The organism is Bacillus sp. IS1, from assembly GCF_032461585.1.
GTDB lineage: Bacteria > Bacillota > Bacilli > Bacillales > Bacillaceae > Bacillus > Bacillus velezensis.
This window is the reverse complement of the sequence record NZ_JAWCWR010000001.1, coordinates 1,425,538-1,480,513: the sequence shown is the minus strand read 5'-3', so window position 1 is coordinate 1,480,513 and position 54,976 is coordinate 1,425,538. Positions and strand designations below refer to the sequence as shown.

Annotated in this window: 69 protein-coding genes, 1 tRNA gene and 1 riboswitch (2 of these 71 running past the window's edge); of the genes, 48 read left to right on the top strand and 22 right to left on the bottom strand. The window is 45.4% G+C overall.

Annotated features, from left to right (window positions below; all coding sequences use genetic code 11):
* The 3 genes from cccA to RUW00_RS07105 form a co-directional block, all read left to right on the top strand.
* A protein-coding gene (gene cccA, locus RUW00_RS07115; protein WP_003152999.1) for a cytochrome c550 crosses the window boundary here: on the top strand, positions 1–42 show its 3' portion. It extends 321 nt beyond the left edge of the window; 42 of the gene's 363 nt are visible here — the last part of the coding sequence; its start codon lies off the left edge, out of view; it ends in the stop codon at positions 40–42.
* Between the two features lie 125 nt (positions 43–167).
* Complete coding sequence (locus RUW00_RS07110) at positions 168–872, top strand: tRNA (adenine(22)-N(1))-methyltransferase (RefSeq protein ID WP_032860295.1); 705 nt, start codon at positions 168–170, stop codon at positions 870–872.
* Positions 865–1,986: a Nif3-like dinuclear metal center hexameric protein gene (locus tag RUW00_RS07105; RefSeq protein WP_095272426.1), complete on the top strand. Its 1,122-nt coding sequence runs from the start codon at positions 865–867 to the stop codon at positions 1,984–1,986. The genes RUW00_RS07110 and RUW00_RS07105 overlap by 8 nt, the downstream gene beginning before the upstream one ends.
* Positions 1,987–2,006: 20 nt before the next feature.
* Here RUW00_RS07105 and RUW00_RS07100 read toward each other — a convergent pair whose 3' ends face one another.
* Both RUW00_RS07100 and vrrA read right to left on the bottom strand, forming a co-directional pair.
* Positions 2,007–2,951 (bottom strand): 4-hydroxy-3-methylbut-2-enyl diphosphate reductase, encoded by a 945-nt coding sequence (locus RUW00_RS07100; protein WP_095272422.1) that lies wholly within the window; start codon positions 2,949–2,951, stop codon positions 2,007–2,009.
* 122 nt (positions 2,952–3,073) lie between these two features.
* The gene (gene vrrA, locus RUW00_RS07095) at positions 3,074–3,769 is read right to left on the bottom strand and encodes a VrrA/YqfQ family protein (protein ID WP_095272419.1); all 696 of its coding nucleotides are present in this window, start codon (positions 3,767–3,769) and stop codon (positions 3,074–3,076) included.
* 165 nt (positions 3,770–3,934) lie between these two features.
* On the opposite strand from vrrA, the gene RUW00_RS07090 reads away from it, so the two are divergent.
* Together RUW00_RS07090 and RUW00_RS07085 are read left to right on the top strand one after the other, a co-directional pair.
* The gene (locus RUW00_RS07090; protein ID WP_015417834.1) at positions 3,935–5,251 is read left to right on the top strand and encodes a DEAD/DEAH box helicase; all 1,317 of its coding nucleotides are present in this window, start codon (positions 3,935–3,937) and stop codon (positions 5,249–5,251) included.
* Between the two features lie 10 nt (positions 5,252–5,261).
* The gene (locus RUW00_RS07085; RefSeq protein ID WP_014418398.1) at positions 5,262–6,155 is read left to right on the top strand and encodes a deoxyribonuclease IV; all 894 of its coding nucleotides are present in this window, start codon (positions 5,262–5,264) and stop codon (positions 6,153–6,155) included.
* 32 nt (positions 6,156–6,187) lie between these two features.
* Here RUW00_RS07085 and RUW00_RS07080 read toward each other — a convergent pair whose 3' ends face one another.
* Positions 6,188–6,442 (bottom strand): DUF2624 domain-containing protein, encoded by a 255-nt coding sequence (locus tag RUW00_RS07080; RefSeq protein ID WP_280145317.1) that lies wholly within the window; start codon positions 6,440–6,442, stop codon positions 6,188–6,190.
* Between the two features lie 118 nt (positions 6,443–6,560).
* Between RUW00_RS07080 and RUW00_RS07075 the strand changes: the two genes are divergently transcribed.
* Together RUW00_RS07075 and zur are read left to right on the top strand one after the other, a co-directional pair.
* Positions 6,561–7,442, top strand: coding sequence for a YitT family protein (locus RUW00_RS07075; protein ID WP_007408296.1), 882 nt, complete (start codon positions 6,561–6,563; stop codon positions 7,440–7,442).
* 123 nt (positions 7,443–7,565) lie between these two features.
* Positions 7,566–7,976 carry a zinc uptake transcriptional repressor Zur gene (gene zur / locus RUW00_RS07070; protein ID WP_003153018.1) on the top strand — a complete coding sequence of 137 codons (411 nt, stop codon included), beginning with the start codon at positions 7,566–7,568 and terminating at the stop codon, positions 7,974–7,976.
* Between the two features lie 31 nt (positions 7,977–8,007).
* On the opposite strand, the gene RUW00_RS07065 is transcribed toward zur, so the two are convergent.
* Complete coding sequence (locus RUW00_RS07065; protein ID WP_280145316.1) at positions 8,008–8,589, bottom strand: hypothetical protein; 582 nt, start codon at positions 8,587–8,589, stop codon at positions 8,008–8,010.
* A gap of 133 nt (positions 8,590–8,722) precedes the next feature.
* On the opposite strand from RUW00_RS07065, the gene RUW00_RS07060 reads away from it, so the two are divergent.
* A complete protein-coding gene (locus tag RUW00_RS07060) occupies positions 8,723–9,100 on the top strand; it encodes a DUF308 domain-containing protein (protein WP_087920773.1) in 378 nt (125 codons plus the stop codon).
* A 33-nt stretch (positions 9,101–9,133) separates the two neighbouring features.
* Here RUW00_RS07060 and ispG read toward each other — a convergent pair whose 3' ends face one another.
* From ispG to RUW00_RS07045, 3 genes are all read right to left on the bottom strand, one after another.
* Positions 9,134–10,252 (bottom strand): flavodoxin-dependent (E)-4-hydroxy-3-methylbut-2-enyl-diphosphate synthase, encoded by a 1,119-nt coding sequence (ispG, locus tag RUW00_RS07055; protein WP_170616544.1) that lies wholly within the window; start codon positions 10,250–10,252, stop codon positions 9,134–9,136.
* 132 nt (positions 10,253–10,384) lie between these two features.
* On the bottom strand, positions 10,385–10,687 hold the full coding sequence (locus RUW00_RS07050; RefSeq protein ID WP_003153022.1) for a LysM peptidoglycan-binding domain-containing protein: 303 nt from the start codon (positions 10,685–10,687) through the stop codon (positions 10,385–10,387).
* Between the two features lie 91 nt (positions 10,688–10,778).
* Entirely contained in the window at positions 10,779–11,543 is a 765-nt protein-coding gene (locus RUW00_RS07045) for a DUF1189 domain-containing protein (protein ID WP_014418394.1), read from the bottom strand.
* 158 nt (positions 11,544–11,701) lie between these two features.
* On the opposite strand from RUW00_RS07045, the gene RUW00_RS07040 reads away from it, so the two are divergent.
* The 9 genes from RUW00_RS07040 (at position 11,702) to pstB (RUW00_RS07000) (ending at position 21,152) form a co-directional block, all read left to right on the top strand.
* Positions 11,702–12,184 (top strand): DUF456 domain-containing protein, encoded by a 483-nt coding sequence (locus tag RUW00_RS07040; protein ID WP_014418393.1) that lies wholly within the window; start codon positions 11,702–11,704, stop codon positions 12,182–12,184.
* A gap of 165 nt (positions 12,185–12,349) precedes the next feature.
* Positions 12,350–12,955 (top strand): superoxide dismutase SodA, encoded by a 606-nt coding sequence (gene sodA, locus RUW00_RS07035; protein ID WP_003153025.1) that lies wholly within the window; start codon positions 12,350–12,352, stop codon positions 12,953–12,955.
* Positions 12,956–13,074: 119 nt separating this feature from the next.
* Positions 13,075–14,364, top strand: a complete 1,290-nt coding sequence (locus tag RUW00_RS07030) for an MFS transporter (RefSeq protein WP_280145315.1) — start codon at positions 13,075–13,077, stop codon at positions 14,362–14,364.
* Between the two features lie 101 nt (positions 14,365–14,465).
* A complete protein-coding gene (pbpA, locus tag RUW00_RS07025; RefSeq protein WP_095272412.1) occupies positions 14,466–16,613 on the top strand; it encodes a penicillin-binding protein 2A in 2,148 nt (715 codons plus the stop codon).
* A 155-nt stretch (positions 16,614–16,768) separates the two neighbouring features.
* Positions 16,769–17,671, top strand: a complete 903-nt coding sequence (locus RUW00_RS07020; RefSeq protein WP_007408304.1) for a phosphate ABC transporter substrate-binding protein — start codon at positions 16,769–16,771, stop codon at positions 17,669–17,671.
* A gap of 48 nt (positions 17,672–17,719) precedes the next feature.
* Positions 17,720–18,649, top strand: a complete 930-nt coding sequence (gene pstC / locus RUW00_RS07015) for a phosphate ABC transporter permease subunit PstC (RefSeq protein WP_014418391.1) — start codon at positions 17,720–17,722, stop codon at positions 18,647–18,649.
* A complete protein-coding gene (gene pstA / locus RUW00_RS07010) occupies positions 18,649–19,533 on the top strand; it encodes a phosphate ABC transporter permease PstA (RefSeq protein WP_007408306.1) in 885 nt (294 codons plus the stop codon). Before pstC ends, pstA begins: the two co-directional genes overlap by 1 nt.
* Before the next feature lie 18 nt (positions 19,534–19,551).
* Positions 19,552–20,358 carry a phosphate ABC transporter ATP-binding protein PstB gene (gene pstB / locus RUW00_RS07005; RefSeq protein ID WP_095272408.1) on the top strand — a complete coding sequence of 269 codons (807 nt, stop codon included), beginning with the start codon at positions 19,552–19,554 and terminating at the stop codon, positions 20,356–20,358.
* An 11-nt stretch (positions 20,359–20,369) separates the two neighbouring features.
* Positions 20,370–21,152: a phosphate ABC transporter ATP-binding protein PstB gene (gene pstB, locus RUW00_RS07000; protein ID WP_095272405.1), complete on the top strand. Its 783-nt coding sequence runs from the start codon at positions 20,370–20,372 to the stop codon at positions 21,150–21,152.
* Between the two features lie 98 nt (positions 21,153–21,250).
* On the opposite strand, the gene RUW00_RS06995 is transcribed toward pstB (RUW00_RS07000), so the two are convergent.
* Positions 21,251–21,715 carry an endolytic transglycosylase MltG gene (locus RUW00_RS06995; RefSeq protein WP_022552954.1) on the bottom strand — a complete coding sequence of 155 codons (465 nt, stop codon included), beginning with the start codon at positions 21,713–21,715 and terminating at the stop codon, positions 21,251–21,253.
* The gene (locus tag RUW00_RS06990) at positions 21,712–22,065 is read right to left on the bottom strand and encodes a hypothetical protein (protein WP_003153047.1); all 354 of its coding nucleotides are present in this window, start codon (positions 22,063–22,065) and stop codon (positions 21,712–21,714) included. The genes RUW00_RS06995 and RUW00_RS06990 overlap by 4 nt, the downstream gene beginning before the upstream one ends.
* A 346-nt stretch (positions 22,066–22,411) precedes the next feature.
* Between RUW00_RS06990 and rpmG the strand changes: the two genes are divergently transcribed.
* From rpmG to RUW00_RS06975, 3 genes are all read left to right on the top strand, one after another.
* Positions 22,412–22,561 (top strand): 50S ribosomal protein L33, encoded by a 150-nt coding sequence (gene rpmG / locus RUW00_RS06985; protein WP_003153056.1) that lies wholly within the window; start codon positions 22,412–22,414, stop codon positions 22,559–22,561.
* Between the two features lie 78 nt (positions 22,562–22,639).
* Entirely contained in the window at positions 22,640–23,194 is a 555-nt protein-coding gene (locus tag RUW00_RS06980; RefSeq protein WP_017418150.1) for a 5-formyltetrahydrofolate cyclo-ligase, read from the top strand.
* 70 nt (positions 23,195–23,264) lie between these two features.
* Positions 23,265–23,438, top strand: coding sequence for a hypothetical protein (locus tag RUW00_RS06975; protein ID WP_007408311.1), 174 nt, complete (start codon positions 23,265–23,267; stop codon positions 23,436–23,438).
* A gap of 75 nt (positions 23,439–23,513) precedes the next feature.
* On the opposite strand, the gene nhaC is transcribed toward RUW00_RS06975, so the two are convergent.
* Positions 23,514–24,878 (bottom strand): Na+/H+ antiporter NhaC, encoded by a 1,365-nt coding sequence (gene nhaC, locus RUW00_RS06970; RefSeq protein WP_076983733.1) that lies wholly within the window; start codon positions 24,876–24,878, stop codon positions 23,514–23,516.
* Between the two features lie 197 nt (positions 24,879–25,075).
* On the opposite strand from nhaC, the gene RUW00_RS06965 reads away from it, so the two are divergent.
* The 5 genes from RUW00_RS06965 to RUW00_RS06945 all read left to right on the top strand — a co-directional run bounded on the left by RUW00_RS06965 (position 25,076) and on the right by RUW00_RS06945 (position 28,922).
* Positions 25,076–25,285 (top strand): YqgQ family protein, encoded by a 210-nt coding sequence (locus RUW00_RS06965; protein WP_007408313.1) that lies wholly within the window; start codon positions 25,076–25,078, stop codon positions 25,283–25,285.
* A 34-nt stretch (positions 25,286–25,319) separates the two neighbouring features.
* Positions 25,320–26,282: a glucose kinase GlcK gene (gene glcK / locus RUW00_RS06960; protein ID WP_014418385.1), complete on the top strand. Its 963-nt coding sequence runs from the start codon at positions 25,320–25,322 to the stop codon at positions 26,280–26,282.
* A gap of 82 nt (positions 26,283–26,364) precedes the next feature.
* Positions 26,365–27,492: a M14 family metallopeptidase gene (locus tag RUW00_RS06955; protein WP_095272401.1), complete on the top strand. Its 1,128-nt coding sequence runs from the start codon at positions 26,365–26,367 to the stop codon at positions 27,490–27,492.
* A 72-nt stretch (positions 27,493–27,564) separates the two neighbouring features.
* Positions 27,565–28,602 (top strand): YqgU-like beta propeller domain-containing protein, encoded by a 1,038-nt coding sequence (locus RUW00_RS06950; protein ID WP_017418146.1) that lies wholly within the window; start codon positions 27,565–27,567, stop codon positions 28,600–28,602.
* A 5-nt stretch (positions 28,603–28,607) separates the two neighbouring features.
* On the top strand, positions 28,608–28,922 hold the full coding sequence (locus RUW00_RS06945; protein ID WP_003153073.1) for an MTH1187 family thiamine-binding protein: 315 nt from the start codon (positions 28,608–28,610) through the stop codon (positions 28,920–28,922).
* Between the two features lie 32 nt (positions 28,923–28,954).
* On the opposite strand, the gene RUW00_RS06940 is transcribed toward RUW00_RS06945, so the two are convergent.
* Entirely contained in the window at positions 28,955–29,128 is a 174-nt protein-coding gene (locus RUW00_RS06940; RefSeq protein WP_003153076.1) for a DUF2759 domain-containing protein, read from the bottom strand.
* A 154-nt stretch (positions 29,129–29,282) separates the two neighbouring features.
* Here RUW00_RS06940 and RUW00_RS06935 point away from each other — a divergent pair, with 154 nt between their 5' ends.
* On the top strand, positions 29,283–29,921 hold the full coding sequence (locus RUW00_RS06935; RefSeq protein ID WP_017418145.1) for an MBL fold metallo-hydrolase: 639 nt from the start codon (positions 29,283–29,285) through the stop codon (positions 29,919–29,921).
* 39 nt (positions 29,922–29,960) lie between these two features.
* On the opposite strand, the gene RUW00_RS06930 is transcribed toward RUW00_RS06935, so the two are convergent.
* The gene (locus RUW00_RS06930; protein ID WP_003153078.1) at positions 29,961–30,206 is read right to left on the bottom strand and encodes a DUF2626 domain-containing protein; all 246 of its coding nucleotides are present in this window, start codon (positions 30,204–30,206) and stop codon (positions 29,961–29,963) included.
* Between the two features lie 235 nt (positions 30,207–30,441).
* Between RUW00_RS06930 and RUW00_RS06925 the strand changes: the two genes are divergently transcribed.
* Positions 30,442–30,822, top strand: coding sequence for a Spx/MgsR family RNA polymerase-binding regulatory protein (locus RUW00_RS06925; protein WP_003153079.1), 381 nt, complete (start codon positions 30,442–30,444; stop codon positions 30,820–30,822).
* A 64-nt stretch (positions 30,823–30,886) separates the two neighbouring features.
* Here RUW00_RS06925 and RUW00_RS06920 read toward each other — a convergent pair.
* Positions 30,887–30,957: transfer RNA gene (locus tag RUW00_RS06920), tRNA-Gln, on the bottom strand.
* A gap of 71 nt (positions 30,958–31,028) precedes the next feature.
* Here RUW00_RS06920 and RUW00_RS06915 point away from each other — a divergent pair.
* Positions 31,029–31,859: an STAS domain-containing protein gene (locus RUW00_RS06915; RefSeq protein WP_021494316.1), complete on the top strand. Its 831-nt coding sequence runs from the start codon at positions 31,029–31,031 to the stop codon at positions 31,857–31,859.
* Between the two features lie 37 nt (positions 31,860–31,896).
* On the opposite strand, the gene RUW00_RS06910 is transcribed toward RUW00_RS06915, so the two are convergent.
* Positions 31,897–33,198, bottom strand: coding sequence for a hemolysin family protein (locus tag RUW00_RS06910; RefSeq protein WP_029973873.1), 1,302 nt, complete (start codon positions 33,196–33,198; stop codon positions 31,897–31,899).
* Positions 33,199–33,343: 145 nt separating this feature from the next.
* Here RUW00_RS06910 and RUW00_RS06905 point away from each other — a divergent pair, with 145 nt between their 5' ends.
* From RUW00_RS06905 to RUW00_RS06865, 9 genes are all read left to right on the top strand, one after another.
* Positions 33,344–34,294, top strand: a complete 951-nt coding sequence (locus RUW00_RS06905) for a magnesium transporter CorA family protein (protein WP_014418379.1) — start codon at positions 33,344–33,346, stop codon at positions 34,292–34,294.
* 192 nt (positions 34,295–34,486) lie between these two features.
* Positions 34,487–35,557, top strand: coding sequence for a competence type IV pilus ATPase ComGA (gene comGA, locus RUW00_RS06900; RefSeq protein WP_014418378.1), 1,071 nt, complete (start codon positions 34,487–34,489; stop codon positions 35,555–35,557).
* Positions 35,544–36,581 carry a competence type IV pilus assembly protein ComGB gene (gene comGB / locus RUW00_RS06895; protein WP_280145314.1) on the top strand — a complete coding sequence of 346 codons (1,038 nt, stop codon included), beginning with the start codon at positions 35,544–35,546 and terminating at the stop codon, positions 36,579–36,581. The genes comGA and comGB overlap by 14 nt, the downstream gene beginning before the upstream one ends.
* A gap of 4 nt (positions 36,582–36,585) precedes the next feature.
* Positions 36,586–36,894: a competence type IV pilus major pilin ComGC gene (gene comGC, locus RUW00_RS06890; RefSeq protein ID WP_003153087.1), complete on the top strand. Its 309-nt coding sequence runs from the start codon at positions 36,586–36,588 to the stop codon at positions 36,892–36,894.
* Positions 36,884–37,321 (top strand): competence type IV pilus minor pilin ComGD, encoded by a 438-nt coding sequence (gene comGD, locus RUW00_RS06885; RefSeq protein ID WP_007612572.1) that lies wholly within the window; start codon positions 36,884–36,886, stop codon positions 37,319–37,321. Before comGC ends, comGD begins: the two co-directional genes overlap by 11 nt.
* On the top strand, positions 37,305–37,619 hold the full coding sequence (gene comGE / locus RUW00_RS06880) for a competence type IV pilus minor pilin ComGE (protein WP_280145313.1): 315 nt from the start codon (positions 37,305–37,307) through the stop codon (positions 37,617–37,619). Before comGD ends, comGE begins: the two co-directional genes overlap by 17 nt.
* 13 nt (positions 37,620–37,632) lie before the next feature.
* A complete protein-coding gene (comGF, locus tag RUW00_RS06875) occupies positions 37,633–38,028 on the top strand; it encodes a competence type IV pilus minor pilin ComGF (RefSeq protein WP_095272394.1) in 396 nt (131 codons plus the stop codon).
* Positions 38,029–38,406: a competence type IV pilus minor pilin ComGG gene (gene comGG / locus RUW00_RS06870; protein WP_095272391.1), complete on the top strand. Its 378-nt coding sequence runs from the start codon at positions 38,029–38,031 to the stop codon at positions 38,404–38,406.
* 56 nt (positions 38,407–38,462) lie between these two features.
* Complete coding sequence (locus RUW00_RS06865; RefSeq protein WP_003153093.1) at positions 38,463–38,642, top strand: YqzE family protein; 180 nt, start codon at positions 38,463–38,465, stop codon at positions 38,640–38,642.
* A gap of 40 nt (positions 38,643–38,682) precedes the next feature.
* On the opposite strand, the gene RUW00_RS06860 is transcribed toward RUW00_RS06865, so the two are convergent.
* The gene (locus RUW00_RS06860; RefSeq protein ID WP_012117979.1) at positions 38,683–39,012 is read right to left on the bottom strand and encodes a DUF3889 domain-containing protein; all 330 of its coding nucleotides are present in this window, start codon (positions 39,010–39,012) and stop codon (positions 38,683–38,685) included.
* Between the two features lie 258 nt (positions 39,013–39,270).
* Between RUW00_RS06860 and tapA the strand changes: the two genes are divergently transcribed.
* From tapA to tasA, 3 genes are all read left to right on the top strand, one after another.
* Entirely contained in the window at positions 39,271–39,942 is a 672-nt protein-coding gene (gene tapA / locus RUW00_RS06855; RefSeq protein ID WP_025649852.1) for an amyloid fiber anchoring/assembly protein TapA, read from the top strand.
* The gene (sipW, locus tag RUW00_RS06850; protein WP_095272387.1) at positions 39,914–40,498 is read left to right on the top strand and encodes a signal peptidase I SipW; all 585 of its coding nucleotides are present in this window, start codon (positions 39,914–39,916) and stop codon (positions 40,496–40,498) included. The genes tapA and sipW overlap by 29 nt, the downstream gene beginning before the upstream one ends.
* Before the next feature lie 64 nt (positions 40,499–40,562).
* Positions 40,563–41,348 carry a biofilm matrix protein TasA gene (tasA, locus tag RUW00_RS06845; protein ID WP_007408329.1) on the top strand — a complete coding sequence of 262 codons (786 nt, stop codon included), beginning with the start codon at positions 40,563–40,565 and terminating at the stop codon, positions 41,346–41,348.
* A 47-nt stretch (positions 41,349–41,395) separates the two neighbouring features.
* On the opposite strand, the gene sinR is transcribed toward tasA, so the two are convergent.
* From sinR to RUW00_RS06825, 4 genes are all read right to left on the bottom strand, one after another.
* Entirely contained in the window at positions 41,396–41,731 is a 336-nt protein-coding gene (gene sinR, locus RUW00_RS06840; RefSeq protein ID WP_003153104.1) for a transcriptional regulator SinR, read from the bottom strand.
* A 33-nt stretch (positions 41,732–41,764) separates the two neighbouring features.
* Positions 41,765–41,938 (bottom strand): anti-repressor SinI, encoded by a 174-nt coding sequence (gene sinI / locus RUW00_RS06835; RefSeq protein ID WP_014418369.1) that lies wholly within the window; start codon positions 41,936–41,938, stop codon positions 41,765–41,767.
* A gap of 176 nt (positions 41,939–42,114) precedes the next feature.
* Entirely contained in the window at positions 42,115–42,909 is a 795-nt protein-coding gene (locus tag RUW00_RS06830) for a YqhG family protein (RefSeq protein WP_014418368.1), read from the bottom strand.
* A gap of 21 nt (positions 42,910–42,930) precedes the next feature.
* On the bottom strand, positions 42,931–44,601 hold the full coding sequence (locus RUW00_RS06825) for a DEAD/DEAH box helicase (RefSeq protein WP_280145312.1): 1,671 nt from the start codon (positions 44,599–44,601) through the stop codon (positions 42,931–42,933).
* A gap of 144 nt (positions 44,602–44,745) precedes the next feature.
* A riboswitch (glycine riboswitch) is annotated at positions 44,746–44,846 on the top strand.
* 178 nt (positions 44,847–45,024) lie between these two features.
* On the opposite strand from RUW00_RS06825, the gene gcvT reads away from it, so the two are divergent.
* The 3 genes from gcvT to gcvPB are packed head-to-tail and all read left to right on the top strand — an operon-like array spanning position 45,025 to position 48,954.
* Positions 45,025–46,125: a glycine cleavage system aminomethyltransferase GcvT gene (gene gcvT / locus RUW00_RS06820; protein ID WP_061890721.1), complete on the top strand. Its 1,101-nt coding sequence runs from the start codon at positions 45,025–45,027 to the stop codon at positions 46,123–46,125.
* Between the two features lie 14 nt (positions 46,126–46,139).
* Entirely contained in the window at positions 46,140–47,486 is a 1,347-nt protein-coding gene (gene gcvPA, locus RUW00_RS06815; RefSeq protein WP_014418365.1) for an aminomethyl-transferring glycine dehydrogenase subunit GcvPA, read from the top strand.
* Positions 47,479–48,954: an aminomethyl-transferring glycine dehydrogenase subunit GcvPB gene (gcvPB, locus tag RUW00_RS06810; RefSeq protein WP_094296037.1), complete on the top strand. Its 1,476-nt coding sequence runs from the start codon at positions 47,479–47,481 to the stop codon at positions 48,952–48,954. Before gcvPA ends, gcvPB begins: the two co-directional genes overlap by 8 nt.
* 52 nt (positions 48,955–49,006) lie before the next feature.
* On the opposite strand, the gene RUW00_RS06805 is transcribed toward gcvPB, so the two are convergent.
* Complete coding sequence (locus RUW00_RS06805) at positions 49,007–49,387, bottom strand: rhodanese-like domain-containing protein (RefSeq protein WP_007408335.1); 381 nt, start codon at positions 49,385–49,387, stop codon at positions 49,007–49,009.
* 195 nt (positions 49,388–49,582) lie between these two features.
* Here RUW00_RS06805 and RUW00_RS06800 point away from each other — a divergent pair, with 195 nt between their 5' ends.
* From RUW00_RS06800 to RUW00_RS06790, 3 genes are all read left to right on the top strand, one after another.
* Positions 49,583–50,419, top strand: a complete 837-nt coding sequence (locus tag RUW00_RS06800) for a lipoate--protein ligase family protein (protein WP_003153114.1) — start codon at positions 49,583–49,585, stop codon at positions 50,417–50,419.
* Positions 50,420–50,518: 99 nt separating this feature from the next.
* Positions 50,519–50,947 (top strand): transcriptional regulator MntR, encoded by a 429-nt coding sequence (gene mntR / locus RUW00_RS06795; RefSeq protein ID WP_007408338.1) that lies wholly within the window; start codon positions 50,519–50,521, stop codon positions 50,945–50,947.
* Positions 50,948–51,061: 114 nt separating this feature from the next.
* Positions 51,062–51,937, top strand: a complete 876-nt coding sequence (locus RUW00_RS06790) for a patatin-like phospholipase family protein (RefSeq protein WP_003153118.1) — start codon at positions 51,062–51,064, stop codon at positions 51,935–51,937.
* Here the strand turns inward: RUW00_RS06790 and RUW00_RS06785 are convergent.
* Both RUW00_RS06785 and RUW00_RS06780 read right to left on the bottom strand, forming a co-directional pair.
* Positions 51,934–52,329 carry an SA1362 family protein gene (locus RUW00_RS06785; protein ID WP_007408340.1) on the bottom strand — a complete coding sequence of 132 codons (396 nt, stop codon included), beginning with the start codon at positions 52,327–52,329 and terminating at the stop codon, positions 51,934–51,936. The genes RUW00_RS06790 and RUW00_RS06785 overlap by 4 nt on opposite strands.
* A 34-nt stretch (positions 52,330–52,363) precedes the next feature.
* Positions 52,364–53,320 (bottom strand): DUF1385 domain-containing protein, encoded by a 957-nt coding sequence (locus RUW00_RS06780; protein ID WP_095272370.1) that lies wholly within the window; start codon positions 53,318–53,320, stop codon positions 52,364–52,366.
* Positions 53,321–53,541: 221 nt separating this feature from the next.
* Here RUW00_RS06780 and RUW00_RS06775 point away from each other — a divergent pair, with 221 nt between their 5' ends.
* Positions 53,542–54,072: a YqhR family membrane protein gene (locus RUW00_RS06775; protein WP_029973882.1), complete on the top strand. Its 531-nt coding sequence runs from the start codon at positions 53,542–53,544 to the stop codon at positions 54,070–54,072.
* A gap of 131 nt (positions 54,073–54,203) precedes the next feature.
* Positions 54,204–54,976: the 5' portion of a M24 family metallopeptidase gene (locus tag RUW00_RS06770; protein ID WP_007612522.1), read on the top strand. It continues 289 nt past the right edge of the window; the window shows 773 of its 1,062 coding nt (coding positions 1–773); its start codon is at positions 54,204–54,206; its stop codon lies off the right edge, out of view.

The following is a 54,976-nucleotide window of genomic DNA, read 5'->3' as shown; positions in this document are numbered from 1 at the left end:
AAGCTGGATGACATGGCAAAATGGGTTTCTGACATTAAATAAAGCTTTACCGGTCCCTATATAAAAGACATATGAAAAACTCTATCCGCCGCTTGGATTCCGGGCGGTTTTTTTATATGATAGTAAAGGAAAAAGAACCTGAGAAAAGTTGTGATATTGTGAATGAAATGAAGTTATCTAAAAGATTGCAGTCTGTGGCGGAATATATCCCTCCGGGTGCCCTGGTTGCTGATATCGGGTCGGACCACGCGTATCTTCCTTGCTATGCCGTTTTGAATCATTTGGCAAGCCGGGCAATCGCCGGTGAAATTACAGACGGGCCGTTTCTATCCGCCAAACAGCAGGTGGAAAAACTGGACTTAAGCACTCTTATCTCCGTAAGGAAAGGTGACGGGCTGAGCGTCCTTGAAAAAGGAGAAGCCGGCGCCATTACAATCGCTGGCATGGGCGGAGCGCTGATCGCTCATATTTTGGAATCGGGGAAAACGAAATTGACGGGGCGTGAACGGCTGATTCTGCAGCCGAATATTCATGCCGTTCATATAAGAGAGTGGCTGTATCAGGAAGGCTATGAACTGCTTGATGAAGTGATTCTCGAAGAAGACGGAAAGTGTTATGAAATCCTCGTTGCGGAAACTGGCGACCGTGATGCGCCGTATCGGGACGTGCCGATGGCTGCCGGAATGCTTGCGGGTCCGTTTTTATTAAAAGAGAGAAATGAAGTGTTTCTTCGGAAATGGAGCCAGGAACTTAAGCATACTGAACAAATTTATGAACAGATCAGCCGCAGCGCAAAGCATGAAAATCATGAAAAATTAGCTGAATTGAAAGAGCGGATTTCTCTGCTGAAGGAGGTAATCGGACATGCCTAAACATGTGAACGGACAGGAAATCATCCAGCTGTTTGAACAATTTTCACCGAAGACTTTTGCGGTGGAAGGAGATAAAATCGGTCTGCAGATCGGTACATTGAATAAGCCGGTGAAAAATGTCATGGTGACACTGGATGTTCTGGAACAAACGGTAGATGAAGCCATTGAGAAAAAAGTTGACTTAATTATCGCCCACCACCCGCCGATTTTTCGGCCGCTTAAACAGATCACCACTGATCAGCCTGGCGGAAGACTGATTGAGAAATGTATAAAGCATGATATTGCCGTATATGCGGCTCATACGAATCTTGATGTGGCGGAGGGCGGTGTGAACGATCTGCTTGCCGAAGCTCTCGGCCTGACAGACACAGAGGTGCTCGTCCCGACATATTCGGACCCGCTGAAAAAGCTTGCCGTATATGTTCCGAAAGACTATGAAGAAGCTGTAAGAACCGCACTCGGCAACGCCGGAGCGGGACATATCGGCAATTACAGCCATTGCGCGTTCTCCTCTGAGGGAATCGGCAGCTTTAAGCCGTTGGACGGGGCAGAACCGTTTATCGGACAGACGGGAGAACTGGAGCTCGTCCATGAAGTGAGACTTGAGACCGTTTTTCCGGCAAGTATGGAGAAAACCGTCGTAAAAGCGCTGAAAAAAAGCCATCCGTATGAAGAAGTGGCATATGATATTTATCCGGTGGAGCAGTCTCCGCTTGAAAAAGGGCTCGGCCGCATCGGAAAACTTCAGCAAGACATGACGCTTGAAGAGTTTGCTCTGTTTGTGAAAGAAAAGTTTGACGTTAACGGAGTACGGATGGTGGGAGAGCGAAACAGCAAGGTGAAAAAAGTCGCGGTTCTTGGCGGTGACGGAAATAAATATATTTATCAGGCAAAGCGGAAAGGTGCAGATGTTTACGTGACGGGCGATCTTTATTTCCATGTAGCGCATGATGCGATGATGATGGGATTAAACGTCGTGGACCCGGGGCATTATGCTGAAAAGATCATGAGAAAAGGCACGGCTGAGAAGCTTACGGCAATGGCCGGAGAGAAAAATTATGACGTGCGCATTTTCGCTTCCGAAACAGATACAAACCCATTTACCTTCTTATAAAAAAACTGAGGCCTCAGGCCTCAGTTTTTTATTTTTACTTTCGGAAGGATTTTTTTAAGCGGCACACTGTGTTCAAGCTGCCATGTCGATTCATCGTTGTGGTCAAACTGCTCTAAAAAGCGGATGACTTCCTTTGTAATCGGTGTCGGTGTTGATGCGCCTGCGGTAACGGCGACGGTATTGACGTCTTTCAGCCATTCGAGCTTCAGTTCACTGATGTCTCCGATTCGGTAGGCTTTTGTTCCGGCGATTTCTTCTGACACTTGCGCCAGTCTGTTGGAGTTATTGCTTTTCGGATCACCGACAACAATGGTTAAGTCCGCTTTTTTTGCCTGCTCTGATACAGCTTCTTGACGAACCTGTGTGGCCAGACAGATTTCCTGATGGTATTCCACGTACGGGTACTTTTCTTTGACTGATTCCATAATATCGTGGACGTCCCACTGGGACATTGTCGTTTGGTTTGTAACGATTAATTTCTCAGCCTGAATATCGAGATTTCTCACGTCTTCCTCTGTTTCAACGAGATGAACGATTTCAGGAGCGACGCCGACGGCTCCTTCAGGCTCGGGGTGGCCTTTTTTGCCGATGTATATGACGTGATAGCCTTCAGCTTTTACTTTCCGGATTAAGTCATGTGTTTTCGTGACGTCCGGGCATGTGGCGTCAATCGTAACGAGCCCTTTTTCCTCAGCGACTTTTCTTACTTCCGGAGATACCCCGTGAGCCGTGAAAATAACGGTTCCTTTCTCCACCTGCTTTAAAATCTCCAGACGGTTTGCGCCGTCAAGCGTGTAAATGCCGTCTTCCTCAAACGCATCTGTGACATGCTTATTATGAACAATCATTCCGAGTATATATATAGGTCTTGGCAGTGTTTTATCGAGTGACGCGTTTTTGGCTATGACCATGGCATCAACAACGCCGTAACAGTAGCCGCGTGGCGATATTTTGATAACGTTCAATGTAGATGTCCTCCTATCAAAAGTGAGTGTAGAGGCAATATAAAAAGCCGTAGTTAAACGGCTCAAATCTTGCATTCTTCTGATCTCATTATAGCTAATCTTTCGTGAGATATCAAAGAATGTTAAATATATAATTTCGGCTTTGATCTGCCCGATGTTCTTTTTGGACGCGGCTGTTCCGCTGAGTCTGCCTGTGCGGCGTCTTTTTCTTTTGAAGCGGAAGCTTTTTCAGACGTCTTCTTTGATGTTTTGGATGAGGCGTCTGATTTGTTTTCATCTTCTGTTTCATCTGTTTTTTCAGCTTCATCGTTTTTGTCCTGTTCGTCTGTTTTTTTCGTCTCGTCAGATTCATTCTCGTCATCACTGCTGCTTAATTGGCTGTAAAGCTTCATCATGGCGGGCAGACTCCGTACTAAAGGACCGTACTGCTGGATCATCGGCGTAACCTGCTGCGCCACGCCGAGCACCTTCTGAACATTGCCGAGCATGCTTGACAGGGATGCCGGACTTGCCAGGTTCTGTATTCCCTGCAGTCCTGCACCTGCTCCTCCGCTGGCCGCCGCCGGTGCCGACGCGGCAGCGCTTCCTCCTCCTGAACCGGGTAAAAAACGGGAAAGCATCCCTTTTAAGCCCCCTCCGCCGCCCGTGCCTGCGTTTCTCAGGCCCGCTCCGGCAATCTGCTGCTGAGGGAAAAGCTGCCGGCCCTGCTGCATCAGCTGCCGGCCCGGCAATGACGGTCTTCCTCCCATCATCATACGCGGATTCATAAACGGCCGGCCCTGCTGCGCCATATTTCTCATCGGCTGCTGTGGAAACATACTTGTACCTCCTTTCTGTCTCTCTGCTATTACAATATGCATCGGAGGGGGCATTTGCTTTTCTGTCTCGAAAACAGGATTCCCCCGAGACATGGTGTTTTTAAGTAAAATCGGTTATAATGTGATGATGGACACAGAATGTGCCGCTTTAAGGAGCTGGGAAAAATGAAAGAAACTAAATTTGATGGATACAACTTAAAACCGTTTATTATAGATGCAGTTCACCGCCTTGGTTTTTATGAACCGACAGATATTCAAAAGCGTCTGATACCTGCCGTACTGAAAAACGAAAGCGTGATCGGGCAGTCCCAGACGGGGACGGGGAAAACCCACGCCTATTTATTGCCAATTTTGAATCGGATTGATCCGGGTTCTGATACGGTACAGGCTGTTATCACGGCGCCGACGAGAGAGCTTGCCAATCAGATTCATCAGGAAGCGCTCAAAATCACACAGGGTGCGGAAGATGAGCCGATCCGGACAAAATGCTTCATCGGCGGGACGGACAAGCAAAAATCAATTGATAAGCTGAAAACACAGCCTCATCTCGTCGTCGGAACGCCGGGCCGGATCGCGGATCTGATTAAGGCGCAGGCATTGAACGTCTATAAAGCGCAGTCTCTCGTCATTGACGAAGCTGATCTGATGCTTGACATGGGCTTTTTAGAAGACGTTGATTACATCGGATCGCGTATGCCGGAAGAACTTCAGATGCTTGTGTTCTCAGCTACGATTCCGGAAAAGCTGAAGCCGTTTTTGAAAAAGTATATGGAAAATCCGAAGTACGCGCATGTTGAGCCGAAAAGAATCACAGCCGAAAAGATTGAACATGTGTTGGTTCCTTCTAAACAGCGTGATAAAGACAAACTGCTTTTTGATATGATGTCTCATCTGAACCCTTATCTGGGCATTGTGTTTGCAAATACGAAAAACACGGCTGACCATATTGCGAAATACCTGACTGAAAAGGGTATGAGGATCGGTCTTCTGCACGGGGGATTAACGCCGCGTGAGCGTAAGAAGGTAATGAAGCAGATTAATGATCTGGAATTCACTTATGTCATTGCGACAGACCTTGCGGCAAGAGGAATTGACATTAAAGGCGTAAGCCACGTCATCAACTATGAGCTTCCGGACGATCTGGATTTTTATGTTCACCGCGTCGGAAGAACCGCACGCGCCGGTTCATCAGGCCAAGCACTGACCATTTATGAGCTTTCTGACGAAGATGCGCTCGTAAGACTCGAAAAGATGGGTATTGTGTTTGACTATGCGGAGCTTGTAAACGGCGAATGGAAGAAAGGCGATGACCGCCACCGCCGCAAAAAACGCAAAAAATCGGAGAATGAGGCCGACCAAATGGCGAAGCGCCTCGTGAAAAAACCGAAAAAAGTGAAGCCGGGTTATAAAAAGAAAATGGGCTACGAAATGGAAAAGATAAAAAGAAAGCAGAGAAGAAACAAATCTAACAAAGGAAAGTAGGGGAATCGGGTTGCTGAAAATAGGTTCACACGTCTCAATGAGCGGAAAACATATGCTCCTTGCCGCAAGCAAGGAAGCTGTTTCGTACGGGGCGAATACATTTATGATCTATACGGGCGCTCCCCAAAACACGCGCCGCAAAAAAATTGAAGACTTGAATATTGAAGCGGGCCGCGCCCATATGAAGGAAAACGGCATCGACGAGATTGTCGTGCATGCGCCGTACATCATTAACATCGGAAATACGACAAATCCGGCAACGTTTGAGCTGGGCGTTGATTTTCTGCGTTCTGAAATTGAAAGAACGGCAGCGATCGGCGCGAAACAGATCGTGCTTCATCCAGGGGCGCATGTCGGAGCCGGGGCTGAGACGGGCATCAAAAAAATTATTGAAGGTTTAAACGAAGTGATTGTTCCCGGTCAAAACGTGCAGATTGCGCTGGAAACAATGGCGGGCAAAGGATCAGAATGCGGGAGAAGCTTTGAAGAGCTGGCCGAGATCATTGCGGGAGTCACGCATAATGAACATCTATCCGTCTGCTTTGACACTTGCCACACCCATGACGCCGGGTATGATGTCGCTAATGATTTTGACGGTGTTCTTAACGAGTTTGATAAAATCGTCGGCATCGATCGGATAAAAGTCCTTCATGTTAACGACAGTAAAAATATCAAAGGCGCCCGGAAAGACCGCCATGAAAATATCGGGTTCGGAGAGATCGGTTTTGACGCTCTGCAGTACATCGTTCATCACGAGCAACTTGCCGATATTCCGAAAATCCTCGAAACACCGTATGTAGGCGAAGACAAGAAAAATAAGAAGCCGCCGTACCGTTTTGAAATCGAAATGCTGAAAGAAAAGCAGTTTGATAAGGAGCTTCTTGAAAAAATATCAGCTCAATAAGAAAGAAAGGAGGGGCGGGTGTCCCTCCTTTCTTACCCTGAGAATTGATTGAAAAGTTCGTCAACTTTTCGCGCCGTTTCTTTTGAGGTTATCGTTTCCACTTTTTTCAGCAGGCGCAGCCGCTCCTGATCATCAAAAATATTGATGTTTTTTCCGTGCATCAGAGCCGCTACCTCAGCCGCTTGACTCCTCGTAATGCTGATTCCGTATTGCTTGGAATATTTCAGCAGATCGTCCGTAGTGACTTGATTGAGCCGCTGCAAAATAATTCTTTGTATTAAAATCATCGATACTTTCACCTCTTTAGACATAATGTATTGAGCAGATCATTAAAATGTTACAGCTTTTAATGGTAAAATAAAGTTGCTTACTGTTTAAAATAGTTATTATAGGAAAGGAGATTTTATGACCCCAAATAAACAGCATAAAAGAGAATCATTTTTACACTTTATCTTCAGGGTCATTATGATTCTGATCGGGGCGGGTTCAGCCGCCGTAAGTATTGAATTGTTTCTGGTCCCTAATAATTTTATCGACGGAGGCATTATCGGTGTTTCATTAATTTTAGACCACCTCTTTATGTCCAATCCCCTCCTCAATTTTGCCTTATTCGTTGTGTTACTCAACATTCCATTTATGATTTTCGGATATAAATATATCGGAAAAACATTTCTCATCTCTACTGTTATCGGAATCGTCGGTTTAGCGCTGATTGAATCCTCATTGCACCATGTGGAGGCCATTACGACCCAGCCTATTTTGGCGACGGTATTCGGGGGGCTTTTGCTCGGTTTCGGGGTAGGCCTTGTCATCCGAAACGGAGGCTCGATGGACGGTACTGAAATCCTCGGTATCCTTCTCACGAAAAAGCTGCCCTTTTCAGTCGGGGAATTCGTTATGCTCATCAATGTGTTTATTTTCATTTGGGCCGGTTTTGTGTTCGGTCCGGAGCAGGCAATGTATTCTTTCATGACTTATTATATTGCCATGAAAACGATTGACGCCGTCATCCAGGGGCTTGATGAAACAAAAGCGGTCATTATTGTTGCAGAGCAATATGCTGAGATCTCAGATGCTATATTGCACCGGCTTGGACGGGGAACCACCAAGCTTCAGGGAAAAGGCGGATATACGGATGAAACCAAAGAAGTCATTTACGCGGTCGTGACAAGGCTTGAAGTGACTAAATTGAAATCCATTGTGTTTGAAATTGATAAAAACGCCTTTATTACGATCATGAATACCCATGAAACGAGGGGCGGTAAGTTCAAAACCGCGATTCACTAGGCTTTCATTTACTTTTCATCATTTTATAGGTATAATTTGATACATCATAAGGAAATGGCCTGCTGTTCAGACAGCTGCCATTTTCTTTTTGGAGCGATACCGTGTTGTAAAGGGGAGGTCCTCATGAACGTACAAGAAGCGTTGAACCTGCTGAAAGAAAAAGGGTATAAATATACGAGTAAGCGAGAAGACATGCTGCAGCTTTTTGCTGATTCTGATAAATATCTGACCGCCAAAAACGTGCTTGCCGCATTAAATGACGACTATCCGGGTCTGAGCTTTGATACCATATACAGAAATCTTTCGTTATATGAAGAACTCGGCATTTTGGAAACGACGGAGCTTTCCGGAGAAAAACTGTTCCGTTTTACATGCTCTTATACCCATCATCATCACCATTTTATCTGTTTAACCTGCGGGAAAACGAAGGAAATTGAGTCCTGTCCGATGGATAAGCTGCACGATGATTTGGAAGGGTATGAAATCAGCGGCCATAAGTTTGAAATTTACGGCACCTGTCCGGCGTGCCGATAAAAAACCTCCTGCTTATACAGGAGGTTTTTTTTCAGCTTTTCACATGCTGAAAGCTATGTTTGTTTTTATTAATCCAGGCGACGGCTTCAAGCCAATTCTGCACCCTGATAATATTGGAATCGATGGGGAGCTGATTATATGGGGAGTTAAAAAGGATAACCGGAATGCCTGCTTCTTTTGCGATCATTGTCGCATTGCCGTGGTGATCTTCGAAAAATAAATCAATGCCGTGTTTTTTGACGGCTTCCACTTTGTGATGGCCTCCGACAAGCTCAATGTGATCGTAATGAATGTCCCGGTTTGCAAACCAGTCCAGCGTAACATCTTCTAAGTGGCCGCGTCTTGCCGTAATGTAGATCAGACGGTGCTCTTCTTTCAGTCCGTCCACTGCCTGCTTGGCAAATTCCGCGAGCTTCGCTTCTTTATATATGGCTGCTTCATGAACGTTCATCCATTCCCAAAATTCCTCGTCTGTAATGTTCAAAAGCTTCGTCAGATCATAATCAGTCATATCATCCAAGGTAATGGAAAGATGAAATGAGCGGTTTAAATAAGGGACAAATGTATCCTGTGCCGTAACTGTGCCGTCAATATCTATACCTAACCGTAACATGTCCACACTCCTATAAATTCATCCCTTCAAGTGTAACATAAACAATTAACAATACCAGAAAAGTTTAGCAAACATGAATCCGTAAAAAACGCGGAAACTAAAAAAGCTCCTTTCATAAAAGAAAAAGGGGGAATTGAAGGTGGCATACGATTACGAAAATCGAAAAGGCAACGACTACTATGTGGATCATGGATCGGAAGGAACCGATATCACGCGTGATGTTTATTCAGAAGAAACAGCGGCTGAAATTTCAGAGCCATATCGTGCTTCTGACCGGGCAGCAGACCGTGATGATAACCGGGACGGAGTAAGTGAAGGCCGGGGGATAGGGTATGCAGCATTGGCTATTTCCATCATTTCCCTGTTTGTGCTCCCTGTTTTATTAGGAGCATGCGGCATTATCGTCGGCTATATCGCCAGAAGAAGAGGAGCAGGCGCTTTAGGCGGATGGGCGATGGGAATCGGTATTGTTTCCCTTGTGCTTGGCATCTTCATTACACCGTTTTTTTAACACAACGCAAAAAAAAGCTTGGCGGAATATCCGTCAAGCTTTTTGTGTTTCTTGTTCTGCTTTTGCTTTTTCCGCTTCAAGCTTTGCGTAGTGTTCTTCTGCCAGCTTGTCGATTTCTTTTTTCAGCTCATCGACCATGGTTTCTTCAGGGACTTTGCGGACGATTTGGCCTTTGCGGAAAAGAAGGCCTTCGCCGCGCGCACCGGCAATCCCGATATCGGCTTCTCTTGCTTCACCCGGTCCGTTAACGGCGCATCCGAGAACGGCTACTTTAATCGGCGCTTTGACTTTAGAAATATATTCTTCCACTTCATTTGCGATGCTGATAAGATCAATTTCGATCCGTCCGCATGTCGGGCATGAAATAAGCGTAGCCGCGTTTGACGCAAGACCGAATGATTTCAGCAGTTCTCTGGCTACTTTTACTTCTTCAACCGGGTCGGCGCTCAGAGAGATCCGGAGCGTGTTTCCGATTCCTTTGCTTAAAATCGCTCCGAGTCCGGCCGCGCTTTTTACCGTTCCGGCAAACAGCGTGCCCGATTCTGTAATTCCGAGGTGGAGCGGATAATCAAATGCTTTTGACGCTTTTTCGTATGCTTCTATGGCTAGATTGACGTCAGACGCTTTCATGCTGACGATGATGTCATGAAAGTCAAGATCTTCCAAGATTTTGATATGATGAAGCGCACTCTCAACCATTCCGTCAGCAGTCGGATAGCCGTATTTTTCTAAAATGCGTTTTTCCAAAGAACCCGCGTTTACGCCGATCCGGATCGGAATTCCTTTTTCTTTCGCCGCTTTTACGACGGCTTCCACTTTTTCGCGGCGGCCGATGTTACCCGGGTTGATTCTGATTTTGTCGGCGCCGCCCTCAATTGCTTTTAATGCAAGCTTGTAGTCAAAATGAATATCGACAACGAGAGGGATGGAAATTTGTTTTTTGATGTCGGCAATCGCGTTAGCGGCGCGTTCGTCCGGACATGCCACCCGGACAATTTGGCAGCCGGCTTCGGCTAAACGGTTGATTTCCGCAACTGTTGCTTCTACGTCGTGTGTTTTGGTCGTCGTCATACTCTGAATGACGACTTCGTTATTTCCGCCTATTGTTAAAGGTCCCACTTTGACGGGACGCGTTTTTGTACGATGTGTGATTTCACTCACTTGTCAATCGCTCCTTAATTGTAGTTACCGCTTTTGCAGGCTGAGCCTTTTACATGTCAGGCAACTTCTATTTACATGTTATATTGTAACAGTGTATTTGCCAAACTGACAAGAAATTAACGTTTAATTGCGGTAGACGGGGAATTTATAAGCGGTGCCTGCCTGAATGGCGTTTGCTTTTACATTCGGATTCAGCGCTTCAAAATCTTGTGCAATATCATCTGGCGCTTTATGTGCGCCGACTATCGACATCACCGTATCGCCTTTTTTGACCGTAACCGTTCTGTATGAAGCTTCCTGTTGGGCTGGCTGCGCCGCCGCTGCGTATGCCGGAAGGTCTTGAGAAGGGATCGTGCCGATTTTAAGATCGTAAAAGATAATGAATATCACAAATAAACTGCCGAATACAAAAGTAAGCCGCTTCATTCCAACCGCCTCCCGCATACATTTTTACTTCATTGTATGCTTGTCCCATTTTGTTCATGACAAAAAAGAAGACCGCCGGGGGCAGTCTTTGTTACACAGCTGTTTTTCTTGGCGGTATCTCTTTTAAGACGAGGAAAAGGATGATAAAGTTTACAAACCAATTCACTAAAAATTCACTCGGCACCGTAATAACAAGCGCGCGCATGATCGTAAAGAATATGGTCGAAAGTGTAATGGAATAAGCCGAAAGCTTCCAGAGCTGCTGGTAATTCAATGTCTTTCTTTGCGCATTTTTCAATATCAGGCCGATGACGGCGAGAAATGATACTTCAATGAATTTTCCGGCCGCTGTCATGATGAACAGCAGAACGGACAGGACGGTGACGATCATCGTTTTATTTTGGTTTAATGCTGATATGATTTCTTTTTTTGTGATATCAGCAGGCATCAGCGAATAATTCATTTCTGTCGCCTGTCCGTCTACAGCAAGCACCATTTTATTTTTCAAAATGCCGATCGCATTTTGTTTCGCCGCTATTTGTTTAGCGCCGTAAGCATCCGTCGGATCAAACACGATGACGAACCCGTTCGCTTCCGTTTCCTTAGAGGCGGACGCTTTCGTCTGCAATTCTCCGTTTGAAATGCTGAAATCAGGGAAATCTTTCTTTAACACGGTTTTGAAACCGTTCATTGAGTTTACGGTGCCGGAGCAAAGGTAATAAGCGCTTGGCAGCGTAAAAAGGACAGACAGCAAAAATACATAAAGGATCGCTTTTCCTATCCCCTGAAACCGTGTTTTTGCAATATCTGCCGGAGAGTATGTACTTTTCAATAAAGCCGTAAATATGTTCAACATCTTCACTTCCTAGCCTAAACTGGTATATGTTGCTTATTGTATCGTTCACAGGGGATGAACACAAGTGAGAGTATTTAAAGCGGTGATAAGGAATCATACATAATAAGATAAAGCGGGAAACGGTGATCGCCCGCAAAACAAAGGAGGGTGTTTTTGTCATGAGTGTTTTGTATTGGCTGATGATCATTGCGGTCTTCGTCATTGCTTTTATCGGGCTTGTATATCCGGTGATTCCAAGCGTTATTTTTATTGTGGCCGGTTTTCTTCTCTACGGATTTTTGTTTTCCTTCAGTCCTTATTCTTACCTGTTTTGGCTCATTGAGGCGGTATTTGCGGCCGTTTTATTCGCAGCTGATTATGTGTCAAATTTACTTGGCGTTAAAAGGTACGGAGGAAGCAGGGCGGCAATCTGGGGAAGCACGATCGGATTATTGATCGGGCCCTTCGTTATTCCCGTGGCAGGCATTATATTAGGCCCATTTATCGGTGCTGTCTGCGCTGAGGTGTTTGTTCATCAAAAGGATATCAAGTCCGCGGCAAAAGTGGGGCTCGGCTCGTTAATCGGCTTTTTAACAAGCGTGGCGGCAAAAGGCGTCATTCAGCTCTTTATGATCGGATATTTCTTATGGACGGTGCTTTAGAAAGGTTTAATTTCGGCCGTGAACGGATAAAGTGTAATATGTCTGCTGGAATCGCCGGATTGTGAGCTTTTTCATTGATTACCACGCTTTCTTTTGTTACATTGAGATTAGAAAAGTTCGCGTTAAGCGGCATTTCAGTACATATATTTAAAGGAGGAAAAAATTATGGCTTACAAACTTCCAGAATTGCCTTACGCTTATGATGCTTTAGAACCTCATATCGATAAGGAAACGATGACGATTCACCATACGAAGCACCATAACACATACGTGACAAACCTCAACAAAGCGATCGAAGGATCAGCGCTTGCAGAGAAATCTGTAGATGAGCTTGTTGCTGATTTGAACGCAGTGCCGGAGGACATCCGCACGGCAGTCCGCAACAATGGCGGCGGACATGCAAACCACTCTTTATTCTGGACTCTTTTATCTCCGAACGGCGGAGGCGAACCGACTGGTGAGCTTGCTGAAGAGATCAAAAGCACGTTCGGAAGCTTCGATCAATTTAAAGAAAAATTCGCCGCAGCAGCTGCAGGCCGTTTCGGTTCAGGCTGGGCTTGGCTCGTTGTAAATAACGGAAAACTTGAAATTACAAGCACGCCAAACCAAGATTCACCGCTTTCAGAGGGTAAAACACCTGTTCTCGGTCTTGATGTTTGGGAGCATGCGTACTACCTGAACTACCAAAACCGCCGTCCTGATTACATTTCAGCTTTCTGGAATGTTGTGAACTGGGATGAAGTTGCCCGTCTTTACAGCGAAGCAAAATAATTGAGTTGAATGATCACAAGGTCTCCCGCGGGAGGCCTTGTTTTTTTATTGACTTTGATTCCTTTTACATATCTCAGTTTGAGTGAGACAAACTAATGTGTAGTAAAGGGGAGTCAATGATGAGCAAAATAAAAAAAATTATCGGCGACATCGAAATAAATAAAGGGCTGCTGCTGTTATTGACGATTGGCGGCCTTTACTCATTGGGCATCGCGCTGTCAAATACATTTGTCAACGTGTATTTGTGGAAGCAGTCGGGAAAATTTATTGATTTGGCCATATACAATTTGTCGGTCGTGACGATGCAGCCGGTTACCTTTCTGCTGGCGGGCCGGCTGGCTAAAAAAATTGACAGAGTGTTTATTCTAAGGTTCGGCGTTATCTTTTTGGCCGCTTTTTATTTAAGTGTGCTGCTTGCCGGAGAAACTGCGGCTTCCCGTCTCGTTTTGATAGGGGCCGTGCTCGGAGTTGGATACGGCTTTTACTGGCTGGCTTTTAATGTGCTGACTTTCGAAATCACGGAACCGGAAACGAGAGATTTTTTTAACGGGTTTTTAGGCATTTTGTCTTCATCGGCGGGCATGATCGGTCCGATTGTGGCCGGATATGTCATTTCAAGACTTGAAAACAATACGGGTTATACAATCATTTTCAGCCTGTCGCTCGGTTTATTTGCCCTTGCCGTGGTCATGAGCTTTTTTCTGAAGCGGAGGGAGTCGAAAGGCCGGTTTATGCTGAAAAAAGTTTTTGATGAGCGCCACACGAATCTGAATTGGCGCCGGATTACCAACGCGCACTTTTTTCAAGGCTTGAGAGAAGGGATTTTTGTTTTTTTAATCAGCGTATTTGTATTCATTGCGACAAACAGTGAGCTGGCGCTCGGAACATTCGGTCTCGTCAATTCCGCGGTTTCTTTTTTCGCCTATTATTTTGCATCAAGGCTCATCAAAAAAAGAGCGCGGAAAAAGGCGATTCTTATCGGCGGATTGATCTTGTACGGCGCTCTGTTTCTCATAATTTTCAAAATGAGCTTCACGACGCTCCTTTTGTACGGAATGTTTATTGCGATCGGCTATCCAGTTCTGCTCGTGCCGTATGTCTCGCTTACATATGATGTGATAGGCCGGGCGCGGCTTGCCAGAAAAGCCAGAATTGAATACATTGTGCTCAGGGAGTTATTTTTAAATGCGGGCCGGATCGTTTCCATCCTTTGTTTCCTTGTAATCGTTACATTGTTCAAGGAAAAAGTGGGAATACCGGCGGCGCTCGTGCTGCTCGGAGCCGGCCATCCGCTGATTTATTACTTTATAAAAGACATCAAACTGGATACGGAAACTTCTGATGAAACAGTAGAAGAAGACCGACAAAAACAGGCGGCGGAACCGAATTTTATAAAAGGAGAAAGATAAAAGGGTTATCTGTAGAAAAATATCGAAAAAACCTTTAGAATGAAAAATGGCACCTGAACAGAAGGTGTCATTTCTTTCTGTAAATAAGAAAAGGTGATGTCATGAGGAGAAATAAAAAGAAAATAGCTGTAAACAAAGAAAAGAAAAAATCACTGCCGATCCGGCTTAATTTTTTGTTTTTGGTTGCGTTTCTTATTTTCACTTGGATTATCGTCGAGCTTGGCATCAAGCAGATCGTTCAGGGTGATGATTATAAAAACGCCGCTAATAAGCAAGAGGAGTCTGATGTCAGCACGGCGGTTCCGAGAGGGAAAATTTACGACCGGAACCTAAATCCCATCGTAACGAATAAAGCATTAAATGCGATTACATATACACGTTCAGCCTCAACCACCCAGGCGCAGCGTTTAAAAATCGCAAAAAAACTGGCGGGTATGATTAAGGTAAGCACCAAAAAGGTGACTGAGCGGGATAAAAAAGACTATTGGATGTTAACGAGGCCTGATGAAGCGAAAAAACTGATTACGGCTGAAGAAAACCAAAAAGCTGAAGACAAAAAACTGTCTGACGATGATTTATATCAGCTTCAGCTGAAACGCATCACAGACAAACAGCTGAATGAGCTCACATCAAAAGACATGCAGATCCTTGCGATCAAAAGACAGATGGATTCAGGATACTCCCTGACGCCTCAATACATCAAAAATGAAGGCGTTTCGGCAAAAGAAATGGCCGTCGTCAGCGAACATTTAGATGAACTGCCGGGGGTTGACGTGACGTCTGACTGGGAACGGTCTTATCCTTATAAAAGCCTGATCCGGACATTGCTCGGCAGTGTATCCAGTTCGAACGAAGGTCTTCCGTCCAACCTGCTGGATCACTATCTGTCACTCGGCTACAGCCGGAATGACAGGGTCGGAAAAAGCTATTTAGAATATCAATATGAAAGCCTGCTGCAGGGTCAAAAAGAGAAAGTGCAGAACTTAACCGACTCATCCGGAAATGTCACGGGCAGCAAAGTGATTTCAAAAGGACAGGCCGGCAAAGACCTTGTTTTATCCATTGATATGGACCTGCAGAAATCCGTTGAAAAAATCATTGAGAAAAATTTAAGATCGGCAAAAGCGAGACCGAGCACGAAGCTTCTTGATCGGGCCTTCGTCGTCATGATGAACCCGAAAAACGGAGAAGTGCTGACGATGGCCGGCAAACAGATTACGAATGATCATGGAAAGTACAAAATTAATGATTATGCCCTCGGCGCAATGACTTCCTCCTACGCAATGGGATCGGCGGTCAAAGGAGCGACGGTGTTGACCGGACTGCAGACGGGCGCGATTAATTTGAACACCGTTTTTCAGGATGAACCTATGTATTTCAAGGGAAGTAAAAACCCGAAAAAATCATGGACGAATTTAGGTCCCGTAGATATCCAAAAAGCGCTTCAGGAATCATCAAACGTGTTCATGTTCAAAACGGCGATTGCCGTCGGTAAAGGGGAGTACAAAAAAGGCCAGTCCCTGCCGCTTGATATGAAGGCATTCGATACTTTCAGATACTACTTCAATCAGTTCGGACTCGGAGTTAAGACGGGGATTGATCTTCCGAATGAAGCGACCGGGTACCAAGGGTCACAGCGAATTTCCGGTCTTCTGTTAGACTTTGCCATCGGACAGTATGATACGTTTACACCGCTGCAAATGGCGCAGTATGTATCTACAATCGCCAATGGAGGCTATCGTTTGAAACCTCAGCTTGTAAAAGAGGTCAGGCAGCCTGATTCGAAAAAAGGAATCGGAGCCGTTGTAGAGTCTGTTCAGCCCCAAGTACTGAATAAGATTGATATGAATAATGCAGACATTAAAGAAGTGCAGGCAGGTTTCAGACGCGTCATGACAAAAGGGACAGCCGCAACTGATTTTGCGACTGCAACATACAGTCCTGCCGGTAAAACGGGTACCGCGCAATCTTTCTATGACGGTCCTGACAAATCAGAGACGGGTGAAGCAACATATAACACGACTCTTGTCGCGTATGCACCTGCTGATAATCCGGAAGTGGCTATTTCTGTAGTCGTTCCTTGGGCCTATATTAATTACAGCGATCGATATTCGATTACGGATGATATAGGAAGAGCAGCTCTGGACAAATACTTTGAGCTGAAAAAGAAACAAGAAGATAATAATACGAAGCAGAAAAACGAAGATAAAATTCAGGAAGACGCTGAAAACGGCAATACAAACAACTAACAGAAAAACGCTCACAACTTGTGAGCGTTTTTTTTATACAAAAAAACATCCGGATTTACAAAACCTTAACACTTGATTTATACGCATTTTACAAGAACCCTTTACTCTATACGTGTAGGACAAATTACACATTAAATGCAGGGGGAATTCAGGAAATGAAAAAAAACAAATGGATGCTTATGCTTCTGATGGCTGCTGTTATGATTGTTGCTGCAGCATGCGGAAATGCAAAGGAAAGCGGCAAGACAGACAGTCAATCTGCAAGTGAGGATAAAAAAGCATCAGGTTCTTTAACCATTTCTGGTTCATCAGCCATGCAGCCGTTAGTACTGGCAGCGGCGGAAAAGTTTATGGAAAAACATCCGGATGCTGATGTGCAGGTGCAAGCGGGGGGGTCAGGAACAGGTCTTTCGCAAGTGTCTGAAGGGGCAGTGCAAATCGGCAACTCAGATGTCTTTGCTGAAGAAAAAGAAGGCATTGATGCGAAAGCCCTAAAAGACCACCGAGTAGCGGTAGTGGCGATGGCGGCTGCGGTCAACCCCGGTGCGGGCGTAAAGGATATAACCAAAAAACAGCTGACAGACGTCTTTACAGGAAAAATTAAAAACTGGAAAGAGCTTGGCGGTAAAGATCAAAAAATTACACTCGTGAACCGTCCTGATTCATCAGGAACACGCGCTACGTTCGTCAAATACGCGCTTGACGGAGCAGATCCTGCTGAGGGCATTACAGAGGATTCCTCCAATACAGTTAAAAAAATCATTGCTGAAACGCCGGGAGCAATCGGTTATCTGGCATTCTCTTATATAAACGATGACAAAGTAACGCCTTTATCGATCGGAGGCATCAAACCGGAAGAGAAAAACGTCGTCACAGGCGAGTATCCGATTTGGGCTTACGAGCACTCTTATACGAAAGGAGAAGCGTCAGGCCTTACAAAAACGTTTCTTGACTATATGAACAGCGATGAAGTACAGAAAAGTATCGTAAAAGATCAAGGCTACATTCCGATCTCTGATATGAAAGTCACACGTGACGCAAACGGCAAGCAAAGCTGAGGGGAGGGCGGGCTCCCCGCCTCTTCTTCCTTATAGGAGTGTAAACAAATGATAAATCACAGAGAAAAAGAGACTGTAAGCGAACGCTTAATAAGCTCAAAACAAAACAGGCAATTGGATGAAGTCCGCGGAAGGGTGATTGTGTCTGTGTGTGCCGCGATTATCATTGCGGCATCAGCGGCGATCACAATTTTTCTCGGCATAAAGGGGCTGCAATCTTTTTTTGTAAATGGTGTAAGCCCGATTGAGTTCTTAACAAGTCTGAATTGGAATCCAACCCAGGCAAAACCTGAGTTCGGCGCGCTGCCTTTTATTTTCGGATCATTTGCGGTCACCGTTCTGTCCGCTCTGATCGCAGCGCCCCTCGGTATTGCGGGTGCCGTGTTTATGACGGAAATTGCGCCGACTTGGGGAAAAAAGGTGCTGCAGCCGGTAATTGAGCTGCTTGTCGGCATTCCGTCCGTCGTTTATGGATTCATAGGTCTTACAGTATTGGTTCCGTTTATCGGCTCTTTTAAATCAAGCGGAACGGGTCACAGCCTTCTGGCGGGGACGATCGTGCTCTCGGTAATGATTCTGCCGACTGTTACATCGATTTCCGCTGATGCGCTTGCGTCACTTCCGAAACACCTTCGCGACGGTTCATATGCGCTTGGTGCGACGAGGTGGCAGACAATCAGAAAGGTGCTTATCCCGGCGGCGTTTCCGACATTGCTGACCGCTGTCGTGCTCGGGATGGCAAGAGCGTTCGGAGAAGCACTCGCCGTACAGATGGTTATCGGAAATACAAAGCTTCTGCCGGAAAGCCTGCTTGATACGGCGGGAACATTAACGACGATTATTACGTTAAACATGGGCCATACCACATACGGCAGTATTGAAAATAATACGTTATGGTCTATGGGGCTCGTTCTTCTCATCATGTCGTTTCTGTTTATATTGCTCATACGCTACTTGTCATCTAGGAGGAAAGTGTAATGAACCGGAAAATAACGGATAAATTGGCCACCGGTGTATTCGGGTTATGCGCCGCTGTAATCGCGGCGATTTTGGCAGGATTGTTTTTGTACATTCTTATTCACGGCGTCTCTGAAATCTCCTTGCATTTTCTTACGTCAAAATCGAGCGCCATTGCGTCAGGCGGCGGAATACGGGATCAGCTTTTTAACTCCTTTTACATTCTGTTTATCACCATGCTGATCACGATACCGCTTGGTGTGGGGGGCGGCGTCTTTATGGCTGAATATGCGCCCCAAAATAAAATCACTGATTTTATCAGAACGTGTATTGAGGTGCTGTCTTCGCTTCCGTCCATTGTCATCGGGATGTTCGGCATGCTGATGTTTGTAAACCTGACCGGATGGGGCTACACGATTATCGGAGGCGCGCTCGCATTAACCGTCTTTAACCTTCCCGTTATGGTCCGGGTGACAGAAGGCGCGCTCACTGCAGTTCCTAAGGAGCTGAAAGAAGCTTCTCTCGCTTTAGGCGTATCGAGATGGCATACCGTCAAAACGGTGCTGATTCCGAGTGCGATTCCTTCGATTTTAACCGGAGCCATTCTCGCATCAGGAAGAGTATTCGGAGAAGCGGCCGCATTGTTATTTACAGCGGGACTGACAACGCCGCGGCTGAACTTTACGGATTTGAACCCGTTTTCTGAATCTTCTCCTTTCAACATTTTCAGGCCGGCTGAGACGCTGGCGGTTCATATATGGAGTGTCAATACGCAGGGAATCATCCCTGACGCCGAAGCGATTGCAAACGGCGGCTCGGCGGTGCTGGTGATTTCGGTGCTCTTGTTTAACCTTTGTGCAAGATGGCTCGGATCTGTCATTTATAAAAAGCTTACGGCAAATTAATCGGAAAGAGGCGAAAACATGATTGATCACATCATCAGGGAACATGCGGAACAGACAAAGTGTTCGCCGGAGTCTTCAATTTTGGAAGTGAAGCATTTATCAATTTATTACGGTGACAAACAAGCGGTTAAAGATGTAAACATGGATATTGAAAAACATGCGGTGACGGCTCTGATCGGTCCGTCCGGCTGCGGGAAATCAACATTTTTGAGACAGATTAACAGAATGAACGATGCCATTCCTTCGGCAAGAAGCGAGGGAGAGATCCTTTATGAAGGGCTGAATATTTTGGGAGAAGCGATTAATGTCGTGTCTCTCAGACGGGAGATCGGTATGGTGTTTCAAAAACCGAATCCGTTCCCGAAATCCATTTACAATAACATCACACATGCGCTGAAGTATGCGGGTGAACGCAGGAAAGCCGTTTTGGATGATGCGGTCGAGGAAAGCTTAACGAAGGCTGCGCTTTGGGATGAAGTCAAAGACCGGCTTCATTCATCGGCTCTTTCGTTATCAGGCGGCCAGCAGCAGCGCCTTTGCATCGCCCGTACGCTTGCGATGAAACCTGCCGTGCTTCTTTTAGATGAACCGGCTTCAGCTCTGGACCCTATTTCAAACGCCAGAATCGAGACGCTTTTGACAGAACTGAAAAAAGATTATTCGATTATTATCGTTACGCATAACATGCAGCAGGCGCTGAGGGTGTCTGACCGAACGGCTTTCTTTTTAAACGGGGAAGTGGTGGAATACGGGCAGACAGAACAAATTTTTACGAGTCCTAAAGCGCAAAAGACAGATGACTACATTAACGGAAAGTTCGGATAGGGGGAAGGACTGTGAGCCTTGTGAAGGAAGCGGTGCACACACAGAATTTATTTGATATTTACGGCATGAACGTATGGTACGGAGCCCATCAGGCTTTAAAAGACATTACGATCGGTTTTGAGGAGCGGAAGGTAACTGCGATCATCGGTCCGTCCGGCTGCGGGAAATCCACTTTTATTAAAACATTAAACTTAATGCTGCAAATGGCTCCGAATGTCAAAGTGACAGGCGACATGATCTATAACGGGTGCAATCTGCTGAAAGAAAAGACGGATGCGGCAGAAGTAAGAAAACAAATCGGTATGGTGTTTCAAAAAGGCAATCCGTTTCCGCAGTCAATATTTGAGAATGTCGTGTACGGTCCGAGAATTCACGGCGAAAAAAATAAAAAGAAACTGCTTGAAATCGCCGAGGAATCTTTAAAGGCAGCTGCGCTCTGGGATGAAGTGAAAGATCGCCTTCACCAGCAGGCGCTTTCACTGTCAGGCGGTCAGCAGCAGCGGCTGTGCATCGCAAGGGCGCTCGCCACCAAACCGGACGTCCTTCTGATGGATGAACCGACGTCCGCTCTCGACCCCGTATCCACGCGGAAAATAGAAGAGCTGATTTTGACATTGAAAGAAAAGTATACAATCGTCATTGTGACGCACAACATGCAGCAGGCTGCGAGGGTCTCTGATCAAACCGCGTTTTTCTATATGGGCGAACTGGTAGAGTGGGGGGATACGGACAAAATATTTTCTCAGCCGGATCATCAAAAAACACATGATTATATCACCGGAAAATTCGGATGAAAAAACGGGCCCGGCCATTGACCGGGTCCGTTTTATATTGCTTATTAAAAAAGCCTGCCGGCCGTATCCATCTGAATGGACGATGCCTGCAAGCTTTTTTAGCGGGTTAATGTTTTGACGATTTTTTTAAAGCTCATATCTGAGTCGACTTTGAAATGACCGGCGCGGATTTCTTTATGGTAGCCTGCGTCAATGACGTAATCATTAAAGTCCTTCGCTGAAGGAATAATCCCTTCTTTTTCAAGAATGGATGATACATCAGCAGTGCTCATTCCGTTTTTAATCGTCAGTTTGTATGTTACTTTTTTCTTTTTGTCGTCTGTGTTTTGGTCGTTGTTTAACGATTTTTCTTTAGAATCAAGAAGTTTTTGATAGTCATCCCGGTTGACGGAGACTTTTTGCTGATCGTCGAGGTAGCTGTTTACTTCTTTTTCTGTCAATGCTGTTTTTTCGGTTTTAACGGCGGCTGCCTGGTCATGGTCAGTCAAATAGAAGACAGCGGCAAGAACGGCCGTCGCTAAAATCATGCCTGCTGCAAAAGCCTGAATGCCCCGTTTTGTCATACGAGCACCTTCTCATTATCTTTAATAATGGTATTGACGTCCTCGACAGACACGTGCTCCGCTTTTGCGATGGCTTCCGCAGACATTCCGTTGTTATATTTTGAAATGATTTGTTTGGCGATTTTTTGGTTAATGCCGCTGCTTTTGGCTTTGCGGATCACGAGGTTGGTTTCCAGCAATTCTTCTTCAAGCACCGTCATTTTCTTTTTCAACTTGTAAATTTCCTGCATGGCGGAAAGCTGAAGCGTTTCAAGCTCCTGTTCCACGTCTTTCATCGGATCTCTTTGAGAATATGAGAATGCAATAAGCGCTATACTGACGATAAACAACGCAATAATAGCAATTTCCACGTTTCATCACCTTCTATTATTAATTTGCCCTTCTTTTTTATACCATAAAACGCCGCCATTCTAAAGGAAATAGAGAAAAAAACGGAATTTTGTCGGGAAATCTTTTTTATTCGGGGAGCAAACGGTTATTTCTCTATAGATTTCGTATCAGAAAGTCCTTTTTTGTCCTGTTTCGTCATATTTTCCCTTCATCTGACGCAGGCTCATTCAGAGGATCAGAAGCGTAAACTGATGTTTTCTGCACTTAAACAACATTTCATGTAAATCACTCTAGCATTCCGTCCATTATAGTGGTATTATATATAAGTCTGAATAAGTAAATGATATTTAGTTTGGAGGGAAAATAATGCGCGTTAATATTACTTTGGCTTGCACTGAATGTGGTGAGCGTAACTATATTTCTAAAAAGAACAAACGCAACAATCCGGACCGCGTTGAATTTAAAAAATATTGCCCACGTGATAAAAAATCTACGTTACACCGTGAAACAAAATAAGCTGTTTAAAACAGCGGAAAAAGCTGGAGCTTTCAATAAAGTTCTGGCTTTTTTGTCTTTCAGGGAGGTTTGAGAAACGTGAAAGCACAAATCAGAACCGATATAAAAGCAAAGCTTTCTGACATGACAGAAAGTGAATGGGAGAAAAAATGCCGCAGCATGCGTGAAACGCTGTTTTCTTTAAAAGAATGGAAACAGGCCCGCGTGATCGCCGTTACCATCTCGACACGCCTGGAAATTCCGACACGGCCGATTATTGAACAGGCCTGGAAAGAGAAAAAACAAGTCTGTATCCCAAAATGCTTTCCGCAGACGGGAGCGATGGAGTTCCGTACATTTTCTGCGTATGATCAGCTGGAAACCGTATATGCGGGCCTCAGTGAACCGATCGAGAGCCTGACGGAAAAAGCCGCCCAAAAAGACATTGACCTTGTGATTGTGCCCGGCGTGGCTTTTGACCGGGAAGGCTTCAGAATCGGATACGGCGGAGGATATTATGATCGGTACCTCTCCGGTTATAAAGGCCGTACCGTGTCGCTTCTCTTTGACTGCCAGCTGACAGACCGCATTCCCCGCATGCCCCACGATATTCCGGTCGATATGATCGTGACTGAATCTGAAACCATCGCTTAATCGCATAAAAAACTTCTTGCACCGGAATAATTCTCGCTGTTTGACAAACGATAGGGGCAGGAGGGATAAGATGAAAAAATTGTTGATCTACTCATTATGCGCCGTATCTGTTTTAGCCGTTTACCAAAACCGCTACCGTCTGATGAACAGCGTGCTCAGCCAGCCGGGGATCAGACGGTCATTCATTCATTTCTTTTTAAAAATACCGTTTATCAGAAACAAATTCATTCAGCAGGCATTTTAAACAAATCCCGTTTTTCAGCGGGATTTTTTGCATAAGAAAACCTGCCGGTAAAAAACGGCAGGTTTTCTCGTATTGTCAGCTTTTTTTCAGGAAACCGAGCAGAATTGAGATCATAGGAGAAATGTACAGGAAAAAGGTAAACGGCAGGTAGTCGATGACGGAAACCCCTAATGCGCTTGCCATAAAAGCGCCGCTTACTCCCCAGGGAATCAGCGGGTTGATCAATGTTCCGCCGTCCTCAAGCGACCGCGCAAGGTGAATCCGCTTAATGCTGAGCTTGTCATATAAAGGTTTATAAGATTGACCCGGAATTAAGATCGACAAATACTGCTCACCTGTCGCAAGGTTTACGCCTATACTTGAGAAGACGGTCGCCATGACAAGACGTCCTTTCGTATGCACGCCTTTTATCAATCCTTGAAGCAGCGCCGCGATCAGGCCCGTTTTTTCCATCAGGCCGCCGAGCGCAAAGGCGATCATGATCAGAGAGACTGATCCCATCATCGATTGGAGCCCGCCTCTGTTGATAATGCTGGCCACAGCCTGGTCGCCGGTTTTAAACTCCGTCCCGCTTTGCAGGGCGGATATAAATCCTTGAATGCTGCTGTCAGGAATAAAAACAGCAGTCAGAAGCCCTGCGGAAATAATACCGGCGGTAAGCACCGGAATCACGGAAACCCGTCTCACAGCTAAAATGATCACCAACAGAGGTGAAAGAAGCGACCAAGGCGTAACGTGCACGGCCTCTTTCATTCCGGAAATGACCGCCTCAATATTTTGCGTTGAAGCGGCATTTATTGAAACCGATGAACCGAGAATATAAAAAAGAACAATCGTGATCAGCAGTGCCGGAACGGTAGTGCCCATCATATGGCGAATATGCTTAAAAATCGGAATTTCGCCAATTCCGGCGGCAAAATTTGTCGTGTCGGACATCGGTGACATTTTATCACCGAAACAAGCCCCGCAAATGACTGCTCCCGCCGTCCATTCGAGCGGAACTCCCGCCGCGCTTGCTACCCCTAACAGCGCGACGCCGATTGTACTGACAGTTGTCAGACTTGAGCCGACAAGCGTGCTGATAATCATGCAGGAAAATAATGCGGTCAAAAGCAGCTGACTCGGCTGTATAATTGACAAAGCGTAAACAGTGACGGTGGGAATGGCGCCGCTGTACATCCAGGCGCCGATCAGTACACCGATCAAAGCCAGCACGATAATCGGCTGCACACCGTTTTTCAATCCGCTGACAATTCCTTTTTCAAGACTGTCCCACGAGAAACCGAGCCACAAACCTGCCAGAGACAGAATAATGACGCAAAAGAACAGCGGCATATGCGGCTCTGTATGAAAGAAAAACAGGCAGGAAATAATGACTGCTAACATCAAGACAAATAAACTGATGGCTGAGATGAACGTCAGCCTTTTTTCTTGTTTCAAAACAACACCCCATCAAACTTTAATCCTTTTGTGCTTTTGGGCACGAAAGTATTGTAACAGAAAAACGCATAAATGAGTGTTTTTTTACAATTTTGAATATACAATTTATGAAAATAATACAAGGATATTTTCTCCAATCGTTTTTTGCTTGACGCCCGGATCAGTGATGAAATACGCTTATACTAAGAAGAATAGAAATGGTGAAGAAGATGAATTCATTTTATGACGTGCAGCAGCTGTTTAAGTCATTCGGACATATCGTTTATTTCGGTGACAGACAAGCCGAAATTGACTTTATGAAAGATGAATTAAAGGAAATGTACTTGTCAAACGTGATTGAAAGAGAATTATGGCAAAAAGCCGCCGGAGTTCTTCAGAGAGAATCGGAGCGGATCAAAGGCAGATAACACAGCAGGATTTTAATAAGAAAAGGAGATTATTATGGAAGATACATGGTTTGCGGGGATTGATCTTGGCGGAACAACCATCAAGCTGGCCTTCATCAACATGTACGGTGAAATTCAGCATAAATGGGAAGTTCCGACCGATAAATCAGGAAACACAATTACGGTCACGATCGCCAAAGCGCTTGACCAGAAGCTGGAAGAACTGAACAAGCCGAAACGGATCGTAAAATGGATCGGAATGGGAGCGCCCGGACCCGTGGAAATGGCGACGGGAATGGTCTATGAGACGACAAATATGGGGTGGAAAAACTATCCGCTGAAAGACCATCTCGAGGCGGAAACGGGTATTCCGGCCGTCATTGAAAACGATGCCAATATCGCGGCGCTCGGAGAAATGTGGAAGGGTGCAGGTGACGGGGCCAAAGATGTCATTTTAGTGACGCTCGGAACCGGAGTCGGCGGAGGCATCATCGTCAACGGAGAAATCGTTCACGGTAAAAACGGGGCCGGCGGAGAAATCGGTCATATTTGCAGTATTCCGGAAGGAGGAGCTCCGTGCAACTGCGGAAAATCCGGCTGCATCGAAACGATTGCGTCCGCAACAGGCATCGTCCGCATCGCGAAAGAAAAGCTTGCGGCGGTTTCCGACTCTTCGCTCTTACAAGTGGATGATCTGACGGCACGTGACGTGTTCGAAGCGGCTAAACAGCAGGATAAGACAGCGCTTGAAGTCGTCGATTATGTCGCAAAACATTTAGGCCTCGTGCTCGGAAATCTGGCAAGCGCCATGAACCCGACGAAAATCGTGCTCGGCGGAGGGGTCTCTAAAGCGGGTGAAATCCTGCGGTCAAAAGTGGAAGAGACCTTCAAAATCACCGCGTTCCCGCGTTCTGCGGAAGCGGCCGATATTTCGATTGCGGCACTTGGAAATGACGCCGGAGTCATCGGCGGGGCGTGGATTGCCAAAAATGAATGGCTCAAACATCAAAACTGCTGAAGAAAGTCTGCCTGCCCATATCGCGGGCGGCTTTCTTTTTTTATCTCCCCTGTCATATAGTTTTTAAAAAAGGGGGATGAACATGGCGGGAATTCGTGTCAAACCTGAATTGAAACAGCATATGAAAGATATCGCAAAGGTGCTTTCAATTGATGAAAAACTGTTGAAAGCCGCTGATAAAACGGCGGAAAACGATGAATTGTTTTGTCCCGGCTTTGCCGTGAGCGGGCAGTCAGAGGGTCCGCCGCTTGAGACGCTGAGCGGGCTTTCGCGATACATCCGGCGCTGTGAAAGGATTCTTTCCGCTGATCAATGGGTGAAGGAAGAAAAGGTGTACGGCTCCGAATCGGTTTATGAAGAAATTGAGAAAATAACGGATGTCTTTCCGTTTGTCACGTGCCGTAAAATCGCCAGTTCCGTATTGGGAAAGCCGCTTTATGAGCTGAAAATAGGTGCGGATACGGCCGAAAGAAAAGTCCATGTAAACGCCTCATTTCATGCCAATGAATGGATCACCACCTCGGTCGCGCTTAAATGGTGTAAAGAATATTGCGCGGCATTATGCGAAAATAAAACCGTTTTCGGGCACTCTGCGCTTGATATATTCAGCCTGACATCATTGTCATTCGTTCCGCTCGTAAATCCCGACGGTGTTGATCTCGTACTTTACGGATGTGAAGATTTATCAGAAAAAAATGAATTTCTTAATCAATTAAATGAGCACCGCCCGGATTTCCGCGAATGGAAGGCGAATATAAACGGTGTGGATTTAAATAAACATTTCCCATCTAATTGGGATATTGAACAGAGGCGCAAACCGAAAGCCCCTTCATACCGTGATTTTCCGGGGACGGCGCCGCTCACTGAACCGGAGGCGCAGGCGATGCACCGGCTGATAACGGAGCAGCCGCCTGACAGGCTGATCGCGCTTCATACGCAGGGAGAAGAGATTTATTGGGGATACGAAGGATGTGAACCGGAGCAATCATCCCGGATGATTCGGGAGTTTGAAGCGATAAGCGGAAACCGCTATCAAGGCGTTAAAACCATTGACAGCCATGCCGGTTTTAGGGATTGGTTTATACAGCAGTATGGAAAAGAGGGCTATACCATTGAGCTCGGGAAGGGAAAAAACCCTTTGCCTTTTCATCAGTTTGCTGATATTTATCAAGCGACGGAAGGTATTTTGTGGAGGTCGCTTGTTTTTTGAGACATCTGTGAAATTTCTCATTTGTTTACATAAACAAATATGGGACAATAGAAAAGAATGGAGGGAAGGCTGGTGAGATACTTGGTTTGTGTTCTGCTGTCCGCATTCGTTCTGTGTTTAGCGGCCTGTGAACCATCTCATCAGCAGCAAGACACAGGCGTTTCGGCAAAATCGGCAGAACAGAAAATCGTTCCGCTCAGTAAAAAGGAAGCGGAGAAAACGGAAGGATGGCTGGATAACAGAACGATTCTGTATACAGCACATCATCAGCTGATGAAATATGATCTTTTCAGCGGAAAATCCGAACGGCTCTATGAAACAAAGGGCCATATTGTCAATGTAAAGATCAGCCGGAAAAAACAGCTGATTCTCGTACAGGTGACAAGCAGCGGTCAGACTGAGCTTGTGCTTATGAACAAGCAGGGGAAAAGACTTTATCACAAAGCCTTTAACTCTTATGAGCTGGAGACGGCTTGGAATCCGTATGACCCGTATCAAATGATGATTACCGTTTTTACTGAAACATGGGACTTCACAGCCTATACGGCCGATATGAACAACGGCATTTTAAAAAAGAGTCCCGTTCAGGCCCCTTTTGTCCATTGGACCTCCACTGATGAATTCCAATATATTAAGCAAGGAAAAACGGAGGAAGAGGGTCCTTTATATTCTTATGACTTGCAGACAAAAAAAGAAAAAAGAGTGCTTCATCACGTCATCTGGGCCGATTCCCGCCCGGGCATGACGATTGCCGTCAGACAAACGGATCAATCGGACGGAGACGGCGAGTTCCTTTTCCAAAAGCCGGCATCCGTGACACACCGATTTCCTCTCCAAGAAAAGTATAAGAGCTTTGCGCCAATGGAATATGATTACGATCAGACACACAAGCGGTTTTACATATTTAAGCCTGAAGGCCGCTCTTACAATCTGATCAGCTTTGACTTAGGAGACGAACGGGAGCGGACGGTGCTCAAAAACACGGAAATGGAGCCGATTCAGATCTCTCCGAACGGGGAATACGCTTTATACGGCTTTACGTATGACCGTCTGATTTCACTGAAAACAGGCATGACAGAACCAATCATAACAAATGAAAAAGGAGTTTGAACCAAATGGCAATTGCAGATGTGACAATCATTCCGATCGGAACAAAAACACCGAGCGTCAGTGAGTATGTAGCGGATGTGCAAAACATTTTGGAGGGTTACAAAGCTGCCGGCAAAATCAAATTTCAGCTCACGCCGATGAACACGTTGATTGAAGGTGAGCTGAGCGACTTATTCGCAGTCATTCAGGACATTCACGAAGCCCCGTTTCAAAAAGGGCTGCACAGAGTGGCGACAAATATCCGCATTGATGACAGACGTGATAAAGAAACGACGCTGGAGAGCAAAATCAAAAGTGTCAGCAAACATTTGCAGCAATAAAAAATAAGCCTGTATCCATTGGATACAGGCTTTTAATGTGCAGTCGGATAGCCGCTGGTTACAACGGTCATAACGGTAAACCAGCCAAACACGCCCAGCGTGGCGGCGGCTAACAAAAATCCCAGGATATTTCTCTGTCTGACAGCCCGCAGGACTCCTAATACAGCTAATAATGCGACAAGGCCGAAGATTACAACAAGTAACATGATGCTCCTCCTTTGTCATTGGAACCTGAAAATCTTTCCATTTCATTTTAACCGTTTTCATTTTGTTTGTCGATAGCGTTTTCCCGGCCGCATTCATTGAATCTTCCGCAGAAAACCTTCATAATAAGGGCATATACATAAAGAGGTGATGAAAGTGAAATGGAGACGAATGCCGGCCGGTCCGATTCAGGCAAACGCGTATTTTCTTGTCAGTGAGGATCAGTCCTGTCTTATTTTTGATCCGGGCGGGGAAGCGGACAAAATCAACAATTACATAAAAGAAAACAATCTGAAGCCGCTGGCCATCTTACTGACGCACGCTCATTTTGACCATATCGGCGCGCTTGACGAAGTAAGAGACAGATGGGATGTTCCCGTATATCTTCACAAAAATGAAGAAAAGTGGCTGGAGGACTCTTCCTTAAACGGATCAGGCATATTGCGGGGCATCGCCGTAACGGCACGGCCCGCCGAACGGCTGATTGAAGGCGACGGCATATTGGACATCGGGCCTTTCCATTTGGAGACATTGTTTACGCCGGGACATTCACCGGGAAGCGTTTCTTATTATGTGAAGGACGCGGATCTGGTGATTTCAGGTGATGTGCTCTTTCAGGGAGGCATCGGCCGCACTGATTTACACGGCGGAAGTCAGAACGTATTGCTTGATTCCATTCATCAAAAACTGCTCACGCTTCCCGGACATACACTTGTATTAAGCGGACACGGGCCGGAAACGGATATCCAGACAGAGCAGGAGCGAAACCCGTTTATCAATGGTTTTTCACTGTAAATGAAAAAAGACAGACCATAATCGGTCTGTCTTTTTCTGTCAGTGGGTTCCGCCGCCCGGTGTCATAATAAAAATTGAGTAATATGTAAATCCGGCGAAAAATACGGTTAAGTAAGCTCCGAAAATATAAATATACATCCGCTCAGTCAGATTCAAATAAGAAAGAAATACGAAAAAGATCGTCTGTCCAAAAAACAAAAGAGAAGCGTCTTTCATGCCCCCTAAAAAAAACATGACTGCAAATATCCCCGTCCAAAATCCTAACACCCGGAACATGCGATTCATTCCTTATCCCCTCCCGAGAGTCTATCTGAAGTTTATTATAATAGATCGGCACTCGAAATGTAAACATTTTCATGATTATATTTATTGTGGAATTTATGTCTTTCCCTGTGTTTTATATCTTATGCCGCTCTCTGAAAAAGATCCGAAAATTTTTTTGAAATATGTTTAATGAAAAAAAGTTCAGGGTACTTATGTTAACAAAGAGACGGATTATCCGAGGGAGGAATTTTTAAAAATGAAAGAACTTATTTTTTATTCATACCCGAGCTGCACATCATGCCGAAAAACGAAACATTGGTTAAAAGCCCACAATGTTGACTTTCAAGAGCGCCATCTATTCAGGGAGACACCGACAATTGATGAATTGAAGCAGATCTTATCATTAACGACTGAAGGAATTGATGAAATATTGGCGACGAGAAGCCAAACATTTAAAAACCTCAACCTGAACATTGAAGAAATGACTGTAAATGAAGTGCTGAAGCTTTTGACTGAGAAGCCGAAACTGCTGCGGCGTCCGATTCTGATCGATCGCAATAAGCTCGTTATCGGATACAATCCGGGAGAACTGATGAAGCTGACGAAGAAAAAAACGGTACATCAATCTGTATCATAAGAGAAAAACGAAGATCCGCTGATCAAAATTTATCAGCTAATCTTCGTTTTTTGCGGTTGCGGGACTGGGCTAGCTGGATTCGAACCAACGATCACGGAGTCAAAGTCCATTGCCTTACCGCTTGGCTATAGCCCATCGGATGTAATTACAGTATGTGCGTCCGGCGCCGATTTATACATACAAAGGAATTTGAATGGAGGAGACCCGTGAAACATTTGAACGAAACATTATCTCGAACCTTAATTGAAGAATCAGGTGAAATCACACGCCAGTGGCTGCTCATACCAAAATCGGGGCGGCCTTCAGATGATCAGAAAGCGGAAATGCAGCACCGTCTGTTAATTGAAATCGTTGCCGGCATTCTATCGGAAAAAGACGGCGGGGAAGAGGAGCTGACAAAATGGGCGCTTCAGTTCGCAAGGGACCGGGCCGTCCATGAAGTACCGGTCTATGAAAGCGTCACGAGCTTTAAAGAATTCCGGAGATTAGTCTGGAACCGCATACAGACATGCTGTGAAAAAATGTCTGAGAAGCCTGGGGCGAATGCGGTATTCTATTGGGGAGAGAAGCTGAACAAAGCAATTGACCATATGATTGAAGTATTTACAGAGGAATATTATAAAGTGACGGTTACACAATTAAACGCCCAAAAAGAAATGATTAACGAACTAAGCGCGCCGATTATGCCGATTGCCGACGGTATTGGAATTTTGCCGCTCGTCGGCGAAATTGACACCTACCGGGCAAAAATGATTTTGGAATCGGTGCTTGATCAATGTTCTTCACTCCGGCTTTCTTATTTATTTTTAGATATATCAGGTGTGCCGATTGTGGATACAATGGTCGCTTATCAGATTTTTAAAGTGATTGACAGCACAAAACTTCTTGGCATAGAAACGACAATCTCAGGCATCAGGCCGGAAATCGCGCAGACCGTCGTGAAGCTCGGCATTGATTTTTCTCAGGTGAAAACGGAGCAGAGTCTGGCGAAAGCGCTGGCAAAAAACGGATTTATCGTAAAAGAATCATTAAGATGATAAAAAGCTGAATGGCCGGGAGGGATTTCTCCCTCAGCTATTCAGCTTTGTCAGCTTCAATCGTAATGATATGATGGCTGTCGATTTCTTTTACCGTAAATGTGTAGCCTTCAAAATCTATGGTGCTCCCGGGCTTCGCGTCAATATGCTGAGTAAGAAACCAGCCCCCGAGTGTATCGACTTGATCAGCCGTAATCTCTGTTCCGAGTACATCATTGACGTCACTGATCAGCAATTTGGCGTTCAGGAGATAGCGGTTCTTCCCAAGCTTTTGAACGGAAGGTGTTTCGTCCGTATCAAATTCGTCGCGGATTTCGCCGACGATCTCTTCAATGATATCTTCCGCCGTTACTAATCCCGCAGTTCCGCCGTACTCATCAATGAGAATGGCCATATGGGCGTGTTCCCGCTGCATTTTAACGAATAATTGATAAATCGGAATCGTCTCAATCACGTGGATCGCCGGCTGGATGTAAGGGCTGAGTTCGTGTTTTGTAAACGCCGCTCCTTCTGACAGGAATCTGAATAAAACTTCTTTTATATTGATGATGCCGACTACATGATCTTTATCTCCTTTTACTACGGGATACCGGGTATATTTATTTGTTTTGATAATGTCCCGGAGCATATGTCCCGATCCGCTGTCTAACGGCAGGCTCACCATTTCATTCCGGGGCACCATAATTTCTTTGGCAGTGCGCTTATCAAATGTAAAAATGTTATTTACGTAATGGAGCTCGCTTTTTTTAATCATGCCGCTTCGATAGCTTTCGGCAAGGAGCACCCGCAATTCCTCTTCCGTATAAGCCATTTCATGTTCGGAAGCAGGCTTCAAGCCGAACATTGCTGTAATCAGGCGGGCGGAATGATTGAGCAGCCAGATGAACGGAAACATTAACTTATAAAACAAAATCATCGGTCTGGCAGACAAAAGTGTAATCCGCTCGGCTTTTTGGATAGCAAAACTTTTCGGGGCGAGTTCGCCGATGACGACATTCACATATGTAACCAGCAGAAAGGCGATGATCAATGACAGGACTTGGGCAACCGCTTCGTGAACTCCGGTCTTTAAAAATAACGGCTGAAGCATTGCTTTGACTGTCGGTTCACCCAGCCAGCCGATTCCCAAAGCGGTGACGGTGATACCCAATTGGCACGCCGATAAATATTCATCAAGGTGTGTAATGACATGCTTGGCTGCTTTTGCTCCTTTTACATTTTCCTCAATGAGCTGATTAATGCGGGAGCGCCTTGCTTTAACGATTGAAAACTCTATGGCGACAAAACACGCCGTTAATAAAATAAATAGTACGATGGCAGATAGTTTGATGATATACAATGTAACGCCTTCCGCGAAGGAAGGCTTGCACCTCCCTTTTTTCGGAATAATACCACTGTAGAAGGCTGCTCAAACATCGAACCTGGTTTAGCCTGCTTCATTTACGGTAATAAAACAAGAAAGCGATACTGGAGGATGACAAGAGATGAAGGTACATTCGGGTGCGGACTGGCTGTGGTACCAGCTCGGTCCGCATGAAAAAACAGAAGCGAAAAAAATGATCCATCACAATCACTGGCCGCAATGCGAAAAGTGGTTTGAACATGAAAATCATATAAACTTTCTGCGCTCAGATACAAATGATCAGAATAATGAAGCGGTTTTCGGTTCTTTAATCTATCATCAAGGATTAGATGATGAAAAAAACCATACCGTATTTCACTTTTATATTACGAGAGACTTCTTTTTTACAATTAATTTTGATTTTTCGCTGCTGCGCGGTGTAAAAGAAAAGCATGCCACACAGCAGATTCAAACCTGTGAAAATCCGATTGAAGGCTTTTTCGTTTTACTGGGAGAGCTGATGAATTCCTATCTGATCGGACTGGATGAATTTGAAGTCAAGCAGCGGACGCTGAAATGGCAGATTCATGATGACAACAGCAAAGGAATCTTGGAAAATGTGCATAAACTGCGCCATGAGCTGTTCATTTGGAAAGGTCTTACACTGGGGGCTAAAAAAGTAGAAATGGCTTTAAAAGAAGCTTTTCTTCCGAAAAATGACAGGCAGAAAGATTACCTCAGAGCTCATCAAAAGATGGAAAGAGGAATTACATATATCAATGAGTTTGATCAGGAATTGAGCAATCTGCTGCACGCCGAGGAAGTCATTACCTCCCAAAGAGGAAATGAAATTGTGAAAGCCTTGACGATCTTTACAACACTCTTTACACCGATGACGGCGCTTGGAGCTCTCTGGGGGATGAACTTTGATAACATGCCGGAGCTTCATTGGAAATATGCGTATATCTGTTCCATCGTGCTCATTATTGTATCAACCCTGCTGATTTATATTTATCTGCGGCACAAAGGCTGGACAGGGGACATTTTGAGGGAGCATCAAAAAAAATATTTGCGGAAAGAAAAGAAACGCTAAGAAGAGCAGGCATTCGCCTGCTTTTTTTGATGGCTGAAAATGGCCGAATGGTTCCGGATTTCATTCGGTAAATCAATGTCAGGGGGCTTGTTTTTTATTTTTTTGCGTTTTACACAGTGTAAAACGCATAATCTCTCCTTTGCCGGCTTTTATGTATCTGATTTACAATACGTGCGGAAGGAGGGAAGTCTTGTGAAAAATATTGAAACATACAGCAGGAACATCATAAACGAGGCCTATACGGCAAGGGCTTCAGATATACACATTGTGCCGAGAGAAAGGGATGCTTTCATTCATTTTCGCATCGGCCATGCTCTTGTGAAAAAAAGAGTCTTAAAAAAAGAGGAATGTGTAAGGCTTATTTCTCATTTCAAGTTTTTATCGGCCATGGATATAGGAGAAAGACGAAAGCCGCAAAACGGGTCATTGTCTCTGCCGCTTCCGACAGAAACCGTTCATTTGAGAATGTCAACCTTGCCGACAATGAATGATGAAAGTCTTGTCATCAGGCTTTTGCCTAAGCAGCAGATTCCCCCTCTGGATAAACTGTCCTTATTTCGGGGGGCAGGCGCCGCATTATTGTCCTTTCTGAAGCATTCGCACGGCCTGCTTCTGTTTACCGGCCCGACCGGATCTGGAAAAACGACCACTCTTTACTCGCTTGTCAACTATGCAAAACGGCATTTCAACCGGCGGATTGTCACGCTTGAAGACCCCGTAGAAACAAGAGATGAGGATGTGCTGCAAGTTCAGGTGAATGAAAAAGCCGGAGTCACATATTCCGCCGGTTTAAAAGCGATTTTAAGACATGATCCCGATATGATCATCTTAGGGGAAATCAGGGATGCCGAGACGGCTGAAATCGCAGTCCGCGCCGCCATGACGGGACACCTCGTTCTTTCAAGCCTGCATACAAGAGATGCTAAGGGCGCCATATACAGGCTGCTGGAGTTTGGCGTGAACATGACAGAAATTGAACAAACCGTCATTGCTATTGCCGCTCAGCGTCTGGTTGATTTAACATGTCCGTTCTGCAAAGAGGAAAACTGTTCCGTGTACTGCCGGATGTACAGGCAGACACGCCGTGCGGGCATTTATGAACTGCTCTACGGGAAAAACCTCACCCAATGCTTTCAGGAAGCAAAGGGAGAGCACGCCAATTTTCAATATCAGACGCTCCGCAGGCTGATCAGAAAAGGAATCGCTCTCGGCTATGTCACGACCGACAATTACGATCGGTGGGTGTATCATGAAGCGGATTAAACGAACCTGGCCGTTGAAGGATCAAGCGGCTTTTTTGAAAAGGCTCGGTGAAATGACGGAAAAAGGATACAGTCTGATTGAAGGGCTCAGACTGCTGAAACTCCAGCTGCATAAACGTCAGCTTGCAGAGCTGACGGACGGAATCCGACGGCTGAGGGAAGGTGATGCGTTTTACCAAGTGCTTGAGGCACTGTCTTTTCACAAAGAAGCCGTCTCTATCTGCTATTTCGCGGAGAAACACGGGGAATTGCCGGGGGCGATGAAACAAAGCGGCGAATTATTACAGAGAAAGCTCATGCAGACGAATCAAATCAAAAAAATGCTCCGGTATCCGATGTTTTTAATTTCTTCCGTCTGTGTCATGTTTTATATCCTGCAAAGTTTAATCATTCCGCAGTTTTCTGGGATTTATCAATCAATGAATATGAATACCTCCGGTGCGACTGCTTTCATCTTTGCATTTTTTCGGCATTTTCATGAAGCCTGCGCACTGGCGCTGTCCGCCGCTTTCTGCTTGTTTTTGTACGTTTGGTTCTTATGTAAGAAAAAATCCCCGCAAGATAAAATGCTGATTGTTGTGAAAATACCACTATTAGGAAAAGCGGCCGTTCTTTTTAACAGCTACTTTTTCTCTTTACAGCTCAGCAGTCTTCTGAAATCCGGCCTTTCTATCTATGACAGCTTAACAGTTTTTAAAGAACAATCTTTTCTGCCTTTTTATCGTGAAGAAGCAGAGATGCTCATTACACGTCTGAAAGCCGGAGAAACCATAGAATCCGCTCTTTCCGGGCATCCGTGTTATGAAAAAGACCTTGCGGCTGCAGTCAGCCACGGACAGGCAAACGGCCGGCTTCACCGCGAACTTTATACGTACAGCCAGTTTATGATGGAGCGTCTTGAACAAAACGCGGCGAAGTATACCGGCATTCTCCAGCCTGTCATTTACGGTGTTGTGGCCGGTATGATTTTAATTGTCTACATGTCAATGCTGATGCCGATGTACCAGATGATGAACCAAATGTAAGGGAGTGCTTCGTCTGAAAAACCAAGATGGATTTACTTTAATTGAAATGCTGATTGTTTTATTTATCGTATCCATTCTGCTTTTAATCACCATTCCTAACGTTACAAAACATAATCAAAGCATTCAGCATAAAGGCTGTGAAGGACTGCAGAATATGGTGAAAGCCCAAGTGACGGCGTACGAAATCGACCATGAAGGTAAAATGCCGGATATGAACGATTTACAATCAGAGGGGTATATCAAAAAGAATACAGCCTGCCCGAATGGTAAACAGATCTTAATTAGTGGCGGAGAAGTTACAGTTGAACAATAACAGGCGGACAGAAAATGGGTTTACCCTTCTTGAAAGCCTGATTGTGTTAAGCCTGGCGTCCGTCCTGCTGACGGTTTTGTTCACGACGGTTCCGCCGGTCTGCACCCACCTTGCCGTGCGGCAAAAAACAGAACAGCTCCAAAAAGATATTCAGCTTGCTCAGGAAACGGCTATCGCAGAACATAAAAGAACAAAAATCACTTTTCTTCCAAAAGAGCATAAATACAAACTGCAGTCAGGCGGAAGGATTGTCGAGCGTTCTTTTGATTCGCTTCACATTACGCTTGTGACTTTACCGGAGAGCCTTGAATTTAACGAAAAAGGCCATCCGAATTCGGGAGGAAAGATTCAATTGAAGAGCGCCGGGTTCACCTATGAGATCACAGTTTACTTAGGGAGCGGAAATGTCCATGCTAAACGGAAATAAGGGGTTCTCTACTATTGAAACACTATCAGCAATGGCCATTTGGCTGTTCCTTATGACGTCTATCATTCCGGTCTGGACGGGCATGCTGACAGATGGTCTGAAAATAGAAGATCGCCAGGAAGCGTACCAGCTTCTTCAGAAACATATCAGCACTTATATGATGACCGGAAAAAAGCCGCCGTCTCCCGATGTGAAGTGGAAGGAGGATGGTGAGTATTACAAAGTGTGTGCGGCTGACCCCGGCGAAAAAGAAATGTGCCTCAGCATTCTCAAAACAGACTGGCTTTACGCTTCTTAATGTTTTGTTCTCCTTGGCAGTCTGTCTTTTCCTATCAGGCACCCTGGGCCCGATTTTACATCTGTTCTTATCAAACCGGACCGATAACGGCGGATTAGACAGCCGGGAGCATCAAATTGCCGTTCAGCAGATCATGAACGAATGTAAACAGGCTGAGACTGTGAAGCCGGCGGACGGCGGACGGGCGTTAGCATGCCGGAAAACAGGAGGCGAAGAAGTGCGTTTTGAAATTTATCATAAGATGATAAGGAAAAGAGTAAACGGAAAAGGCCACGTGCCGATCCTGCAAAACGCGGCATCATTAACGGCTGAAGTGAAAAACGGCCTGCTCTTATTAGAGATCTCAAGCGTTACAGGTAAAAAGTATCAGGCGGTCATTCCGGTTTACAGCTCTTTTAAAGGTGATTAAATGTACAAATCTGACGGTTTTATATATCCCGCGGTTCTGTTTGTTTCTGCCGCAGTTTTACTTGTCATCAGCTATACTTCATCTGATTTCATCACCCGAAAAACATTTGCAAAAGAGGCCGGGGAGTACTGGATCGGAGAGAACCTGCTCCAAAACGGCGCGCTGCTGTCAAGCCGCCATATGACACAGGGACAAAAGGGCCAAACTGGTACACAGCGTTTTCCGTACGGCACCGTTTCTTTTCACATCACCGGGAGTGATCGCCGGGAAACGGTTCAGGTTACAATTCAGGCGGAAACCATGACAGGCACGAGACGGGAGGCTACCCTTTTGTTCGATCAGAAGAAGAAACAGCTGATTCAATGGACGGAAGTATAAAAAAGAGGCGGCGGGACAACACTTCATAATAAAGACAGCACTATGAGGTGAGAGCCGTGAAAACAAATGATTATGTAAAATATATGACTGAGCAATTCGTTAAATATTTCGATACGCCGAAACAGGAACGGAGAGAGCGAAAAGAAGTGCGGAAAGAAAAGAAAGTGCCGGCTTCTCAGCACTGGTTCGGAATATTGCCGTACAGTTTTAAGCTGTGGATGCAGCGGAAAAAATAAAGTTGAATCACACGAAAGGTCCTCCTGATACAGGAGGGCCTTATTGGTATTCCTCAATGACGGCAATTTTATTTACTTTTTGGCTGTAGGGATTAAAAGAAATCGTAACAAACACACCAAATTCTTTTGCGCCATCCCGCAATGTCAAGTGGTATTGCTTGACTGCTTCGTCCGTTCTTTTCCGATCCCACACCTTTTGAATAAATAACGTTTGGGCGAGCGGATATCTTTTTTTAGCTTCTTTTTCTGCTAACTTTTCCCATTTTGATTTATGGTGAACAGCATAATAAGGCACCGTTTCCGCCTGAGCTGTTCCTGAAACCCCGAAAACAAGAAGAGAAAGGCAAATCAGACTTTGTTTGATCATCATTCTTCGTCCTTTCGCTGTATATACTTTCCATTTTGTGCTAGGCACCTCGTTATTTTCTCACGTTTTATTAGAAAAAATTCCAAAAAGGTGTGTAATTTGAAGCAAAACGATGTTTTTGAAAGATACCATTCTCAAAAACGAACAATTTGACCGAATTTGACATTTTTCAAGACGATAATCCTTGATTATACTTTGTTCATACAGTTCTTTAAAGAGAACGGTTGTCATATTTATTAACAGTTTTACAGGGGGTAAGGCATGTTCCGATTGTTGCGAATGGAAAAAAAGGGCAAGGTGAGATGGCGGATGATGCTATTTTTACGGCTTTCGTTCATTTTTTGCCTGTCCGTGATGATATGTGCTCAGTTCACAGGTGATACAAGTTCCTCCTTCAATGATGTGAAAAGCTTCAGTCTCCCGGTTCAAACGTGCGGAGATTTTCAATATACGGATGACGATTGCCGTTATGACGAACGCTGGGATCAAAGTGATTTACATATAACAAATCAAACTGATACGTCAGGCACCGTGTGTGCGCCGCTTCAGCTCTATGCCGAGCTGGAGAATAAGGGAAAAGAGCGGACTGTTTCTGACTGGAAATGGGAGCTCCATAAAATCACTTCTCAGCAGCAGCCTTTACGAAACGGCAATGTTGTGGATAAAGGGCTTATTACTGATAAAAAAAGCAAAACGATTTATAAAATTGAGTCAAAACGGTCTTTGCAGCCGGGCATATACGCATTCAAGGTTTACAAGCCTGAAGGGTACCCGGCCGACGAAGAAAAATTTGAGTGGTCAAAACCGATGAAACTCGTCAAATGCCGGGAACAGGCGACCGTTTCCGATCTAAAGAAAACGGAGAAAGAGCCGGCTGAGCCGGTAAAAGAAAGCGGGGAAGAACATGAAAAAAACGCTGAAACTGATCAGTAATATTTTGTATGCCGTCATCTTCAGCTTGATTATTGTGCTGGCGTTAACGGTGATTTCGACCCGGGCTTCCGGGGGTGAGCCGGCCATTTTCGGCTATACGCTGAAATCCGTGCTGTCGGGTTCAATGGACCCGGAATTTAAGACGGGTTCGCTCATAGCGGTAAAGAAAATTTCTGACGTGAATGACTTAAAAAAAGGGGATGTGATCACCTTTACGCAAGATGACGGAACAGCCGTCACACACAGAATAATCGGGATCACAAAAAAGGACGGGAACCTGCTGTTTGAGACAAAAGGGGACCATAATGCCGCCCCGGATGCCGCACCCGTTCAAGCTGAAAAAGTGGCGGCCCAGTATACGGGATATCAGCTTCCGTATGCCGGATATGTCATACATTTGGCCAGCCAGCCGATCGGAACGGCGATTCTGTTAATCGTTCCCGGCGTCATGCTTTTGATTTACTCAATAACAGTCATTATCAGCGCCCTCCGCGATATTGAGCGGAAAACGAAAGCGCTGGAAGAACATGCAAAAAAGGGAACCATCTCCACATGAATACGGTTGCAACCTGGCGACAGGATTTGATAACAAAAATAAAAAGTAAGGGGAGAGTACAAACATGGGTATGAAAAAGAAATTAAGCTTGGGCGTTGCCTCAGCCGCACTTGGTTTAGCATTAGTAGGAGGAGGCACATGGGCCGCATTTAATGATGTGAAGTCGACGGACGCTACATTTGCGTCAGGAACACTTGATTTATCGGCTAAAGAACAATCAGCCAATGTCAATTTGTCAAACTTAAAACCAGGCGATAAATTGACGAAAGATTTCGAATTCAGAAACAACGGTTCACTTGCCATTAAAGAAGTGCTGATGGCTTTGAATTTTACTGACTTTAAAGGAGCAAAGAAAGGAAATGAATCTGCGGAGGATTTCCTCAGCCAGTTTGAAATTACGGTTCTGACAGTCGGTAAAGAAGGGGGCAACGGCTATCCTAAAAATATCATTTTGAAGGCGGCCAGCCTGAAAGACTTATACTTAATGTCAACAAAACAGGATAAAGCAGCTGCCGAAGCGATCAGCAAGCACATTGATCCGAAATTCCTGAGTGAGAGCGGAAAAGTCAATGTAGCAACCATTAACGGCAAAACAGCTCCTGAGTACGACGGAGTTCCGAAAACGCCTGCTGATTATGACCAGGTGAGAATGGAAATCCAATTTAAAAATGACACCGCAAAAACTGCGGACGGATTAAGTGTGCAAAACAAGTTCCAAGGCAATGCGATTTCTCTTCAATTCTCTTTTGAAGCAACGCAATGGAACGGCTTGACCATTACGAAAGATCATACGGATAAAGACGGTTACGTCAAGGAAAATGAAAAGGCTCACAGTGAGGATAAAAACTAATCCGAAAGTCGGACAGTTAAAAGAGGAGTTGTGCACATATGGCGGCACTACTCCTCTTTTTGCGCTTTTCTCCATTTTTGATAATCTAAAAATTCACGAAATTGTTTTTTTGATACCCCGGATGTCATTGCATCGCGAACTAATTTCTCCCATTCACTATCTAATTGACCATCGTATTCGGTTTCATGTTTTTCATCAAGTAAAGTATGAACCGAGACGTCCAGAACAGCGGAGACTTTTTCGAGAAATTGAATGGAGGGGTTCGTCTGTAAATTTCGTTCTATTGAGCTTAAATAAGACTTCGCTACCCCAGCTTTTTCAGCTAGTTCTGATAGTGAGTAGCCTTTTTCTTTTCGGTATTGTTTAATACGCTGGCCAATCAATGTCATCACCTTCCTTGTGATATTATAGCACATTCAGAAAGGATTTACGGTATGACTTCTGGCTGCCTGGATATGTTGAGAAGACTTTTTATTCGAAAGCAGGTATTTGCGTATTTCTTCTAGGCTGATATTTGCTTTTTGGGCTTCTAATATCAGCTCAACCCATTCCTTATCTAATTGTGAAAATTCTGTTTTTGCATTTTTCATGCATTTTCTCCTCCTAAAATACTTGTTTATGTATTTCAGCCAATCCGGCCATGACCTTATCTTTACATGTCTGGAAGTGATTCATCGCATGCGAAACGCCAGAAATTTTTTCTATATACTTTTATTATAATATAGAATTTCCAGAAAAAACGGGAAAGGTGTCGAATGGATAACGCTTATCCAGAAAAATTACTTTGCAGGAAAAATAAACCGCCGTTTTCAATCTGAATGTGAATTTTCGGCTGATATAAGGCTTTCAGCGCTTGTTTTTCCAAATGGTATTCCTCAGGTTTTTCCTCTGTCTGCTCATAAAACTGATCGAGCAGCCTGAGGTCCTTTTTCCATCTGGCGATCGCGCTGTCAGCCCAGTCTGACGGCTCTTTGGCGGCAGCGTCTTTTAAGTAATGCTCCATCCTTTTAATCCCGCTTTCCGGCTTAATCATCGGCGATATGGTAAAGCAATAGTCTGATATTTGCGAGGTCAGCGGAAGCGGTGCAAGCTTCTGCTGAAACCCTTCTATAATTGTTCCAGAAACAAGATGCAGGCCTAAAGACAAAAGTCTGTCTTTTTTCATGTCGGATTGGTATGAAATCACTACATTTAATCCCAGCCAGGGCTGAAGCGGCACTCTGGCTCCGGCTGATACAATTTTCTCATATATTCTTGTAAATCTCCCATTTTGTTTAACTGCTTGAAAGATTTGAAAGAGGCGCGGGGCTCCAAAGTAAATAAATTCGCCGTCCATATCCTCCGGAGCCGTTTCTTTATCAGTGATGAACGTGATCTTCATCGGGTTCGGTTCGCCGCCCGTTTTTTCACGCCAATGCCAATAAAACGGGCGGTTCATAATTTGTTTGTCCATCTCGACCGTCAACTGAACCGTCATAAAACCCGGCCCGTGTTCTGTAATCGGACAGTGGTTCGCTTCAAAAAAGCGCAGTAAAAATTCGTGAACCTCCTGCTGTCTCATGTCGCGCTTCCTCCTTTTAGATTAAGATCCTTTTTTTCTGGCGGGCTTTTCCGTACCGTACGACAGAAAAGAGGTGAGATTGTCCATTTTGATTCTCATTTCTTCCTCTGTCAGCGAATGGCATAAAATATCATGCAAATGGTCTTCAAAATTGCTCACTTTGATTTTTGTTAAAATGTCATCTAATTCTCCGACGACATTTTCAAATAAATGAATTTTGTCATACAGAAGTTTTAAGATATGCTCTTCCACCGTATGTTTTGTCGCCATATTGTAGATATGGACATCTCTTTCCTGACCGAGTCTGTGAATCCTTCCGATTCTTTGTTCAAGCCGCATCGGGTTCCACGGCAGGTCATAATTGATTATATGGTTGCAAAATTGCAGGTTGATCCCTTCGCCTCCGGCTTCTGTAGCGATCAGCACCTGCACTTTGCCGCGGAAGAGATCCTTCATCCAGTCTTTTTTTCCGCGTTTAAATCCGCCTCTGAACGGAACGGAGCTTATGCCGTTCTGCTGAAGGAACCATTGCAGGTAAATCTGTGTCGCCCTGTATTCAGTAAAAATAATGACTTTATCATTAATCTTTTGGATCAAGTCAACAACTTGAATCGCTTTTGAGTTTTGCGTGACTTGATTAATGCGGTCCATTAAATTAGCGATCGTCTGATCATCGAATGCGGGCGCTTGTTTGTCTTTTTGGTCAAGCATTTTTTTGAGCGTCATATACACGGCTTCTCTGCTTGAACAGCACTCTCTTTGCAGCGTCATAATGGAAAATGCGTTTGCGGGCTTTTCCGTGCCGTTTTTCAGTGCGGCAATGTCATCGTAAAGCGCCTGTTCCGTCGGTGAAAAGGTGATCGGCACTGTTTCCACGTGGCGCTTCGTCCATGTAAGGCCGGTGTCGCTCCGCGTGTTGCGGATCATCACCTTATTGACGAGCTCTTTCAAATGCTCATGAGCGTCAATCCCGTCCTTCTGATTGAAGGTTTCTTGAAATCCGCTTTCATTTCCTAAATGGCCGGGCTTTAACAGTGACACTAAATTGAAGATTTCTTCGATCCGGTTTTGAATCGGCGTCGCCGTCAGAAGCAGGCAGTATTTCTTCACAAGACTTCTCGCAAATTCATAATTTTTCGTTTTGCTGTTTTTGAGCTTGTGCGCCTCGTCAATAATGACGAGATCATACGGAATAGAAAGCACAATGTCCTTGTGAGGCGAGCGTTTGGCCGTATCAATAGAAGAAACGACGATATCGCACTGTTCCCACACATAGCTTTTCTTCTGTTCAACAGCGGGTATTAAAAACTTCTCCTGAAGCTCTTTGACCCACTGGGAAACGAGTGATGCCGGCACAAGAATCAGGATTTTTTTGGCCAGCCCGCGAATCATGTATTCTTTTAAAATCAGGCCCGCTTCCACCGTTTTTCCGAGCCCCACTTCATCAGCTAAAATCGCCTTGCCGTTCATTTTTTCAACGACTTTCTGCGCGACTTCAAGCTGATGGGGAAGCGGAGTGAAATCGGGCAGGTATAAAGGAGCCCTCAATCCTTCAAATTCAGGAATGGCAAGGGTCTGCTGGACTTCAGCCGACAGTTTGTACATCTCCCAATTTGACCAGGGACCGTCCGTTTTCAGCCGCTCAGAAAACTCTCCCGGCCAGTTTGCATCAAATATGATCTCTGCTGTCATATGTAACAAAACCGCCTTTCTTTTAAAAAACTGATTTATCATAATTTTTGTTGCCGGACGTAAGTGAGGGTGGTAGGATATAAGTAATGATTTCACTAAAAGATATTGCTTTAGTATGTCCATAAAATTGGTAAATATGAGCGAATGACAGCAAGGGGAGAGACTCGGACGAAAGATGGGCGTCCGGGCGCCGAAGGAGCAAACTGCGGAGTGAATCTCTCAGGCAAAAGAACTCTTGCTCGACGCAACTCTGGAGAGTGTCTGCACTTAGAAGAAGCAGGCCACCAAAGGGGACGTCTTTATGATATGTTCATAAAGTAAACTTTCAGGTGCCGGGACAGAGAAACCTTCATTTTCATGAGGTGTTTCTCTGTCCTTTTTTATATGTTTTTACAATGCGCCAATGACTGAAGGGGGAAGATGATGCTGAAACGAACACCGCTTTATGACGTGTATAAAGAATACGGCGGAAAAACGATTGATTTTGGAGGATGGGAGCTGCCGGTTCAATTTTCTTCTATTAAAGAGGAGCATGAAGCCGTCCGTACAAAAGCGGGCCTGTTTGATGTGTCTCATATGGGGGAAGTTGAAGTATCCGGTAAAGACGCCCTGTCTTTTCTGCAAAAAATGATGACAAATGACGTTGCCGATTTAAAGCCGGGAAACGCGCTCTATACCGCCATGTGTTATCCTGACGGCGGTACGGTGGATGACTTGCTGATCTATCAGAAAAGCGAGAGCTGCTATCTGCTCGTGATTAACGCGTCCAATATTGAAAAAGACATCGCTTGGCTGACGGAACATGCAGAAGGCGATGTCACGCTGACGAATCAGTCTGACGGGATTTCACTGCTTGCCGTTCAGGGGCCGAATGCTCAGTCGGTTCTTGCGAAGCTGACTGAATGTGATTTGTCCTCCTTAAAGCCGTTTACGTTTATTGATGGGGCGGACGTTGCCGGACGACAAGTCCTGCTTTCAAGAACAGGCTATACCGGTGAAGACGGGTTTGAGTTATATTGCCGCAATGAAGATGCAGTTCATCTATTTAAGGAGATACTTGCAGCGGGAGAGTATGAAGGTCTCGTTCCGTGCGGCCTCGGCGCCCGTGATACGCTGAGATTTGAAGCGAAGCTTGCTTTATACGGTCAGGAATTGACGAAAGATATTACACCGATTGAAGCCGGAATCGGATTTGCCGTGAAACACAAGAAAGATTCCGATTTTTTCGGGAAGTCTGTATTGCGCGAACAGAAAGAAAAAGGAGCCCCGCGAAAGCTGGTCGGACTTGAGATGATTGAAAAAGGGATTCCGAGACACGGGTACGCCGTGAAAAAAGACGGTGTTCCGATCGGTGAAGTCACGACAGGCACGCAATCTCCGACTTTAAAGAAAAATATCGGCCTTGCCTTAATCAAAACGGAATTCAGTGAAGTCGGAACGGAAGTAGAAGTGGAAATCCGTAAAAAAACGGTAAAAGCGAAGATTGTCCGCACACCGTTTTATAAACGTCCAAAACAGAGCTGAAAAAGGAGAGTCATATGAAGCATCGATATTTGCCCGCGACAGAACAGGATAAAAAAGAAATGCTGAAAGCCATCGGCGCAGAAACAATTGATGAACTGTTTGCCGATATTCCGGAAAATGTACGGTTTCAAAAAGACTACCGCATTAAACAAGCAAAGTCAGAAACTGAGCTGACGAGAGAGCTGACAAAGCTTGCGGCGAAAAATAAAGACGCTGTTACATATGCATCTTTTCTGGGTGCAGGAGTGTACGATCACTACCAGCCGGTTATCGTCGATCATGTGATATCCCGATCAGAGTTTTACACGGCATATACGCCTTATCAGCCTGAAATCTCACAAGGAGAGCTGCAGGCGATTTTTGAATTTCAAACGATGATCTGTGAATTAACGGGAATGGATATCGCAAACTCCTCTATGTACGATGGGGGAACGGCGCTGGCGGAAGCGGCGATGCTTGCGTCGGGCCATACGAAAAAGAAAAAAATCGTCATTTCCGCAGCCGTTCATCCGGAATCACGGGATGTTTTGAAAACATACGCAAAGGGCCAATATATTGAGGTTGTAGAGGTTCCCGCGAAAAACGGCGTCACAGATCTTGAAGCATTGGAACATGCCGTTTGTGATGAAACGGCCGCCGTGATCGTCCAGTATCCGAACTTCTTCGGACAAATCGAGCCGTTAAAGGACATTGAGCCGCTCGCACATAAAGGAAACAGCCAGCTGATTGTTTCTTCAAACCCGCTCGCGCTCGGTATTTTGACACCGCCCGGGGCATGCGGAGCTGATATCGTCGTCGGGGACGCGCAGCCTTTCGGCATACCTGCGGCGTTCGGCGGCCCGCATTGCGGCTATTTTGCAGTAACGAAAAAACTGATGAGAAAGGTGCCGGGCCGGCTTGTCGGCCAAACGGAAGATGAAAACGGGCGAAGAGGATTTGTTCTCACTCTTCAGGCGCGCGAGCAGCATATCAGAAGAGACAAAGCCACGTCTAACATTTGCTCAAATCAGGCGCTGAATGCTTTAGCGGCTTCAGTCGCGATGACGGCGCTCGGAAAAAACGGCGTCAAAGACATGGCCCGCCAAAATATATTGAAAGCTGATTACGCGAGACGCCAAGCGGAAAAAGCCGGCTTGCACGTAGCATTTGACGGCCCGATATTTAATGAATTTGCCGTCAGGCTGAATCTTCCCGTCAAGGAAGCAAACCGGCGGCTCCTGCAAGACGGCATAATCGGCGGATATGATTTAGGCCTTGCGTATCCGGAACTGAATCAGCATATGCTCATTGCCGTTACAGAGCTGAGAACAAAAGAAGAGATCGATTCGCTTATTGCGGGATTGGGGGATCAACATGAATAATCAAGATCAGGCGCTTATTTTTGAAATGTCCCGCGAAGGGCGTATCGGTTACAGCCTTCCGGAGCTTGATGTGCCGGAAACAGAGCTTGAAAGTCTTCTTCCCGGTGACTATATCCGCGATGAAGACGCAAAGCTGCCGGAAGTATCAGAGCTCGATATTATGCGGCATTATACCGCTCTTTCTAAGAGGAACCACGGAGTTGATTCAGGCTTTTATCCGCTCGGCTCTTGTACGATGAAATACAATCCGAAATTAAATGAAAAAATTGCCCGGATCGCAGGTTTTTCCGCTATTCATCCGCTTCAGGACGAGGACACGGTTCAGGGGGCGCTTGAGCTTTTATACGATTTAAGCGAACACTTGGAGGAAATTACGGGCATGGACGAGGTGACACTGCAGCCTGCGGCGGGCGCTCACGGCGAATGGACCGGTCTGATGATGATCCGCGCCTATCACGAAGCGCGGGGAGACTTCGGACGGACGAAGGTGATTGTCCCTGATTCAGCCCACGGTACGAATCCGGCATCCGCCACGGTCGCCGGTTTTGAAACGATTACCGTCAAGTCAAATGAGCACGGGCTGGTTGACATTGAAGATTTGAAAAGAGCGGTAAATGAAGAAACAGCGGCGCTGATGCTGACGAATCCGAACACCCTCGGGTTATTTGAGGAAAACATTACGGAAATGGCTGAAATCGTCCATCAGGCCGGCGGAAAGCTTTATTATGACGGAGCGAATTTAAATGCCGTTTTAAGTAAAGCAAGACCGGGAGATATGGGATTTGACGTCGTTCACCTTAATCTGCATAAAACATTTACCGGGCCGCACGGCGGGGGAGGACCTGGCTCAGGGCCGGTCGGCGTAAAAAAAGAATTCATTCCGTATCTGCCGAAACCCGTTCTCACGAAAAAAGAGGGCCGTTTGACGTTTGACTATGACCGGCCGCAGTCGATCGGGCGCGTAAAACCTTATTACGGCAACTTCGGCATTAATGTCAGAGCCTACACGTATATCCGGTCCATGGGGCCTGACGGCTTAAAAGCTGTGACCGAAAACGCGGTTTTAAATGCAAATTATATGATGAGAAGACTCGCGCCTTATTATGATCTCCCGTATGACCGTCATTGCAAGCATGAATTTGTGTTATCGGGTAGAAGGCAGAAAAAGCTTGGCGTACGAACGCTTGATATTGCCAAACGGCTTTTGGATTTCGGCTATCATCCGCCGACTGTGTATTTTCCTCTCAATGTTGAAGAAAGCATCATGATCGAACCGACGGAAACGGAATCAAAGGAAACGCTTAATGCGTTTATAGATGCCATGATTCAAATTGCGCGGGAAGCGGAGGAATCGCCTGAAATCGTTCAGGAGGCGCCGCATACAACAGTTGTCAAAAGAATGGATGAAACCAAGGCGGCAAGAAAGCCGGTTTTAAAGTACGAACATACACCTGACGTCAGCCGCTGACACGGTGTAAAAAAAGAGCTTCCGTATAAAACGGACAGCTCTTTTTTTATGATTAGTTTTTTGCTTTAATTTTTCCGCCCCATTTTTTAAATCCGCCTTTCAGGTTGTAAATATCTTTACAGCCGTGTTTGCGGAGCGTCTGTGCCGCGCGTCCACTGCGGACATTGTTTTGGCAGTACAGATAAACGGGTTTATCAGGACGGATTTCACTTTTGCGCTGTTTCAGCTGTGACAGCGGAATGTTGCGCGCGCCGAGAATATGGCCGCCTTCAAATTCATTCGGCTCACGGACGTCAATCAGCTGCGCTTTTCTGTAGCCCGCGCGGAATTCCTCTTCCGTAAGTGTTTTCATTAAACGCTGCTGGTAAAAATACGACACGATCATATAAACGATAAACGCCGCAACAATAATTAAAGCAATCATATTAGACAATGCGATTCTACTCCTTTAGCTTATAAAATCAAAACCCTGCTTCCTGAAAACAAGGCTTACCGGACGTTTTGGGACAAATACTATTATAGTAAAGCATGAAGCGATTGTCATCCTTAATGAAACGAAATATTTTTCATTTTCGCGGCAGTTTGTTAAACTAATTTTATTAAAACGATAAAGAAGGGTTCAAGGTGTATGGAAAAAGAAACATGGCGGTTTATTGACTCAGGGAATGAAAGCCCGGCATTTAACATGGCGCTGGATGAAGCGCTTTTATATTGGCACAGCCAAAAAAAAATTCCTCCGGTGATCCGTTTTTACGGCTGGAATCCGGCAACTTTGTCTGTCGGGTATTTTCAAAATATTAAGAAGGAAATTAACTTTGACGCAGTACATAAACACGGCCTCGGGTTTGTCAGAAGACCGACAGGCGGACGGGGTGTTCTGCATGATAAAGAATTGACATACAGCGTAATCGTTTCAGAGGATCACCCGGAAATGCCGGCCACGGTGACAGAGGCGTACCGGGTGATTTCAGAAGGTATTCTGCAGGGATTCAGAAACCTTGGACTTGATGCCTGCTTTGCGATTCCGCGAACGGAGAAAGAAAAAGAAAGCTTGAAAAATCCGCGCTCGTCCGTCTGCTTTGATGCGCCTTCGTGGTATGAACTGGTCGTCGAAGGACGGAAAGTTGCCGGAAGCGCACAGACACGCCAAAAAGGCGTCATTCTTCAGCACGGTTCCATCCTGCTTGACATTGATGAGGATAAGCTGTTTGATCTGTTTTTATATCCGAGCGACAGAGTCCGTGAGCGCATGCAGCGGAATTTCAAAAACAAAGCGGTAGCCATCAACGCCTTAGCGCCGAAACGGGTAACGATGGATGAGGCCAGAATCGCTTTTAAAGCCGGTTTTGAGGAAGGGCTGAACATTCATCTTGAGCCTTACACACTCACGTCTGAAGAGCTTGCATTTGTCAATGAGCTGGCTGAGACGAAATACGCGTCTGATGAATGGAATTATAAGCGCTGATAAGGCTTGACAGACCGGAAGCATCCTTGTTTTTTCATGACCGTTAGTGTAAACTTGTAATGGTTTATAAAGTTAAGGTGCTTTTTGGGAGGGTTACTTATGACAACACCAAGTATGGAAGATTATATTGAACAGATTTATATGCTGATAGAAGAAAAAGGATATGCACGGGTTTCTGATATCGCGGAAGCTTTGGCAGTCCACCCCTCCTCTGTAACGAAAATGGTTCAAAAACTAGATAAAGACGAGTATTTGATTTATGAAAAATATCGCGGGCTCGTATTGACGTCAAAAGGCAAAAAGATCGGCAAACGGCTCGTATACAGACACGAATTGCTTGAGCAGTTTTTAAGAATCATTGGTGTTGATGAAGAGAAGATTTACAATGATGTTGAAGGAATCGAACATCATCTGAGCTGGAACAGCATTGACCGCATCGGCGACCTCGTTCAGTATTTCGAAGATGACGAAAGCCGGAAAAAAGAATTGAAATCCGTACAGAAAAAAACCGAAAATCCCGGTGAATAAAGGGCAGCCCGAAATGGGGCGCCCTTTTTTTAATGTCTTCATTCTTTGGTCTATTTCGCCCAGCCGTTTCTTAAAATAATAATACACCTTGAGATGGAAGGGAGAGGGCGCGCTATGCAGATTGACGGCGTATTTTCGGGCGGGGGGATAAAAGGGGTGGCGCTTGCCGGCGCTTATGAAGCGCTGGAAGAAAAGGGCTTTCGCTTTGAAAGGCTCGCCGGAACAAGCGCCGGCGCAATTATTGCCGCATTTATCGCTGCGGGCTATACGAGCAGAGAGGTTCATTCCATCATAGATGAGGTGGACGGAAGGCAATTGCTTGATCAGAGATACTCATTCCTCCCGCTGAAAATCCTGCAGTGGGTGTCGATATATTGGCGCCTCGGACTATACAGAGGCGATATGCTGGAAAAATGGATTGCGGATAAATTAAAAGCGAAGGGCATCATCGCGTTCGGCGATTTGAAAAAAGGTTCGCTCCGTCTCATCGCTTCAGATCTGACGAACGGAACGATGATCGTGCTTCCTGACGATCTTCCCCGCTACGGATTAAATCCGGAGATGTTCCCGGTTGCCAGAGCCGTCAGAATGAGCTGCAGCATTCCTTATTTTTTTGAACCGATAAAACTGAAGACCGAAAAAGGCACCTCGACGGTCGTTGACGGCGGCGTGTTAAGCAATTTCCCGATTTGGCTGTATTCAAAAGAACGCAAACGGCCGGTCATCGGAATTTCACTTTCGCCCAACGAAAAAGAGCGCCCGAAAAAATCAATCCGCAACGCTTTTGAGCTGTTCGGGGCTTTGTTTGAAACGATGAAAGACGCTCATGATGCCAGGCATATCGCGACAAAGTACGAACAGAATATTATTTTTATTCCGGTGGAACATGTGATGGCGACGGAGTTTCATCTCACACCGCAAAAAAAACTAGCTCTCATTGAGCTAGGAAAAAGCAGAACAGAGCAATTTTTGAAGCAATGGAGCTATTAAAAAAGCGCTCTGTTTTTCTTTTTATTCTTTTTGCCTTCTATGACGGTAAGCTGGGTCTGGCTTTTTTTCTTAAGAATCATCGGCTTCGGTCTGCTGCTGCTCGGCACGCTCCGCAAATGGCTGACCCGGCCTCTGTGTCCGGCGCGGTGCTTCGCTTTTTGCTCCTTCATTCGGAGCCGCGATTGTCTGGCCGCTTTTCTGAAAGCGGTTCCGTCACGGCCGGTGCGGCGGTTCAGGACCGTCCTCACGATAAAATAAATAATGATGCCTGCGATAATAACGGTGATCGCTCTTGAAATCATCTGCCCGGGGTTGGTTACCGCCGCATAAATGAAACCGAATGCGCCAAGCGCTATCAATACAGCAAAAAAAGGTTGTACACGATGATTCATAACTGCCCACCTCCAAAATAATAACGGTAACGGTTCAGATTACGTTGTGAGACGGCTTTTCGCTCTGTTCTGAAATGTCTTCCAGTCTGAGAAGCTCGTTAAAGCTTTCTATGGCAACCTCGACCTGGTCATCCGCCGGTTCCTTTGTCGTTAAAAGCTGCAGCCACAGGCCGGGATAACCGAGCACTTTCAAAACGGGGATATTCCGCACTCTGTTCGTCAGCTGGAGCACTTCAAAGGAGATGCCGAGAACGACCGGTATAAGCGCAATCCTGTCTAAAATCCGCAACCAAAGCGGATCTGTCGGAACGAGTAAATAGATGAACATGCCGACAATGATCGTAAATAAAATAAAGCTTGAACCGCAACGGTAATGAAGCCGTGACTGTTTCTGAACATTTTCTATTGTAATTGGCAAATTCTGTTCATAACAGTTTATGACCTTATGTTCGGCTCCATGATATTGAAACACTCTTTTAATTAACGGCGTCATTGATAAAAAATAAATGTAGCCGAGAAGCAGAATCAGCTTAAACAGACTTTCGATTCCGATCTGCGCGGCGTCTGAGGAAAATACGGGCCTTACAAGCTCCGCTAAGAAGACCGGGACGAGCGTAAAAACGAATTTGCTGAACAAAAACGACAGAACGCCGATCACCGCCAGGCTGAAAAACATCGATAAGCCCGAACCCTTCTTATCTTCCTGCTCCAGCTTGGCGTCATCTTGAGGATCAAGCCCGTAACGTTCGCTGGAAAAGTTTAAATGCTTTGTGCCATTGGCGCTCGCCTCAATGATGGCGACGATTCCCCGCAAAAAAGGAATCTTTTTTAAAGCCGAAAGCTTGGCGTTCGGCACTCTCGGAAGCTTGAAAAAATCAATGCTTCCGTCATTCCTGCGGATGGCGGTAACATAATTTTTTCTGCCGCCGAACATGACCCCTTCAACGACAGCCTGCCCGCCGTATGCAGGGGGCGTTTTTTGTTTGGACATTGTTTATCAACCTGCCTGTTTTCTTAGGATTTACTAACCATTTCCTTTCACTCTATTGTACAGGAAACCGCGGTAAACCTCTAGTTAGACAGTTGGGAAATCAATGCTTTTTCTACATGCAGTATACCCCGTTTCTTTAGATTTTACTCATTGAATGAAAATATGGCGCAGCTTTTTATGACTTTTCAATTTTGGGGCAGTCTATGACTGGAGGTGCCATGATGACAAGCGAAAAACATTCAGAACAGGAAGAAAAAAAGAAGCAGGATGATGATCAGCAGCCTGTTTCATTTACCGGCAGAATTTGCGGTATCGGATTTGCCGGCGGTGTATTTTGGAGTTTGATCGGCTATCTCGGGTATGTCTTTCATTTTTCAGAGATCAGCCCCAACATGATTCTTCAGCCGTTTATGATCGGAGAATGGAAAAAACAATGGCTCGGCACGATGGTCAGCATCGTTGTCATCGGATTCATTTCAATTGCCGGGGCGTTTATTTATTTCGTCTGCCTGAAGCGTTTTAAAACCATGTGGCCGGGGATGGTGTACGGCGTCATTTTATGGTGTGCGGTTTTTTTCTTATTCAATCCGATTTTCGAAGATGTGAAATCCATCACTGAATTGAAATCAGATACAATCGTGACGACGCTTTGCCTTTACATTCTGTACGGTTTGTTTGTCGGCTACTCAATTTCCTTCAACTACAATGAACTTACGTCAGACAAGCTTGCAAGGGCGCTCGGCAACAAGTGAATAAGTGTATAAACCCTGTCCGGTATGGTAAAATGTTCACGAGAAGTGAACATTTTTTATGCTGAAAACCGGGCGGGAATGCTCCCGTGTTGTCAGGCGGCAGTCAAGAATCGGCGAGGAGGAGAAAGGGAATGAAACTTGAGAAATTGCGAAATCTTTTCGGTCAGCTGGATATAGACGGAATGTTGGTGACAAGCTCCGCCAATCTGCAGTATATGACGGGATTTACGGGTTCGTCAGGCCTTGCGGTCATATCGAAAGAACGTGCGGCATTTATCACGGATTTCCGTTACACCGAGCAGGCGAAGACGCAAGTGAAGGGTTTTGACATTATCGAGCACGGCGGAAGCTTAATCCAAACGGCTGCGGATACGATTCTTGAGTACGGCATTAAAAAACTCGGCTTCGAGCAAAACAGCATGACGTACGGAACATATGCATCCTACCAAGCGGTGCTGCAGGAAGCGGAGATGGTTCCCGTCGCGGATTCCGTTGAAAAGTTGCGCTTGATTAAGTCAAGTGAAGAGATTAAGATATTAGAGGAAGCTGCGAAGATTGCGGATGATGCGTTTGAACATATTCTGACGTTTATCAAACCGGGCATCTCAGAGATTTCAGTTGCAAACGAGCTTGAATTTTATATGAGACGTCAAGGAGCAGACGGCTCTTCCTTTGATATGATCGTCGCCTCGGGAGTCAGATCCAGCCTTCCCCACGGAGTGGCAAGCGGCAAATTGATTGAAAAGGGAGACTTGGTCACGCTCGATTTCGGCGCTTATTATAAAGGCTATTGTTCTGATATCACACGCACCGTCGCGGTCGGAGAACCAAGTGATAAACTGAAAGAGATTTATCAGGTCGTATACGATGCCCAAGCGCTTGGTGTCCTGCATATTAAACCCGG

Coding starts and splice junctions, on each gene's coding strand:
- RUW00_RS07110 (WP_032860295.1), top strand. CDS start 168: ATGAAGTTATCTAAAAGATTGCAGTCTGTGGCGGAATATATCCCTCCG.
- RUW00_RS07105 (WP_095272426.1), top strand. CDS start 865: ATGCCTAAACATGTGAACGGACAGGAAATCATCCAGCTGTTTGAACAA.
- vrrA (WP_095272419.1), bottom strand. CDS start 3,769: ATGTTTCCACAGCAGCCGATGAGAAATATGGCGCAGCAGGGCCGGCCG.
- RUW00_RS07090 (WP_015417834.1), top strand. CDS start 3,935: ATGAAAGAAACTAAATTTGATGGATACAACTTAAAACCGTTTATTATA.
- RUW00_RS07080 (WP_280145317.1), bottom strand. CDS start 6,442: ATGATTTTAATACAAAGAATTATTTTGCAGCGGCTCAATCAAGTCACT.
- RUW00_RS07075 (WP_007408296.1), top strand. CDS start 6,561: ATGACCCCAAATAAACAGCATAAAAGAGAATCATTTTTACACTTTATC.
- zur (WP_003153018.1), top strand. CDS start 7,566: ATGAACGTACAAGAAGCGTTGAACCTGCTGAAAGAAAAAGGGTATAAA.
- RUW00_RS07065 (WP_280145316.1), bottom strand. CDS start 8,589: ATGTTACGGTTAGGTATAGATATTGACGGCACAGTTACGGCACAGGAT.
- RUW00_RS07050 (WP_003153022.1), bottom strand. CDS start 10,687: ATGAAGCGGCTTACTTTTGTATTCGGCAGTTTATTTGTGATATTCATT.
- RUW00_RS07045 (WP_014418394.1), bottom strand. CDS start 11,543: ATGTTGAACATATTTACGGCTTTATTGAAAAGTACATACTCTCCGGCA.
- RUW00_RS07040 (WP_014418393.1), top strand. CDS start 11,702: ATGAGTGTTTTGTATTGGCTGATGATCATTGCGGTCTTCGTCATTGCT.
- sodA (WP_003153025.1), top strand. CDS start 12,350: ATGGCTTACAAACTTCCAGAATTGCCTTACGCTTATGATGCTTTAGAA.
- RUW00_RS07030 (WP_280145315.1), top strand. CDS start 13,075: ATGAGCAAAATAAAAAAAATTATCGGCGACATCGAAATAAATAAAGGG.
- pbpA (WP_095272412.1), top strand. CDS start 14,466: ATGAGGAGAAATAAAAAGAAAATAGCTGTAAACAAAGAAAAGAAAAAA.
- RUW00_RS07020 (WP_007408304.1), top strand. CDS start 16,769: ATGAAAAAAAACAAATGGATGCTTATGCTTCTGATGGCTGCTGTTATG.
- pstC (WP_014418391.1), top strand. CDS start 17,720: ATGATAAATCACAGAGAAAAAGAGACTGTAAGCGAACGCTTAATAAGC.
- pstA (WP_007408306.1), top strand. CDS start 18,649: ATGAACCGGAAAATAACGGATAAATTGGCCACCGGTGTATTCGGGTTA.
- pstB (WP_095272408.1), top strand. CDS start 19,552: ATGATTGATCACATCATCAGGGAACATGCGGAACAGACAAAGTGTTCG.
- RUW00_RS06995 (WP_022552954.1), bottom strand. CDS start 21,715: ATGACAAAACGGGGCATTCAGGCTTTTGCAGCAGGCATGATTTTAGCG.
- rpmG (WP_003153056.1), top strand. CDS start 22,412: ATGCGCGTTAATATTACTTTGGCTTGCACTGAATGTGGTGAGCGTAAC.
- RUW00_RS06975 (WP_007408311.1), top strand. CDS start 23,265: ATGAAAAAATTGTTGATCTACTCATTATGCGCCGTATCTGTTTTAGCC.
- RUW00_RS06965 (WP_007408313.1), top strand. CDS start 25,076: ATGGTGAAGAAGATGAATTCATTTTATGACGTGCAGCAGCTGTTTAAG.
- glcK (WP_014418385.1), top strand. CDS start 25,320: ATGGAAGATACATGGTTTGCGGGGATTGATCTTGGCGGAACAACCATC.
- RUW00_RS06955 (WP_095272401.1), top strand. CDS start 26,365: ATGGCGGGAATTCGTGTCAAACCTGAATTGAAACAGCATATGAAAGAT.
- RUW00_RS06945 (WP_003153073.1), top strand. CDS start 28,608: ATGGCAATTGCAGATGTGACAATCATTCCGATCGGAACAAAAACACCG.
- RUW00_RS06940 (WP_003153076.1), bottom strand. CDS start 29,128: ATGTTACTTGTTGTAATCTTCGGCCTTGTCGCATTATTAGCTGTATTA.
- RUW00_RS06930 (WP_003153078.1), bottom strand. CDS start 30,206: ATGAATCGCATGTTCCGGGTGTTAGGATTTTGGACGGGGATATTTGCA.
- RUW00_RS06925 (WP_003153079.1), top strand. CDS start 30,442: ATGAAAGAACTTATTTTTTATTCATACCCGAGCTGCACATCATGCCGA.
- RUW00_RS06905 (WP_014418379.1), top strand. CDS start 33,344: ATGAAGGTACATTCGGGTGCGGACTGGCTGTGGTACCAGCTCGGTCCG.
- comGB (WP_280145314.1), top strand. CDS start 35,544: ATGAAGCGGATTAAACGAACCTGGCCGTTGAAGGATCAAGCGGCTTTT.
- comGE (WP_280145313.1), top strand. CDS start 37,305: ATGCTAAACGGAAATAAGGGGTTCTCTACTATTGAAACACTATCAGCA.
- comGG (WP_095272391.1), top strand. CDS start 38,029: ATGTACAAATCTGACGGTTTTATATATCCCGCGGTTCTGTTTGTTTCT.
- RUW00_RS06860 (WP_012117979.1), bottom strand. CDS start 39,012: ATGATGATCAAACAAAGTCTGATTTGCCTTTCTCTTCTTGTTTTCGGG.
- tapA (WP_025649852.1), top strand. CDS start 39,271: ATGTTCCGATTGTTGCGAATGGAAAAAAAGGGCAAGGTGAGATGGCGG.
- sipW (WP_095272387.1), top strand. CDS start 39,914: ATGAAAAAAACGCTGAAACTGATCAGTAATATTTTGTATGCCGTCATC.
- tasA (WP_007408329.1), top strand. CDS start 40,563: ATGGGTATGAAAAAGAAATTAAGCTTGGGCGTTGCCTCAGCCGCACTT.
- sinI (WP_014418369.1), bottom strand. CDS start 41,938: ATGAAAAATGCAAAAACAGAATTTTCACAATTAGATAAGGAATGGGTT.
- RUW00_RS06830 (WP_014418368.1), bottom strand. CDS start 42,909: ATGAGACAGCAGGAGGTTCACGAATTTTTACTGCGCTTTTTTGAAGCG.
- RUW00_RS06825 (WP_280145312.1), bottom strand. CDS start 44,601: ATGACAGCAGAGATCATATTTGATGCAAACTGGCCGGGAGAGTTTTCT.
- gcvT (WP_061890721.1), top strand. CDS start 45,025: ATGCTGAAACGAACACCGCTTTATGACGTGTATAAAGAATACGGCGGA.
- gcvPA (WP_014418365.1), top strand. CDS start 46,140: ATGAAGCATCGATATTTGCCCGCGACAGAACAGGATAAAAAAGAAATG.
- gcvPB (WP_094296037.1), top strand. CDS start 47,479: ATGAATAATCAAGATCAGGCGCTTATTTTTGAAATGTCCCGCGAAGGG.
- RUW00_RS06800 (WP_003153114.1), top strand. CDS start 49,583: ATGGAAAAAGAAACATGGCGGTTTATTGACTCAGGGAATGAAAGCCCG.
- mntR (WP_007408338.1), top strand. CDS start 50,519: ATGACAACACCAAGTATGGAAGATTATATTGAACAGATTTATATGCTG.
- RUW00_RS06790 (WP_003153118.1), top strand. CDS start 51,062: ATGCAGATTGACGGCGTATTTTCGGGCGGGGGGATAAAAGGGGTGGCG.
- RUW00_RS06785 (WP_007408340.1), bottom strand. CDS start 52,329: ATGAATCATCGTGTACAACCTTTTTTTGCTGTATTGATAGCGCTTGGC.
- RUW00_RS06780 (WP_095272370.1), bottom strand. CDS start 53,320: ATGTCCAAACAAAAAACGCCCCCTGCATACGGCGGGCAGGCTGTCGTT.
- RUW00_RS06775 (WP_029973882.1), top strand. CDS start 53,542: ATGACAAGCGAAAAACATTCAGAACAGGAAGAAAAAAAGAAGCAGGAT.